48 protein-coding genes, 1 tRNA gene, 2 rRNA genes and 1 pseudogene (2 of these 52 running past the window's edge) are annotated in these 57671 nt (G+C 59.2%); 11 read left to right on the top strand and 41 right to left on the bottom strand.

The window, feature by feature from the left end; all coding sequences use genetic code 11:
• On the top strand, positions 1-1028 hold the 3' portion of the coding sequence (locus CFBP5499_RS22390) for an iron-containing alcohol dehydrogenase (protein ID WP_080828172.1). 127 nt of this gene lie to the left of the window's left edge; the window shows 1028 of its 1155 coding nt (coding positions 128-1155); its start codon lies beyond the left edge, outside the window; its stop codon occupies positions 1026-1028.
• A gap of 255 nt (positions 1029-1283) precedes the next feature.
• Here the strand turns inward: CFBP5499_RS22390 and CFBP5499_RS22385 are convergent, their stop codons facing one another.
• The 11 genes from CFBP5499_RS22385 to CFBP5499_RS22335 form a co-directional block, all read right to left on the bottom strand.
• Positions 1284-2276, bottom strand: coding sequence for an ABC transporter permease (locus tag CFBP5499_RS22385; protein ID WP_080828174.1), 993 nt, complete (start codon positions 2274-2276; stop codon positions 1284-1286).
• Position 2277: 1 nt separating this feature from the next.
• On the bottom strand, positions 2278-3285 hold the full coding sequence (locus CFBP5499_RS22380) for an ABC transporter permease (RefSeq protein ID WP_080830127.1): 1008 nt from the start codon (positions 3283-3285) through the stop codon (positions 2278-2280).
• Between the two features lie 25 nt (positions 3286-3310).
• Positions 3311-4903, bottom strand: coding sequence for a sugar ABC transporter ATP-binding protein (locus CFBP5499_RS22375; RefSeq protein WP_175416850.1), 1593 nt, complete (start codon positions 4901-4903; stop codon positions 3311-3313).
• 56 nt (positions 4904-4959) lie between these two features.
• Entirely contained in the window at positions 4960-5967 is a 1008-nt protein-coding gene (locus CFBP5499_RS22370) for a sugar ABC transporter substrate-binding protein (RefSeq protein WP_080830129.1), read from the bottom strand.
• A 197-nt stretch (positions 5968-6164) separates the two neighbouring features.
• Positions 6165-7487 carry an NtaA/DmoA family FMN-dependent monooxygenase gene (locus CFBP5499_RS22365; RefSeq protein WP_080828176.1) on the bottom strand — a complete coding sequence of 441 codons (1323 nt, stop codon included), beginning with the start codon at positions 7485-7487 and terminating at the stop codon, positions 6165-6167.
• A 57-nt stretch (positions 7488-7544) separates the two neighbouring features.
• Positions 7545-9191, bottom strand: coding sequence for a dipeptide ABC transporter ATP-binding protein (locus CFBP5499_RS22360; protein ID WP_080828178.1), 1647 nt, complete (start codon positions 9189-9191; stop codon positions 7545-7547).
• Positions 9188-10000 (bottom strand): ABC transporter permease, encoded by an 813-nt coding sequence (locus CFBP5499_RS22355; RefSeq protein WP_130932580.1) that lies wholly within the window; start codon positions 9998-10000, stop codon positions 9188-9190. The genes CFBP5499_RS22360 and CFBP5499_RS22355 overlap by 4 nt, the downstream gene beginning before the upstream one ends.
• Positions 10001-10056: 56 nt before the next feature.
• A complete protein-coding gene (locus tag CFBP5499_RS22350) occupies positions 10057-11073 on the bottom strand; it encodes an ABC transporter permease (protein ID WP_080828185.1) in 1017 nt (338 codons plus the stop codon).
• Between the two features lie 46 nt (positions 11074-11119).
• Positions 11120-12742: an ABC transporter substrate-binding protein gene (locus CFBP5499_RS22345; RefSeq protein ID WP_080828187.1), complete on the bottom strand. Its 1623-nt coding sequence runs from the start codon at positions 12740-12742 to the stop codon at positions 11120-11122.
• 34 nt (positions 12743-12776) lie between these two features.
• Positions 12777-14414: an ABC transporter substrate-binding protein gene (locus CFBP5499_RS22340; RefSeq protein ID WP_080828189.1), complete on the bottom strand. Its 1638-nt coding sequence runs from the start codon at positions 14412-14414 to the stop codon at positions 12777-12779.
• A 29-nt stretch (positions 14415-14443) separates the two neighbouring features.
• A complete protein-coding gene (locus tag CFBP5499_RS22335) occupies positions 14444-15445 on the bottom strand; it encodes an MsnO8 family LLM class oxidoreductase (protein WP_080828191.1) in 1002 nt (333 codons plus the stop codon).
• Positions 15446-15674: 229 nt separating this feature from the next.
• Here CFBP5499_RS22335 and CFBP5499_RS22330 point away from each other — a divergent pair, with 229 nt between their 5' ends.
• Genes CFBP5499_RS22330 through CFBP5499_RS22320 form a run of 3 tightly spaced genes read left to right on the top strand, consistent with a single transcriptional unit; the run spans position 15675 to position 18687 of the window.
• Positions 15675-16379: a GNAT family N-acetyltransferase gene (locus CFBP5499_RS22330; protein ID WP_080830130.1), complete on the top strand. Its 705-nt coding sequence runs from the start codon at positions 15675-15677 to the stop codon at positions 16377-16379.
• Positions 16376-17398 (top strand): LLM class flavin-dependent oxidoreductase, encoded by a 1023-nt coding sequence (locus tag CFBP5499_RS22325; RefSeq protein ID WP_080828193.1) that lies wholly within the window; start codon positions 16376-16378, stop codon positions 17396-17398. The genes CFBP5499_RS22330 and CFBP5499_RS22325 overlap by 4 nt, the downstream gene beginning before the upstream one ends.
• A gap of 20 nt (positions 17399-17418) precedes the next feature.
• Positions 17419-18687, top strand: coding sequence for an LLM class flavin-dependent oxidoreductase (locus tag CFBP5499_RS22320; protein WP_080828195.1), 1269 nt, complete (start codon positions 17419-17421; stop codon positions 18685-18687).
• A gap of 111 nt (positions 18688-18798) precedes the next feature.
• On the opposite strand, the gene CFBP5499_RS22315 is transcribed toward CFBP5499_RS22320, so the two are convergent.
• The 4 genes from CFBP5499_RS22315 to CFBP5499_RS22300 all read right to left on the bottom strand — a co-directional run bounded on the left by CFBP5499_RS22315 (position 18799) and on the right by CFBP5499_RS22300 (position 23871).
• Entirely contained in the window at positions 18799-19761 is a 963-nt protein-coding gene (locus CFBP5499_RS22315; RefSeq protein WP_233284226.1) for a PLP-dependent cysteine synthase family protein, read from the bottom strand.
• Between the two features lie 73 nt (positions 19762-19834).
• A complete protein-coding gene (locus CFBP5499_RS22310; RefSeq protein ID WP_080830132.1) occupies positions 19835-21088 on the bottom strand; it encodes an acyl-CoA dehydrogenase family protein in 1254 nt (417 codons plus the stop codon).
• 46 nt (positions 21089-21134) lie between these two features.
• Entirely contained in the window at positions 21135-22226 is a 1092-nt protein-coding gene (locus CFBP5499_RS22305) for a rhodanese-like domain-containing protein (RefSeq protein WP_080828197.1), read from the bottom strand.
• A gap of 37 nt (positions 22227-22263) precedes the next feature.
• Positions 22264-23871: an ABC transporter substrate-binding protein gene (locus CFBP5499_RS22300; protein ID WP_080830133.1), complete on the bottom strand. Its 1608-nt coding sequence runs from the start codon at positions 23869-23871 to the stop codon at positions 22264-22266.
• A 395-nt stretch (positions 23872-24266) separates the two neighbouring features.
• On the opposite strand from CFBP5499_RS22300, the gene CFBP5499_RS22295 reads away from it, so the two are divergent.
• A complete protein-coding gene (locus CFBP5499_RS22295; RefSeq protein WP_080830134.1) occupies positions 24267-25109 on the top strand; it encodes an NADPH-dependent oxidoreductase in 843 nt (280 codons plus the stop codon).
• 261 nt (positions 25110-25370) lie between these two features.
• Here CFBP5499_RS22295 and CFBP5499_RS22285 read toward each other — a convergent pair whose 3' ends face one another.
• The 23 genes from CFBP5499_RS22285 to CFBP5499_RS22175 form a co-directional block, all read right to left on the bottom strand.
• Positions 25371-26825, bottom strand: a complete 1455-nt coding sequence (locus tag CFBP5499_RS22285) for an NAD-dependent succinate-semialdehyde dehydrogenase (RefSeq protein WP_080828201.1) — start codon at positions 26823-26825, stop codon at positions 25371-25373.
• 12 nt (positions 26826-26837) lie between these two features.
• Entirely contained in the window at positions 26838-27920 is a 1083-nt protein-coding gene (locus CFBP5499_RS22280) for an ABC transporter ATP-binding protein (RefSeq protein WP_080828203.1), read from the bottom strand.
• Positions 27917-28717 carry an ABC transporter permease gene (locus CFBP5499_RS22275; protein ID WP_080828205.1) on the bottom strand — a complete coding sequence of 267 codons (801 nt, stop codon included), beginning with the start codon at positions 28715-28717 and terminating at the stop codon, positions 27917-27919. Before CFBP5499_RS22275 ends, CFBP5499_RS22280 begins: the two co-directional genes overlap by 4 nt.
• 1 nt (position 28718) lies before the next feature.
• Positions 28719-29594: an ABC transporter permease gene (locus CFBP5499_RS22270; RefSeq protein ID WP_080828207.1), complete on the bottom strand. Its 876-nt coding sequence runs from the start codon at positions 29592-29594 to the stop codon at positions 28719-28721.
• Positions 29595-29654: 60 nt separating this feature from the next.
• The gene (locus tag CFBP5499_RS22265) at positions 29655-30665 is read right to left on the bottom strand and encodes an ABC transporter substrate-binding protein (protein WP_080828210.1); all 1011 of its coding nucleotides are present in this window, start codon (positions 30663-30665) and stop codon (positions 29655-29657) included.
• A gap of 55 nt (positions 30666-30720) precedes the next feature.
• Positions 30721-31035, bottom strand: a complete 315-nt coding sequence (locus CFBP5499_RS22260; protein ID WP_080828212.1) for an NIPSNAP family protein — start codon at positions 31033-31035, stop codon at positions 30721-30723.
• Between the two features lie 4 nt (positions 31036-31039).
• Positions 31040-32506 (bottom strand): aldehyde dehydrogenase, encoded by a 1467-nt coding sequence (locus CFBP5499_RS22255; RefSeq protein WP_080830135.1) that lies wholly within the window; start codon positions 32504-32506, stop codon positions 31040-31042.
• A 4-nt stretch (positions 32507-32510) separates the two neighbouring features.
• Complete coding sequence (locus CFBP5499_RS22250; RefSeq protein ID WP_080828214.1) at positions 32511-33551, bottom strand: LLM class flavin-dependent oxidoreductase; 1041 nt, start codon at positions 33549-33551, stop codon at positions 32511-32513.
• Positions 33548-34486 carry a flavin reductase family protein gene (locus CFBP5499_RS22245; RefSeq protein ID WP_080828216.1) on the bottom strand — a complete coding sequence of 313 codons (939 nt, stop codon included), beginning with the start codon at positions 34484-34486 and terminating at the stop codon, positions 33548-33550. Before CFBP5499_RS22245 ends, CFBP5499_RS22250 begins: the two co-directional genes overlap by 4 nt.
• On the bottom strand, positions 34483-35328 hold the full coding sequence (locus tag CFBP5499_RS22240; protein ID WP_080828217.1) for an alpha/beta fold hydrolase: 846 nt from the start codon (positions 35326-35328) through the stop codon (positions 34483-34485). Before CFBP5499_RS22240 ends, CFBP5499_RS22245 begins: the two co-directional genes overlap by 4 nt.
• Before the next feature lie 11 nt (positions 35329-35339).
• Positions 35340-35942: an amino acid synthesis family protein gene (locus CFBP5499_RS22235; RefSeq protein ID WP_080828218.1), complete on the bottom strand. Its 603-nt coding sequence runs from the start codon at positions 35940-35942 to the stop codon at positions 35340-35342.
• A gap of 117 nt (positions 35943-36059) precedes the next feature.
• Positions 36060-37238, bottom strand: coding sequence for an iron-containing alcohol dehydrogenase (locus tag CFBP5499_RS22230; RefSeq protein ID WP_080828219.1), 1179 nt, complete (start codon positions 37236-37238; stop codon positions 36060-36062).
• Between the two features lie 95 nt (positions 37239-37333).
• Complete coding sequence (locus tag CFBP5499_RS22225; RefSeq protein WP_080830137.1) at positions 37334-38065, bottom strand: amino acid ABC transporter ATP-binding protein; 732 nt, start codon at positions 38063-38065, stop codon at positions 37334-37336.
• A gap of 29 nt (positions 38066-38094) precedes the next feature.
• Complete coding sequence (locus tag CFBP5499_RS22220; protein ID WP_080830136.1) at positions 38095-38784, bottom strand: amino acid ABC transporter permease; 690 nt, start codon at positions 38782-38784, stop codon at positions 38095-38097.
• 75 nt (positions 38785-38859) lie between these two features.
• On the bottom strand, positions 38860-39720 hold the full coding sequence (locus CFBP5499_RS22215) for an ABC transporter substrate-binding protein (protein WP_080828220.1): 861 nt from the start codon (positions 39718-39720) through the stop codon (positions 38860-38862).
• Between the two features lie 184 nt (positions 39721-39904).
• A complete protein-coding gene (locus CFBP5499_RS22210) occupies positions 39905-40600 on the bottom strand; it encodes a GntR family transcriptional regulator (RefSeq protein WP_080828221.1) in 696 nt (231 codons plus the stop codon).
• A gap of 156 nt (positions 40601-40756) precedes the next feature.
• Positions 40757-41641, bottom strand: coding sequence for a formyltetrahydrofolate deformylase (gene purU / locus CFBP5499_RS22205; RefSeq protein WP_080828222.1), 885 nt, complete (start codon positions 41639-41641; stop codon positions 40757-40759).
• A gap of 89 nt (positions 41642-41730) precedes the next feature.
• Positions 41731-43038 (bottom strand): type III glutamate--ammonia ligase, encoded by a 1308-nt coding sequence (gene glnT, locus CFBP5499_RS22200; protein WP_080828223.1) that lies wholly within the window; start codon positions 43036-43038, stop codon positions 41731-41733.
• Positions 43039-43123: 85 nt separating this feature from the next.
• Positions 43124-44452 (bottom strand): FMN-binding glutamate synthase family protein, encoded by a 1329-nt coding sequence (locus tag CFBP5499_RS22195; RefSeq protein ID WP_046799983.1) that lies wholly within the window; start codon positions 44450-44452, stop codon positions 43124-43126.
• A gap of 16 nt (positions 44453-44468) precedes the next feature.
• The gene (locus CFBP5499_RS22190; RefSeq protein ID WP_080828224.1) at positions 44469-45155 is read right to left on the bottom strand and encodes a GXGXG domain-containing protein; all 687 of its coding nucleotides are present in this window, start codon (positions 45153-45155) and stop codon (positions 44469-44471) included.
• A gap of 37 nt (positions 45156-45192) precedes the next feature.
• Complete coding sequence (locus CFBP5499_RS22185; RefSeq protein ID WP_080828225.1) at positions 45193-46098, bottom strand: class II glutamine amidotransferase; 906 nt, start codon at positions 46096-46098, stop codon at positions 45193-45195.
• Positions 46099-46194: 96 nt separating this feature from the next.
• Positions 46195-46872 carry a helix-turn-helix domain-containing protein gene (locus tag CFBP5499_RS22180; RefSeq protein ID WP_080828226.1) on the bottom strand — a complete coding sequence of 226 codons (678 nt, stop codon included), beginning with the start codon at positions 46870-46872 and terminating at the stop codon, positions 46195-46197.
• Positions 46873-46906: 34 nt separating this feature from the next.
• Entirely contained in the window at positions 46907-47881 is a 975-nt protein-coding gene (locus CFBP5499_RS22175; RefSeq protein WP_080828227.1) for a GlxA family transcriptional regulator, read from the bottom strand.
• 89 nt (positions 47882-47970) lie between these two features.
• On the opposite strand from CFBP5499_RS22175, the gene CFBP5499_RS22170 reads away from it, so the two are divergent.
• The 6 genes and pseudogenes from CFBP5499_RS22170 (at position 47971) to CFBP5499_RS30800 (ending at position 54477) form a co-directional block, all read left to right on the top strand.
• On the top strand, positions 47971-49221 hold the full coding sequence (locus tag CFBP5499_RS22170) for a sarcosine oxidase subunit beta family protein (RefSeq protein WP_080828229.1): 1251 nt from the start codon (positions 47971-47973) through the stop codon (positions 49219-49221).
• A 77-nt stretch (positions 49222-49298) separates the two neighbouring features.
• Positions 49299-49574: a sarcosine oxidase subunit delta gene (locus CFBP5499_RS22165; RefSeq protein WP_080828231.1), complete on the top strand. Its 276-nt coding sequence runs from the start codon at positions 49299-49301 to the stop codon at positions 49572-49574.
• Positions 49571-52534, top strand: coding sequence for a sarcosine oxidase subunit alpha (locus CFBP5499_RS22160; protein ID WP_137066451.1), 2964 nt, complete (start codon positions 49571-49573; stop codon positions 52532-52534). The genes CFBP5499_RS22165 and CFBP5499_RS22160 overlap by 4 nt, the downstream gene beginning before the upstream one ends.
• Positions 52527-53063, top strand: a complete 537-nt coding sequence (soxG, locus tag CFBP5499_RS22155; protein WP_080828233.1) for a sarcosine oxidase subunit gamma family protein — start codon at positions 52527-52529, stop codon at positions 53061-53063. Before CFBP5499_RS22160 ends, soxG begins: the two co-directional genes overlap by 8 nt.
• Positions 53064-53086: 23 nt before the next feature.
• Positions 53087-53975 (top strand): annotated as a pseudogene (gene folD / locus CFBP5499_RS30905) (bifunctional methylenetetrahydrofolate dehydrogenase/methenyltetrahydrofolate cyclohydrolase FolD); the annotation flags it as partial.
• 379 nt (positions 53976-54354) lie between these two features.
• Entirely contained in the window at positions 54355-54477 is a 123-nt protein-coding gene (locus CFBP5499_RS30800) for a hypothetical protein (protein WP_256387185.1), read from the top strand.
• 16 nt (positions 54478-54493) lie between these two features.
• Here CFBP5499_RS30800 and CFBP5499_RS22145 read toward each other — a convergent pair.
• The 3 genes from CFBP5499_RS22145 to CFBP5499_RS22135 all read right to left on the bottom strand — a co-directional run.
• A tRNA-Met gene (locus CFBP5499_RS22145) sits at positions 54494-54570 on the bottom strand.
• A 222-nt stretch (positions 54571-54792) separates the two neighbouring features.
• A 5S ribosomal RNA gene (gene rrf / locus CFBP5499_RS22140) occupies positions 54793-54907 on the bottom strand.
• Positions 54908-55301: 394 nt separating this feature from the next.
• Positions 55302-57671, bottom strand: a 23S ribosomal RNA gene (locus CFBP5499_RS22135) (it continues 439 nt past the right edge of the window).

Raw genomic sequence — 57671 nt, 5'->3', positions numbered from 1 at the left:
AGGCAGGGCTTGTTCAACCCGCCCTTGCTTGCCTCGCGGAAGCTGGCGCTGAAACATCGATCTTCGCCGGCGTTATCGCCGATCCACCGGAATCCATCATTCACGCGGCTGTGGCGCAAGCGATCGAGTTTGGCGCAACCGGTGTACTGGGAATCGGCGGCGGCTCGTCGCTCGATGTCGCAAAGCTCGTGGCGCTTCTTGCCAAAAGCGGCGAAGCGCTCACCGCTATCTACGGGGTTGGCAATGTCACGGGACAGCGTCTTCCGCTCGTGCTCATACCGACAACGGCAGGCACGGGATCGGAGGTCACGCCGATTTCGATCGTTACCACGGGAGATAATCAGAAAAAGGGCGTCATATCGCCGGTCCTGCTGCCGGATGCGGCTCTTCTGGATGCAAACCTGACAATAGGCCTTCCGCCGGCCGTGACCGCGGCGACGGGAATTGACGCAATGGTTCACGCCATCGAGGCCTTCACTTCCGCCAGTGCAAACAACAATCCGGTTTCCCGTGCCCTTGCCAAAGAAGCTCTGCGGCTTCTCGGAGCGAATATCGCGATTGCCGTCGAAAACGGAACCGACCTGGCCGCCAGACAGTCCATGCTGCTCGGCGCAATGCTGGCGGGCCAGGCCTTCGCCAATTCGCCGGTTGCAGCCGTTCATGCTCTCGCCTATCCGATCGGTGCGCGCTATCACGTTCCGCACGGCCTCTCCAACAGTCTGGTCCTGCCGCACATATTGCGCTTTAACGCGACCGTGTGTGGTGACGCTTATGCGGAACTGGCACCGTGCCTCTTTCCGCACCTTGAGCCTGCCGATCAGGCCGGGCGGCTTTCCGGATTCATCGAAGGGCTGACGATGCTGCCTCTTCGCCTTAACCTTCCAGTACGGCTCAGGGATGTCGGAATTCCCAAAGACGGGCTTCCTTTGCTGGCGAAAGATGCAATTGAACAGACGCGTCTGCTGGTCAACAACCCGCGTACGCTATCACTGTCGGACGCCGCCAGTATCTACGAAATTGCATGGTAGGCAGGTCCGAACGTGAAGTTGCGCCATACGTGAGAATATGAGCGGATTTTCTGGCCGCGATTGAAAAGAATCGAACCGGCGATGCGCTTACTCCCTCGGAGCGATATCCGGAGCGACAGAAGGTACAGTGGAGAACGGCCGTTCAACCATTTAGACCAATATTGAATTCAGCCAAGCAGACACGCATTTCCCGGTAGAGATGCGCTGGTTGTTGCTTAGCGATCATGTTTGCCAGCTTCTCGGGGCTGTTCATGCCTATGCGGTCGCCTTCCGATTGGCGAAGCCAATGGCGAGGACAAGGAAGATCAACAGTCCTGTACCGACCTGCTGCCAGTAGAAATTCAGGCCCGACAACAGAAGACCATTGGCGACAATGCTGAGCAGCAACACGCCGAGAACGGTGCCGGGCACGTTCGGCCGTCCTCTTGGATCAAGCGTGGTGCCGATGAAGGTTGCGCCGATCGCATTCAGCAGGAAGGCGTTGCCGGATGACGGGATGTAGACGGTAACCGTCGAGGTAATAATGAGCCCCGCAATGGCGGCGACGACGGCCGCCAGAATATAGACCACCGCCACATGACCGGAAAGCCGGATGCCCGAATAACGGACGACACTGGCCTGGATTCCGGAAGAAACGACGACGCGGCCGAAGCGCGTGCCGGACAGGATGACCCAGGCAGCGATGATCACGGCGAGGGCGACAATCAAGGAAACGGAAATGCCGAACAGGTTGCCATGACCGAGGAACCGAAACGCTTCGGACACGCCGACGGGAGGCAGATAGACGGGATTACCGCCATTGGTCAGCAATTGCTGGATACTGCGGCCGACGAACAGGGTGCCGAGCGTGGCAAGGAAAGGCGAAATGCCGATGCCCGCAATGAGAATGGCGTTAAAAATGCCGACCAGCGCACCGGCCGCAAGCCCCACCAGCGCAGCAATTGCCACTGGCTGCCCTGCAAGAACCAACGACACGAATGCGAAACTTGCAAAATCGATCGCCGCGCCGACGGAAAGATCGATGCCGCCGGAGGCCACGACAAAAGTCATCGCGATGGAGACGATTGCCAGCAGCACGAAATTATTGACCAGCACGCTGATGAGGTTCGTGGTCGTCAGAAATCCGGGCGCAAGGCTCGCGAACAGAGCAAAAACGATCAACAGGGCTGACGGTAGCGCAAAGCGCGCGACCGTCCGCACAATCGAGATGGTCGGGGTTTTAGCCGAAGCCATGGCTACAGATGACATATTAGCGGTTCTCCCGACGCAAAAGGGTCGTGGCGGAGACGACGAGCAGGATCAGGAGACCCTGGACGCCGCTTACCAGCGTACTGGAAATGTTGAGAAGCTGAAAACCATTGACAAGGAAACCGACGAAGAGAGCCGACAGCAGCGTCCCGGTCACCGTCGGCACCAGGCGACGTGAAAAGACGGAGCCGAGAAGCGCGGTGACCACCACAGGCAAAAGCATTTCGCCGGACCCGGTGGTGCTGCCGCTAAGGTAAGACACGGACAATATCCCTGCAAAACCACCGAACAGACCGCTCGTCACGAATGCGCCAGCCACGAAGGATCTTACCGGCAGCCCGGCAGCCCGCGCCGCCTCGGGAAATTCGCCCACGGCATAAAGCCGCAGTCCCAAGGGTGTGTATTGTACCACCGCCGCCACGAACCCCGCAAAAAGGATGAGGACATAGGCCAGCACCGGTATCCCGGCAGGGCCGGTGGCGGAAAGGGCCGACAGGAATTCGGTAGAGGCCGGGATGACGGTATTTTGCGTCAGAACCAGCTCGAGCCCGGCCACGATATTCATCACCGCCAGCGTCGCCAGAAGCGGTATGATACCGGTCACCGTGACGGCGAGCGCGTTCACAGCGCCGATTGCGGCCCCTGTTGCAAGTGCTCCTGCAGCCGCTGCGGCATCGCCATATCCGGCCTGAGTGAGGGTCGCATAAACCGCCGCGCTCAATCCCATATTCGCTGCCAGCGACAGATCGATGCCCCCCGTGACCACGTTGGAACCGCCGGCAATGATCACGATCGTCAACCCGATGGCGAGAACCCCGCCAATGGCCGATTGCGCCAGCACGTTGCCGATATTGCCCACCGACAGGAAAAACGGGGCGGCCAGCGAAAAGAACGCAAAAACCGCGACAAAAACCGCAAGCGCGCCGCCGCGCAGCGCAAAGGTCGCAAGCCTGCGACGGATATTGCCTTCGCGCGAAAACCGGAAGGGCGCTTGCTGAGGGAAATTCAGGTCGTGAGGCGCGGTGGGCGCGGCTTCAGCGACTGTGAGTATTGGCGTCCGAAGCACCTGTGACCTCCGATAGAATTTGTTCCTGCCGCGTGTCTTTCGAAATGAACTCGCGCGTGATCCGTCCGCGGAAAAAGACCAGAACCCGATCCGTTATGCCCAAAAGCTCTTCGATATCGGAGGAGAGGACGATGACACCTGCACCACGCTCGGCGAGTTCGCCTATAAGCGTGTAAATCTCCACCTTGGCGGCGATATCGACACCAACCGATGGTTCATCGAGAAGGTAGATTTCCGACTGGCGGCTCAGCCATTTAGCGATTGCGACCTTCTGCTGGTTGCCACCGGAGAGGGTTCTGACAAGCGCATCCGGACCTTCCGTTTTGATCTGCAACCGCTTGATCAGATCTTCGGTCTGGCGCCGTTCGTCCGTCTTCCTGAGGAAGCCCAGGCGGGAAAAGCGCCCGAGACTGGCAAGTGTCGTATTTTCAGTGACGGTGAGATCGAGCGCCACACCATCACGGCGACGATCTTCAGGAACGAGCGCGAGCCGCCGCGCCGCCGCATGTGCCGGGCTGACGGCCGATATCCTCTCGCCGCCCGCCTCCATGGTCCCGGACGACGGGGTCTCAAGCCCGAAAAGAGTGCGGATGACTTCTTTTGCACCTGAACCGACCAACCCGGCTAGGCCAAGTACCTCGCCCTTTCTCAGTGTGAAGTCGACATCCGCGTATCTGTCGGCAAGAGAAAGACCTTTCACCGACAGGAGATTCTCTCCCGGAACGATCCGGGGCTTGGGGTAAAATTCGGCGATATCGCGATTCACCATCAGCGCGCCGATTTCAGCGGCCGATGTATCGGCGACAGAAAGGGTAGCGACATCGCGGCCGTTACGCAGAACCGTCACCGTATCGCAGATATCGACGATCTCGCCCAGATAATGCGAGATATAGATGATCGTTATGCCGTCCTCCCGCAGCCGCCGGATCAGCGAGAACAGCAGCTCCGCCTCCCGCCGCACAAGGGCTGCTGTGGGTTCGTCGAACACCAGCACCTTGGGATTGTCGATAAGCGCACGCGTGATCTGGATGATCTGTTTTTCCGCTGCCGAAAGATCGGAAATCAGCGCAGAGTTCGGCAGGTGCAAACCGAAATAGCGCTCAAGCACCTCGGCAGCACGACGGCGCATCAAGGTGCGGTCAAGAAACGGCGTTCCTTTGATCCGCGGTTCACGCGCCAGAAAAAGCGCTTCGCCCACCGTGAATGTCGGCACCAGCAACCGATCCTGGTGGATGAAATGGATGCCGAGCTTTTCCACGAGATGCGGCGTCAACCGATCATGGGATTGTCCATCGATCTCGATTGAACCACCATCTGCCCCATGCAAGCCGGCCAGCAACTTAATGAGGGTCGATTTGCCGGCGCCATTCTGGCCGACGAGACCGTGAACGGTGCCGCGACGCACGGCAAGCGACGCACCGGACAGCGCCTGAGCACCGCCAAAGGATTTGGTAATATCGCGCAGACGAATGATGTCGTCCGTCTCGCGGGCCTCGACCGGATGGCCCGGATATGTTGCAACAGCCACGGCAAATTCTCCATGCACGGCGGTTCGGATCATCCCGAACCTGAGCCTGAGGCGCGAAGCGACTGCATCGCGCCTTGCGGGTTCACGCCTCAGCCGATGCCGAGCTTTTTGGAGACCTCGCCGACATTCCCCTTGTTGGCGATGAGCGCCGGTACGTAGGTTTCGCGTGGAAGGGTTTCGCCGGCCAGATAACGCGCGACATTGCGGATGGCCGTTCTGCCAAGTTCGGCTGGCTGCTGGGCAACATCGGCCGCAGCGGGAGAGTTGGGATCGGCGACAAGCTGAAGAACCTCGGGACTGCCATCAACACCATACGTCTTGATTTCCGTGCGGCCCGCCGCGACCAGCGCCTGCGTTGCTCCCAGCTGCGGAATATCCCAAGCAGACCAGATCGCCTTGATCGAACCCTTTTCCGGATATTTGCTCAGAATTGCGGTGATCTGTGTAAAGGCATCCTGCACCGTGTTCGGAATGACGTCGCGCAGTTCCGGCTGGATGATCTTCACCTTGGGGAAATATTTCGTGACGTTGACGAGCTGGTCATAACGGATGGCGCAGGGCGTCACGCCGTAAAAACCGTTGAACACGACGATATTGCCTTCGCCTCCGATATCGGAAACGAGCTGCAATGCGAGATCCTTGCCGATGCCCCAATTATCCGATGTGGCGTTGTTCAGCGAATTGGTCGAGCCGACATCGATAGTGAACACGGGAATGCCCGCATCGCGCGCCTTTTTCAGCCAGGGATCGATGACGCTCAAGGTGCCCAGAAGCTGCACGATCGCATCCGGCTTCTGGGCAATCAGCGTCTGGAGCTGCGACACCAGCTTGCCGTCATTACGGCTGGCATCAACCGCGATCGGCTCGCCGCCGAGACGTTTCACTTCCTCGATCTGGGCGTTATAGGCCTGCAGATCGAAAAAATGATCCGTACCCGTGGCGCTGATGCCGATGCGCTTGCCCTTCAGGGAAAGTTCCTGCTCGGCGAAAGCCTGCGAACCGGAAACCGCCTGCGTGCCAACGGCCGCAGCGGCAACGGCAGCGAGTTTCAGGAGGTTGCGGCGATTAAACCCGGAGGAGAAAAAATCTTCGGTCATGTGCGTCCCCAAAATGGATATAATCCATAAATAAAATATGGAATATGCCGCCGACAGACAGGATTTTCCAAATGCGGGCCGATGCGGAAAAATTTCAATCCGGCGGATGGGTTTGATTGGATTCCGCCAACAAGCGAAAACCACCGACCCATTCATCAGGCTTTCGCCCCGCCGGCTCAATGATTTGACGTCAGACCCTAAGCGGTCCGCGTCCCAATTAAATTACCCGAGATCGCAAGTCCGGGCAGTTGCAGATTGGCACGGAAGTCATCGCCCACATAATCCGTATCGATGATGGCGCGACGGCGCAGTTCCGGCAGAAGTCCGTTGACCAGCAGGTCCTCCTGCTCGGGATTGCCAAATCCGTGAAGGGAGAGCACATCGAGAATTCCCGCCCGATAACGTTCCTCAATGGCGTCGGCGAGTTTTTCGGGTGTGCCCGCCACCGACCAGTGCCCGGTCTCCTGTGCCTGGATGATAAGCTCTCGCAATGACAGCCCCTCTCTGGCGTATCGGCGGAAGACCTCAACCCGGCCGCGCCGGCGGTTGATGCTCGTCACATCAGGCAGCAGCGTATCCGGCAGCGGCTGATCGAGCGGCAGCTCGGACAGATCGAGGTCACCGCCCAGCATGTCGGCGAGTTTAAGGCGGCCTTGCTCATAGTCGATACGCTCGTGTTTTTCCTTCAGCCGGCGCGCGACATCCGCATCGGACTCGCCGATGACCGAATGGAAGGAATTCATGATGAAAGGCAGGCCGCCGGCACGGCCGAAAGCCGTTGCGCGGCGGCGCAATTCGGTCGCGAATGCGACGGCGTCTTCGAAACGCGGCTGCGACGTATAGACAACCTCGGCGTAACGGGCGCCAACGGTAACCCCCGCTTCCGACTGGCCGGCCTGAAACAGCACAGCCCGGCCCTGTGGCAGCGGCGGTATGTTAAGCGGTCCCTGCACGCTGAAATATCGCCCCTTATAGTCGATGGGGTGGAATTTGGCGGGATCCACCGCAACGGCGCCGGAGGCTTTGCGTTGGGCCGCATCCCGCTCATTGGCGTCGTAAAGGGCGTTGACGACTTCAATGAACTCCGCCGCTCTCTCGTAGCGCTCTTCCGGGCTCGGCAACTGCTCACCGAAATTCTCCTCGCCAACGGAAGAGGTAACCGCGTTCCAGCCCGCACGACCGCCGCTGAGATGGTCGAGCGTGCCGATCTGGCGCGCAAGATTATAGGGGTGGTGGAATGTGGTGGAAATCGTGGCAATTAAACCGATCCGTGACGTCGCCTGACTGAGCGCCGATAAGGTCACGATCGGTTCCTGAATACCGGCAGTGCCAGCCAGTCCCGCGGGATCAATATGGAGAAGGTCGGCTGTGAACAGCCCCGTGATCTTCTCCGCCTCCGCCTTTTTCGCCAGTTCCACGGCGCGTTTGATGCCGGTCGTTGCGACGGGGTCGTTCGATGCGGCAACCACGCTGCTGGCACCGGTCAGCGTTTTCAGGCGTCGGGGGCGGATAAGCGCCATGATCGTTTCCTCTTCAATGCTAGACTGTGTTTTTTTGCTAGTGAACAACCGGCGGATTTATGCAAGCGCGGGAACGGCATCGATCAGTTTTCGGGTGTAGCCGTGCTGCGGAGCGGAGAAAACATCGCCGACATCGCCGCTTTCGACAATTCGGCCGTCCTTCATCACCAGCACCCGATCCGTCAGGTGACGCACGACGCCGAGATCATGGGAGATGAACAACAGCGACGTGCCGGATGCCGCCTGGAGTTCGGCCAGAAGATCGAGAACCTGGGCCTGGACCGAAACGTCGAGCGCGCTCACCGGCTCGTCGGCGATAAGGAGGCGCGGGCGCGGGGCGAATGCTCTGGCAATGGCCACGCGCTGGCGCTGCCCACCTGAAAGTTCGCGGGGATAACGGGTGAGGAAATCGCCGCCCAACCGGACGGCTTCGAGAACCTCCAGCACACGGTCTCGGCGCTCGGCACCGCGAAGGCCGGTGACATCGAGGCTTTCGCCAACGATCTTTTCGACCGTATAACGCGGATCAAAGGAGCTGAAGGCATCCTGGGCAATCAGTTGCATGCTGCTGCGGCGGGATCTGCGCAGGCTCTCGGCAACATTGCTCCATGGCTGCCCCTCGATAAAAACCTCACCATGTTCGGGTTCGACAAGCCCCAGAACCATTTTGGCGACAGTGGTTTTTCCAGAACCGGACTCGCCGACGATACCGAGTGCTTCTCCCGTGGAAAGATCGAAGGATACGTCGTTGACGACAGGCGCATTTTCCGGCCCGCCGTAATGCTTGAAGAGATTGCGCACCGAAAGTACATGCTTGCCCGGAAGGATTGTCTTGGACGGCAGTGGCACACGGTGCGAAATGAGTGCTCCCCCACCGTCAACCGACGGCGGCACCGCTGCCGAAAGCCGATAGCCTTTCGATCCGGCCGAAGGAACCGCATCGAGCAGTTGGCGCGTATAGGGATGTTTCGGCCGACGCAGCAACTCTTCCGTTGCCCCCTCCTCGACGATACGACCTTCATTCATCACCAGAACGCGGTCCGCGAGACGCGAGACCACCGCCAGATCATGGCTGATCAACAGCAGGGTGTGGCCGGCTTTCCGGCGTTCCGCCAGGAGGTCAAGGATCTGCTTCTGCACCGTCGCATCAAGCGCCGTGGTCGGCTCATCGGCGATCAGCAGCGACGGGTTTTTAGCAATCGCTGTCGCGATCAAGGCGCGCTGCCGCAGTCCACCCGAGAGCTGGTGCGGATATTGCCGCAACCGTCGGACGGGATCGGGAATACCGACCGATTGCAGAAGCGCATGGCTGTCGAAATCCACCGGCACGCGGGCAAACAGTGTCCGGCGTCCTGCGGCATCCGAAAGCTGCTGCGAAATACGGCGCAGCGGATCAAGCGAGACCAGTGCATCCTGTAAAACAAAGCCAATTTTGCGCCCGCGAAGACGCCGCCAGTCGCCTTCGCCATAGTCCAGCGCATTTTCCCCTGCTATCTCCAACCTGTCCGCTGTCACCCCGGCCGTATTTCCGGCAAGCCCGATAAGGGAACGGGCCGTGACAGACTTTCCGGAACCGGATTCTCCGACGAGCGCAACCGTCTCGCCACGGTGAATGGTCAGATCAATGCCGTGCACGACGGTATTGTCGTCATCCCCACGCGGGAAACCGATCTTGAGATTACGCACGTCGATAAGCGGCGTCATGCCTGCCTCCTGCCTTCGAATGCCAGCTGCCAACGTTTTCCGAGAACACTGATGGCGATGACTGTGAGCGTGATGGCGACCCCCGGCCAGACGCCGATCCACCATGCCACGCGCAGATAATTGCGCGCTTCCGCCAGCATGGCGCCCCATTCCGGGGTCGGCGGCTGCGGTCCCATACCCAGAAAACTCAAACCCGCGGCCTGAATGATGGTGGAGCCGAGTCCGATCGTCGCCAGAATGGGCACCTGAGCAATCGCGTGCGGCAGTATGTGCCGGGCAATCAGCGTAACGCGCCCAAGGCCGAAAGTTTTCGCCTGCTCGACATAGCCGCTTCTGGCGATGACGAAGGTCTGCGCGCGCACCACACGGGCAAAGCGCGGTACGGAGGCGACACCGAGGGCGAAAATCAGATTGACCGTTCCCGGCCCGGTAAACGAGATCAGCACCAGCGCCAGAAGCAAATCCGGAAACGACGATACGACATCGAGGAATCGCGATATCAACTCATCCACCGCACCGCGTGCGAGACCTGCGACAAGCCCGAGAAAGGAGCCCGCCAGCGCGGCAATGGCGATGGCGCTGACACCGATCAGGATTGAATAACGTGCACCGTATATCACCCGCGAAAAGACATCGCGGCCCAGATGGTCGGTTCCGAACCAGTACTCGGCGGAGGGCGGCAGTTGCGCCTGCAAAGGGTCCGCCAGCAGGGGATTGGCGGCGGTGACAAATTGAGGCCAGAGGGTTGCTGTCGCCACGAAAAGCAGAAACAGCGACGACAGGGTCAGGCCGGGCCTGGAAAGCAGCATCGACGCAATCTGCCGCAGGCGGCCAGCCGTGGAAAGCGGGGCGTCGAAGGAAATGCTCATGGCTTTTTCCTCCCACCCTCATTGCGCAATCTCGGATCGAGCAGCAGGTAAAGAATATCCACGAGCGTGCTCAACACCACGTAGATGAGCGCGGAGAGGATAGCGACTGCCAGAACCACCGGCATGTCATGCGCAAGAACGGCATCGACCGTGATCCGCCCGAGGCCCGGACGCCCGAACACCGCTTCCGTAATCACCGCACCGGACAAAAGATTGCCCACCAGCCAGCCGGCCAGGGTCACGGTTGGCAAGGCGGCATGGCGGAGGCCGTGGCGCAGCCTCAGGACCAGATCGCTTGTTCCCCAGCTGCGAACCGTCAACGCAAAGGGCTCCTCAAGCGCCCGTTCCAGCCCTTCGCGCAGCACCTGCCCGAGCACGGCCCCAAGCGACAGGCCCAGCGACAGCGCCGGCAGGACGAGTGCTGACAGGTTTCTGTCTCCCGAAACGGGGAAAATCTTGAATGTGAATGAAAAAACATAGAGCAGAAGAATACCCAGCCAGAATGTGGGCGTCGAAATCAGCGTCAGCTCAAGTCCGCCAGCAATGCTGCGCGATATGGGTCTGCCGGCAGTGAGGATCGCAGTTGCGACTGCAAAGATGATTGCGACCGCAAACGCGGCGGCAGTGAGCTTCAACGTCGGCAGCATCTGCGAGGTGACAAGGCTCGATATATCGGTCTGCAGGATATAGGAACGCCCGAAATCGCCGTGCAGCAATCGCGTCAGATAGGCGAGGTACTGTTCCGGGATCGACTGATCCAGCCCCCATTCCGCACGGATCGCAGCCTCGACTTCGGGCGTCCGGATCTGTTCGCCGATCAGCAGGCTGACAATGTCACCGGGCGCTAGCTGAATGCTGATGAAGCTCAATGTAACCGCCGCCCACAGGACGAGTACACCCGAGCCGATGCGGCCGAGAACCTGAAACGGCAGGCCGCTCCACCGCCGGAAGCGTCCGTGGCGGAAAAAGGTTGTCGGTACGCGGCTGAGGGAGGTCACATTATCAGCGCTCATGTCCGTCCAATCTTGCGTTGTTTCTATTGTCACGCGGTGCGAAGTCCTATTCGCTGCGCCACAGGTCATAGGCGTTTTCCGGCAATTGCTTGAACGGCCGGAAGGTGATCCCCTTCACGTAACTTGCGGCGGCAACCTGGTCTTCGGGCTCGTAGAGTGGAATGGCGTAAGCCTGATCGACGATCGCGAAACGCTGCAGCTTCGCGTAAACCTCAAAACGTTTTTTCTGATCGAGGGTCGATGCCGCCGCGTTCAGCCACTGCGCCAGCTCTGGTGCTTCGGCGCGGCTGTAGTTGATGGTCCCGCCCTTCTGGAGCGGCAGGTAGTGATATTCGATGTCGATCGCATCCGTCGGCGTGTTGGAATTGGCGATGGAGCCGAACTGGCCGGTCTTGCGGCGATCGGTATAGGTTCCGGCATCGACATAGTTGATGGCAAGGTCGATACCTGCCACCTGTCGCGCCTGCGCCTGCAACGCTTGCAGCAGGACATCGCGCTGATCGCGCACCGTAGCCTGCGCCTGCACGACATCGATGGTCAGGCGCTTGCCATCCCTGGTGCGGAAGCCTTCCGCATCCTTCTGGCCCCAGCCCGCCTCATCCAGCAGCCTGTTGGCCACGCCTGCATCCGCGCCATAGGTCTTCTCTATGCTCTTGTCATAGAATTGCGGATCGATTGGCGAGGTGATGCCCCAGGCGCGCGTGCGTTCGCCGCGATAAACGGCCTGCAGGATCTTGTCGATATCGAGCGAGGCGAGGAGCGCCTTGCGCACCTTGACATCCTGCGTCGGACCCCAGGTGACATTGAGGAAGAGGGAGTACGGCGTGCCCGTATTGAGCGCCGTCTGATAGGTGAAGTCGGGGTTGTCCTTGAAGAGGGCCGCATCGTTGCCTGAAATGCCCTCGATCACGTCAAGCTGCCCGGAGGTCAGGGCACCCGTCCTTACCGAGGATTCCGGAAGAAACCGATAGGTTATCTGGTCGAGATAGGCCGGACCCTGATGTTTGGCGGTCTTTGGCGCCCAATTATAGGCCGGGTTCTTTTCGAACTGAATTTCCTGGCCCTTGACGTAACGCTTGAGAATGAACGGGCCGGTTCCGGCAACTTCCGGCCCGCCGGACTTGATTTGCGGCGATGAAAATGCAGCCGGCGACAGGATTTCGAGGCTCGCGACGTAGTCGAGGAAAGGCGCGTAAATATCCTTCAGTGTGAAGGACACCGTATGGGCATCAACGGCCTTCAGCTCCGCGATCCGCGATACCGGACCGGCACTGACGCTGGTGGAATAGGCGGGATCTTTAAGTTTTTCGAAATTGGTGATCACCGCCTGCGCATCAAATTTCTGACCATCGGTAAAGATGACATCGTCGCGCAGCTTGAACGTATAGGTCTTGCCATCCTCGGAAATGCTGTGACCGGTTGCAAGCCAGGGCACATACCCACCATCGGCAGTGCGTGCCAGCAGCGATTCATAGGCGTTACGCAGCAACAGCTTGGTCTTGTCCTGGCCGTTCAGTTGCGGATTGAGCGTTGCGGGTTCGGTCTCCACACCCCAGGTCAATGTGCCGCCGTTAACGGGCTTGGCGTCTTCCGCCATGGAGGGGACCGGGAAGGCCGAGATTGCCAGCAATGCGGTGCCAGCAATGACGAACTGTCTGCGATTGAGCATGCTTGAACTCCATAAAAAATGAATAGCCGACAGATCAGGCGTTCTGTTGAAGCCATATGTCGTAGGCGTTGTCGGGAAGGCGTTTGAAAGGTCTGAAGCCGACGCCCTTGACTGCGGCGGCGGCCGCGATCTGGTCATCGGGCACGTAAAGCGGCAGCCCTAGCGCCTGCTCCAGAATCGCATAACGCTGCAATTTTGCGTAGATTTCGAAGCGTTTTTGCTGATCGAGCGTCGATGCGGCCTCGTCCAGCCAGGCGGATATTTCCGGTGCCTCGGTGCGGCTGTAATTGATCGATCCGCCCTTGTCGCGCGGCAGGTAGTGGAAATAGATCGTGACGCCGTTCTCCTGCGTCGTCGTCGAGTTTGGAATGATGCCGTACTGGCCGTCCTTCTGGCGGCTGGAGTAGGTTCCAGCATCGACATACTGCAAGGCGAGATCGATACCAGCATTCTGACGCAGCTGCGCCTGCACCGCCTGCAGAAGAATGTCGCGCTGGTCACGCACGGTCGATTGCGACTGTACAACCTCGATCGTCAGTCGATTGCCGTCCTTGATGCGGAAACCATCGCCATCGCGGGCGGACCAGCCGGCTTCATCCAGCAGGCTGTTGGCAAGCTTCGGATTAAAACCGTAAGCCTGTTCGATGCTCTTGTCGTAAAAATCGGTATCCGCCGGGGTGAGAATGCCCCAGGCGCGCCTGCGCTCGCCGCGATAGACGGCTTGCAGGATCTGATCCACGTCCACCGCCGCCTGAAACGCCTTGCGTATTTTAAGATCTGCTGTCGGCTGTTGGTTGACGTTAAGATAGAGCGTATAGGGCGTGCCCGTATTGATCGCCGTCTGATAGGAAAATTCCGGGTCGTCCCGGAAGAGACCGGCATCGTTACCCGGAATTCCTTCGATCACCTGCACCTGTCCGGAAGACAGAGCCCCACTGCGCACCGCCGATTCCGGCAGGAACCGATAGATGACCTCGTCCAGATAGGCCGGCCCCTGATGACCGGCGGTCTCCGGCGCCCAGTTATAACCGGGATTTTTGACGAAGCGGATTTCCTGACCCTTGACGTAGCGATCGAGAACGAACGGGCCGGTGCCGGCAATCTCAGGCCCACCGGATTTCAATTGCGGCGAAGAAAACGCCCGTGGCGACAGGATTTCAATGCCGGAAGCGCCGTCAAGGAAAGGCGCGTAAACCCGCCCGAGCTTTACGATGACGTTGTGCTCGTCCACGGCAAGCGCTTCGGTGACATGCGACAGATGACCGGCGCTGATGCTGCCGGAATAGGTCGGCTCTTTCAGCTTGGTGAAGTTGAGCGCCACCGCGGCGGCATTGAACTTCTCACCATCGCTGAAGGTCACGTCGTCGCGCAGTACGAACGTATACTGCTTGCCATCATCGGAGATAGAATAGCTTTTTGCCAGCCATGGCGCATAACCACCATCAGGCGTGCGGGCCAGAAGCGACTCATAGGCATTGCGCAGAATGAGCTTTGCCTTTGCCTGCCCGTTCAGATGCGGATTGAGCGTGCTCGGCTCGGTCTCCACAGCCCAGGTCAGCGAACCGCCGCTTGTCGGCGTCTGCGTGGCCTCACCCGCACTGAAAGCAACCCGGCTGCTGGCGAAAATCGCTGCGGCGCTCGTTGCCAGAATGAAATGACGTCTGGTTACCATATCCAATCCCCTGTGCCCGACGCCTGCCGTTACGCGGCGAGTGCGCGGTTGGCCGCAGCCAGATATTCAATCGTCTTCAGGCGGTGCGTGCCCTCGGAAACGGGGCACTCCACGATGAACTCGTCGATGCCGTAGTGTTGATGAAGCCGAAGCAATTCGGCACGAACCGTGGATGGCGAGCCGCGAAGGATCAGAGGGCTGCGCTCTTCAATGCGATAATGCGTGGCGCCCGCCTGTCGCACATATTCCAGCGCCTGCTCCTCACTCCCGACATTCACGCCCTGTCCGCCCTCGATCTCGACACGAAAACGGCGGCCTTCGACCGCAAGCGCCTCTGCGGCCTGATCGGTTTCCGCAACCACCACAGCAACCGCCAGAACCGCATATTTTCCGCCCGATGCCCTGAACGCATTCAGCGCCTCGGAAATTGCGGCCTCATTGCCATGGATATGGCCGGCATAAACGAAGTCCCATCCCAGCCTGCCGGCAAGCCGCGCACTTTCCGGGCTCGCCCCAAGCAGGAAGCGGTTGGGAGGAGAAGGCGGCAGGGGGTAGGCTGCGAGCTTGCCTTCGTCCGCGTTGTCAGCCGTTTCGTCACCGACAAACCGGTCGAGATCCTCAAGCTGCTGTTCGAAGGAGGGCTTGCGCGCCGGATCATAGGCTCCCTGAAGGGCGCGCGTTGACAACGGAAGGCCACCCGGCGCCTTGCCGATGCCGAGATCGACACGGCCGGGTGCAAGCGCTGAAAGCAGCTTGAAGTTTTCGGCAACTTTATAGGCGCTGTAATGCTGCAGCATGACGCCTCCGGACCCGATATTGATCCGCTGAGTCTGCGCCAACAGGAAACCGATCAGCACTTCGGGAGACGAGCTTGCCAGTTTCGGCGAGTTATGATGCTCGGCAACCCAGAAGCGAAGAAAGCCGTGCGCTTCGGCTTTTTGTGCAAGCGTCACGGTTCGTCGCAGCGCCACTACCGCGCCTTCATCGTGATGGATCGGACTCTTGTCGAGAAAGCTCAAACCAAAGGTCATCGATACTCCATGAGGAACTGGTTATTAATTTGATAAAATCTATATTTTTAGTGATATAAATAATCGAGCAATGATATTTCCTTATTCAATTGCACAATAAAAGATCATGCCGCGCCAAAGCCGCATGCATTGCGCCATGCTTCTGACCGCGGCTGAGGCCGGTGCAAGCTTTCAACACTTGATGAACACCGCCCGGACAGCCGGCTTTCGTGCCCAAGCGAGACAAGCCATGCCCGATGTCATCATCCACTCCTCACTTCTCCACCCCTCAACCCAACCCCTCATCGAAGGCCTGATCAGCGAATATGACGGGCGATATGGCACAAGGGATCGTCCCGGCGGCGCTCGTGGGGAAATATTCCGATATCCGGAGGGGCTTTATTCTCCGCCGCTGGGCAACCTCCTGCTGGTGCAGCGAGACGGCAAGACCATTGCCGGTGGGGCCTTCATGAGCCACGACGACGAAACGGCCGAAATAAAGCGGATATGGACGGATCCTTCACTAAGGCGACAAGGGCTTGCCCGCACCATCATGTCGGCACTTGAAGAAAGTGCAGCAGCGCTTGGCTATACCCGTACCTATCTCTCGACCGGGTTTCGCCAACCGGAAGCCGTCGCACTTTACCTCGGCCTCGGATATCGCCCGCTTTTCGACACCGCTGCCGATCCGCATCTCTATCGCTCGCTTCCTTTCGAAAAGCACATCGGCGTCAAGGCAGGGCAAACAGGAAGCACGCCGGTCTACCCTCCGGCCGCCTCCTTCGAAGAGGCAACCTTGCGGGTGAAGGCATTGAAGGAAGGACAGGAGGCGAAGATCCTCGCGCGCTTTGCCGGACATGGGGCAGCTAAGACTGACGCGGACCTCGACGGACTACCATATCAGGGTGTGCTTTCCGCCCGTACGGCTCAAACTTCAGTACGGAGTGCGACATGACTTTCGCGACGAATTTCCATTTAGGCATAGACCTTAGCCTTCGTTCCCATGATGTGCTCAGGCAGGACAGCAAGACGGATGGCCTTCTTCAGCGGCTTGATGAAGGTTTCGATCTCATCACCCTCGAAGACGGCTTTGCGCGCTCCACAGGCGATGGCCTCGACGCCATATTGTTCGCAAACTGGCTTGGAGCCCGGACCAGCCACGCCGGTATCCTTGCGGGCGCGCCGATCAACTTCCTTGAACCCTTCCATGTATCGACCGCCATCGCCACACTTGACTACGTGACGGAAGGCCGCGCTGGCCTCCTTGCGCAGCCGCTCGAAGGCAACCGGGCAGCAGCGGCGAGGCGCGCCACCGGGGAGCTTAACGGCTATCCGGAAAACAGCCGCCAGGCGCTCGAACGGGATTTTGACGAAGCGATAGACGTCATCCGCCGGCTCTGGGATAGTTGGGAAGATGACGCCGTCATCCGCGACCCGGAAAGCCAACGCTTCATCGACGGCGCAAAATTGCGCTATGTCGATTTCAAGGGCGCGAATTTCAACGTCCTCGGCCCATCGATCACACCGCGGCCTCCACAGGGCCAACCCGTCATAGCCGCCATCGTAGAACCGGAAAACAGTACCTCTCTGGCCTCCGCCATCGACCTCGCCTTTCTGCGTGCAGGCGACAGCGAGCTTTCATCGCTCGTAAAGGACATCAAATCCCGACATCCGGAACTGCGGCTTTTTGCCGATGTCGGATTTGGAGCCGATGGGCCCGGAAAAGACACGATCCCGCAATGGGCCGCTGACGCGGAGGCCGCGATCGCCACGGCGCGTACATTGGCAAGCGCCGGTCTGAACGGTATCCGCCTCCTGCCCCGCGAACCGGAACGGGACCTCGCACCCCTGGTGGAGCGGGTTCTACCGGCCCTTCGCAATACAGGCCTTGGGCAAGCACGGCATGGATCGACCCTGCGCGAACGCCTTTCCCTGCCTGTCGCCACGAACCGCTACGTCGTCGCGGCCGCCTGAACCCCATCGGAAATAACATCATGTCGAAGAAACAAGTCATCATCGGAGCCCAGTTTCCGGGCGTCAATAATTTTACGGTCTGGAGCGATCCGACAGCCGGCAGCCAGATCGCGTTTTCGTCTTTCAGGCATTTTGCCGAAACGGTCGAAAGGGGAAAACTGGATTTCATCTTCCTTGCAGAGGGCCTGCGGGTGCGCGAGCAAAAGGGCCGCTTTCACGAACTGGATGTCGTAGGGCGACCAAACACCCTGGCGATACTGACGGCAATCGCCGCCGTCACCCGCAATGTCGGCCTGATCGGAACGCTCACGACCACCTTCAACGAGCCCTATCCGCTTGCCCGCCAGCTCGCCACGCTTGATGTGCTTTCAAACGGCCGCGCCGGATGGAACGTCGTCACCTCGCCGGGCGCCTTTACCGGCGCAAATTTCCGCAGGGGCGACCATTTGCCGTTTGCCGAACGTTATGAGCGCGCAAGGGAATTCATCGAGGCAGCGCGGGCGATCTGGAAAGGACAGGACTTCGCCTTCAAGGCCGAGCACTTCGATATTGCCGGACGATCGGACCTGCCCCCTTCGCCGCAGGGAGCACCCGTAATCGCACAGGCCGGCGATTCCGAGACTGGACGCGAGCTGGCGGCGAGCCATGCAGACCTCATCTATTCGCGCCACGGCACGCTGGAGGATGGCCAGGCCTTCTATAAGGACGTCAAGGCGCGACTTTCCAGATATGGCCGCTCCCCGGGCGATCTCAAGATATTGCCCGGCGCCGCTTTCGTGCTGGGTGACAGTCAGGAAGACGCCGAAGAACGACAACGCGCCATTCGTCTGCAGCAGGTAAGCCCCAAAAACGCGATCGTTTTCCTGGAGCAGGTATGGAATCGCGACCTGTCCTCCTACGATCCAGACGGACCGCTGCCCGAGATCGATCCTGAAGTCTCCTCTCCCGCCCTTGCTCAGGGCCGCGCCAGTCGTGTCGATGACCGGCTCGAAACCGCCCGCGTCTGGCGGGAAATCGCCGAACGGGAAAAATTGAGCATTCGGCAGCTCGTCATCAAGGTAACCGCCCGCCAGCATTTCATCGGCACGCCGGAAACCGTGGCGAGGCAGATCAACAACTATGTTCAGGAGAATGCCGCAGACGGCTTCGTGTTTGCGCCGCATCTCACGCCGACGGGTTTCGATGAATTCGTCGACAAAGTCATTCCCTATCTTCAGGAATGGGGCGTCTATCGCAAAGATTATCAGACACAAACATTGCGAGGCAATCTCGGCCTGACGGTGCATTGATCTTCTTTGTCATTCGAAAATGCATTCAGAAAACAGATGGGGGCAGCCCCAAATATTCCCGCAGTGTGAGCGCTACTCAATTCGCAATTCCCGATGAGTTGAATGACCTTTTCAGTCAAGGCTATCAAAAAGCGAGAGATAACGCTCACCACTGTCCGGAAATACGACCGCAATCGTCTTGCCTCTGTTTTCCGCACGGCGTGAAAGCTCGATCGCGACGGCGATGGCCGCGCCGGAAGAGGTTCCGACAAGGAAACCCTCCTCTCTTGCAACGGTCAGCGCCGCACGCCGCGCCTGTTCGGTGGAAACGGCAACGATCTCATCCACGACCTCCTTGTTGTAGGTCTCCGGCAACGTGCCCGCCTCCACATCCGTGACCTTGTGGACACCTTCAATGGTGGGGGCATCGGGTTTGTCAGGGGAAGGCACGGACTCGGGAGTGGGTTCGGCAACAACGATCCTTATCTCCGGTTTTTGCGCCTTCAGGAAACGCCCCGCGCCGGAAAGAGTGCCGCCCGTACCCACCGTGCCGACCAGAATATCGATATCTCCGTCGGTGTCGCGCCATATTTCCGGTCCGGTCGTCTCAAAATGCACCTGCGGATTGGCGTCATTGGATCGCTGCCCGGTATAAAACGCGCCAGGATTTTCAGCCTTGATCCGGTCGATGATGCGATGGATCGCATCAGGCTGGAAAAGCTCCTCATTTCCGATCAATTCGATTTCAGATCCGAATTGCCGTAGAATATTGATCTTGTCCTCACTGATCGTATTGCGAAGGTAAAATTTCGTACGGTATCCCCGCGCGGACGCGACCGCCGCAATTCCAATGCCCGTATTGCCACTGGTAAGATCGAAAAGAAGATCACCCGGCTTCAGTCTGCCGGTCTTCTCCGCCTCGCGGATGATGCCCCATGCCGTCCGATCCTTTACGCTGCCGGCGGGATTGAGATACTCGATCTTGGCGAGAATTCTCGATGGAAGATCATATTTCTGACGGATTCTGGCGAGTTCCACCAGCGGCGTATTGCCGACAAGCTCCGTAAAATCACGATAAATCCTGCCCAATTTCACTATCCTGTTTTGCACTGAGTGGATGCGGAAATACCGGCCCTACTGCACATCGCTATCGTGCCACCCGCTTTGATCACGCTTCAGTTTTTTCCTTCTCCCCCCGCGCTGCTATCCCCACACCTCCATGTGGCGTTGGTGAAATGCCGTTAACGGCGAAATCTCCCACGATACGGTCGTGATAGATGCGCGGATTGTGCGAGGTTATGGTGCGGGCGTTTCGCCAATGACGATCAAGGCCATGGCTACGTTTTGCCGCGGAAGCGCCGAGCGTGTCGAAAAGGACCGTGGACGCATCGAGGATAAGATTGCTGACCACCGTAACGGATTGGCTGACTTCAAGGTCTGCATTGCGGTTTGCCAGGACGATGCGCTCCTCATCTCCGGAAAGATTGGCCTCATAGGCAGCCTGCAAGGCTTCTGCCGCCTTCAACACGATGACACCGGCGCTGTAGGCCGCACCTCTTATCCGCCCTACGACCTGAAGCACCTGTGGGTCGTCGGCAAAGCGCGAGGCGTTGCTCCGCTGATAGACCCGCCTGCGCTCCGCTACATGGCGGGCAATCTCCGAGGCGGCCGCACGGCCAATACCGGCAAGCGAAGCCAGATGGACGAGCTGGAAAAAACCGCCCGAATAGCTAAAGCGAAGAGCGCTTGGCTTGATGAGATCATCGGAAATCGCCACATCCGTGAAACGCGCTGTGCCGCTGGCCGTCAACGCCTGCCCAAAACCGTCCCAGTCGTTGAGAATCTCGACACCTTCGGCCTTCGTGGGAACAAGCGCGCCAATCGGCGCGCCGTCACCATCCACGGCGCCCAGCGTGATCCAGTCCGCATAAAGCGAGCCGGTCGTATAATATTTCTCGCCATTCAGCCGCCAGCCGCTGCCATCGCGCGTGAGTTGAGTGGAATAGGTTCCAAGCCGAGCATCACCGACTTCGGAAAACCCGCTGCCGATGGTTTCGTCGTGTCCGATCCGCGTGAGCCATGCATCCCGCCATGGCGAGGGTGCTGCATTAAGCAGATCTTCCGTGAACCCCAGATGGCTGCGGTAAGCATTGGTGAGATTGGGGTCTGCTTCCGCCAATTCGATGATCAGGCCGAAAAGTTCAGGCAATGTCAGGCCTAGACCACCAAACTCTTCCGGCAGGCGCAGCCTGGAAAAGCCGGCCTTTTTCAAAGTTTCATAATCGTCAAAACGCAGCTCGCGATCCAGATCGTGTCGGATGGCATCTCTGCCAATTTCAGAAAAAATCCCCCGAAATCTTTCGGCTATCGTGTCGAAGCGTGCGCTGGGCGCGGAACCCCAGGCCTGGCTGGCATTGGTCATTACAAATCCCTGTCTGTAGAGCGGTCTGGCGAAATTCGAGAGGCGCTTATGCCGCGGCGGCTTCGACACCCTTTTCGAAATCATGCAGATTAACAGCGATTTCAAAACCTCGCCGTTTCAGCCAATGCGCCACGACGCGGGCGCGGGCGCCCAGCAGGTCATCCACGAGAATGATCCGGGCGCCGCGCACGGCAACGGTGCGATAGGCAACACCGAGAAGCTGCCCGCCCTCAGAAGAAATAGAACCTTCAAGATGCGAAGCCGCGAATTCTTCCGGCGTTCTCACATCAAGAAAATAGGTGGTTCGCGCCTTGTCCCGCAGCCATGTTTCGGCCGTCTGGCGGTCAATGAACAGCAGGTCGTCGTCACGGGAGAATGTTTGGAGCCGCGCCTTTGCAATGTCTTTGGCATCGTCACTCGCGGGCGGATATATCTGTGAATGCCCCGTTTCCAGTTCAAACCCGTCATCCGTCCAGCCGCGTGTTCCTTCGTGCAGATAGCTGACTGCGTTTTCGACACCGGCATCGATCAAAGTCTGCGCGCCCAGAATTGCGCGGGGCAAACCCGCGCAGGAAACGACGACCCTCGTTTTCGGTGATGGCACGACATCGGCGAAACGCAGCAAAAGTTCCGCACCCGGCACGCCGATGGCGCCCGGCACATGCGCCTTTTCGTATTCCGCTATTGTACGGGTATCGATGACGACGACATCCTCACCGGCGTCCCTCCACGCCTTCAGTTCACGGGCAAAGACCACGGGCGTATCCTTTTCCTGCCGTACCTTCTGGACGAAAGGAACGCCGGGAATATCGAATGTCGGCAGGTTATCGATGCCGCCCTCGATCCATGCCGGTATTCCACCGCGCAGAAAGTGAATGTCGCTCCAGCCGAGCGCGGCAAGTCGTCCTACCGCCTGTTCCGCGCTTCCTTTTCCATCGTCCACCAGAACAGTTCGCACCGCGGGGCGCGGGATGAAGCGGTTTATTTCCGCCTCCAGCCGATCCGCCGGAAGATTGGTCGCAAATAGCGGCGACGCATATCCCACCTCTTCAGCGGGGCGGATATCGAGAACGGCAAGTTCCTCGCCATCTCCCAGCCATTCGATGAGACGATCCTTGGTTAGCGCCTGTACAGACATCGCATATCCTCCTGACAGATTGGTTTTTACGTGAGGGTTAGGCCGTTGGGTCGAGCCACAGATCGCCGAAACTCCAGTTGAGCCCCTGCGCGCCGGTGACGTAATTTCTGACCCGCTTGTGCGCCACGATCTGGCTTCCCGCCGCCACTAGATCGACCGAGGCGACTTCGTCATGGATGAGATGCTGGAACCTGCTCCAGGTTACCCAGCGCTTCTTCGGATCGGGCTCGATGGCCGCGGCCTCGAGAAGCGCATCCGCCTCAGGATTGGCGTAGTTGGCCGCGTTGGAAAAAGGCAACCCGATCTTGAAATTCCTGCTCCAATAGGCGCGCTGGATGCCGAGCGACGGATCGAAGGTATTGGAAAGGGATTCCACCACCAGATCGAAGGCGCGGTCCGTATAAACCGTCTTGAGATAGGTCGGCAGATCGTATTTCCGGATTTCGACCGCGATCCCGATCCTTTCAAGCTGGCTGCGAAGGACATCGGCATAGCCGGGTGTCAGATAGGAATTATAGGTCAACCGCACTGGAAAACGCTTGCCGCCATCCTTGCGCGGATATCCCGCCGCGTCGAGCAGCCTTTCCGCTTCCTTCGGGTCATAGGCATGGGCCTTGACCGACGCGTCGTACCAGTTCGGCAGGGCCGTGCTGACAGGGCTTGGCGATATCTGCGCATAACCGAAGAGCGCCACATTGACGATTTCATCGAGGTTGATCGCCTTGGCAATGGCCAGCCGAACATCTTTCTTGCGGAAAATCTCGTTATCGTAATTGAAGAACAACTGCTGCTGTGGCCCAGCATAGGCATAGGTATTGGTGTCCAGAACAAGATCGGGGTTCTGCTTCAGCCGCTCGAGATCCGCCAGCGGAACCGGATTGTCGCCGATATCCACCTCCCCCGTTTCCAGAGCCACCGCCCGTGCAGCGGGGTCGGTGATGATGCGCAGGACGATGCGGTCGAGATAGGGTTTGCCCGCATCCCAGTAATCGGGATTTCTTTCGAAGATCAGATGGCTGCCCGGCGTCCATTCCGTCAGTTTGAAGGGACCGGTGCCAATCGCGGTCTGCAGCGTCTGTCCATCGGCGGGCTTCAGCTTTTCGAAAATGTGCTTCGGTACGATCGGCGATTCCGAACTCGATTGTGCGGCGATCAGGAACGGCGCGGGTTTGGACAGAACGATGATGGCGGTTAGCGGATCCGGCGTTTCCACCGCCGCGACGTTCTGATAGGTGATGCGGCCGCGTGGATGGGCTTCCTTCAGGCGGAAAATCGAAAAAGCAACATCTTCCGACGTGAAATCCCGGCCGTCGTGCCATTTCACATTCGGGCGGAGCTTGAACGTGTAGCGCAGATGGTCATCCGAAACGGACCAATCGGTGGCCAGCAGAGGCTGGGGATTGAGGTCGAAATCGAACGTCAGAAGACCTTCTACAATTTTGGGACCGATCGCCTGTCCCGTGCCGGACGATGTATTGATGGCAAAAAGGGCGTTACCGGGATCGACGCGATAAAGGAGCTTGAGCGTCCCCCCGGATACGGGACGACCGGTCGCGCCGTTCGCAGCAAAGACCGAACCGGGCAGCGCCGTTCCTGCCGTTGCCAGAAGAAGCATCTTGTTGAACTGGCGGCGTCCTATCGTCATGAAAATCCCGTTTGAAAACAGCGTTTCGATGACAAAAGCATCAGGGCAAAGCGGCATCTTCCTAAGAAGAAAATTCTTCTCAACCCACAAAGGAAACATTTCTTGCGGAATTATATTTCATGACGTGGTCAGCAACGCACCAGAATTTGTGCCGAATTGTCGGCTTGCTCCAAATCCTCGTTGCGTCTCCGCGACCGATGCGAATGAGAGGGAAATCTCACTGGAGTTTCCTTTCTAACTCCCGCGGAAACATTGTTTCACTGAAAAATCGAGATTGAGTAGGACGTTGCTCGGCAGATGGGCTGGAGAAGCATATGAAATGATACGTCTTGGACGGCCTTCCAATCCTGCCGGAGACCCTGCATTCCCTCACCCATATTACGGAGCGTCACACGATGAACCTGTCCAGTCCGATCACCAAACTGGAAATTCCCCAGCAGCGGGTCGAGGCCCGTTACGGCGCGATAGCCGGTTTTTCTCCGCCTTTCTGGAACGACACGATTGACGCCCTGCTGAACCATCGCACCACCCGCGCCTATCTGCCCAAAGCTCTGCCGGAGGGTAGCCTGGAACTTCTGGTCGCGGCAGCCCAATCTGCGCCCACATCGTCCAATCTTCAGGCGTGGAGCGTGGTGGCAGTTAAGGATAAGGATCGCAAGGCGCGACTGGCAGACTTCACGGGTGGTAACGGCCACATAAAGGATGCACCCGTTTTTCTCATCTGGCTGGTCGACCTGAAAAGACTGCGCACGGTCGCTTCAAACCAGGGGAACAGGGGCGAAGGGCTGGATTATCTGGAAAGCTTCCTTATCGGCGCCATCGATGCGGCGCTGGCCGCGCAGAATGCGGTTGCCGCAATTGATTCACTCGGTCTCGGCTCCTGCTACGTCGGCGGCATTCGTAACAGGCCGGAAGAAGTGTCCCGTGAGCTGAACCTTCCTCCCGAGACCATCGCCGTCTTCGGTCTCACGGTCGGCTATCCCGACCCGGCGGTAAAAACCGACGTCAAACCGCGCCTGTCGCAATCCTCCATTCTGTTTCATGAAACCTATTCGGAACCCGCAAGCGATGATCTCAATTCATACGACGAGGTCTTGAAGGTGTTTCAGGAAAAACAGGGCCTGCCGCAAAACGGCTGGACAGCGCCCATTGCCCAGCGTGTGGAGAATGCCGCCGCGCTGAAAGGCCGCGCGGAACTGAGCCAAACATTGCGCCGCCTCGGTTTCGGCATCAAATAAAGATTGTCGCGGCTGCCGAGATCAAAATGGCATCTGGCAGTGAAGGTTATCACCACGCCGTCGATCTGCTCCATCCGCAGCGAGGCCGGCCCGTATCGCTGTAATCAGCGTGATCAGGGCCGTTCGGCTTCTGGCCACGTAGCATGCGGTAATAATCCGTTGCCTCAGGCGGATCGCGGTCAGCAACACCGGCAGCACTTGCTCCCCCGATCTAATCATGCGCAGGCTGCTGACTTAGGCATCATTCTTCAAGGTCCGGCCTCAGCCGATGCCACCGATGCAGACATATTTAAGTTCGGTATATTCCTCGATGCCGTGGCGTGACCCCTCCCGGCCGAGACCTGACATTTTGACGCCGCCAAAAGGCGCCTCAGCGGTGGAAATCGCGCCCGTATTGACGCCGACCATGCCATATTCGAGCGCCTCGGCAACCCGGAAGACTCGGGACAGGTCACGCGCATAAAAATAGGAGGCAAGACCGAAATCGGTATTGTTGGCCTGCGCGATCACATCCTCTTCGTCTTCGAAACGGAAAAGCGGGGCGAGTGGCCCGAATGTTTCCTCGCGCGCGACCTGCATGCCGGCAGTCACGTTGCGCAGGATCGTCGGCTCGAAAAAATTGCCGCCGAGCGCATGCCTGCTGCCACCTGCGGCAATTTGAGCGCCTTTTGAGAGCGCATCGGCGATATGCGCTTCCACCTTGGCAACGGCGTTACCATCGATGAGTGGGCCCAGAATGCTTCCCTCTTCCAATCCGTTGCCAACCTTCAGCGCGGATACCGCCCGTGCGAATTTTTCAGCGAAGGCATCATAAACACCGCTCTGCACATAAAGCCGGTTGGCACAGACGCAGGTCTGGCCGTTGTTGCGAAACTTGGCAATCAGCGCCCCTTCCACCGCGGCATCGAGATCAGCGTCATCAAACACGATGAAGGGCGCATTGCCACCGAGCTCCAGCCCGAGTTTCTTGATCGTCGGCGCGCATTGCCGGTAAAGATGTTCTCCCGTGCGCGTCGAGCCGGTGAAGGTCAGGAGACGGATATCCGGGCTTGCGGTCAGCACGCCGCCGATTTCCGCTGCAGGTCCCGTCAATATGCTGAAAAGTTCGAGCGGCAGGCCCGCGCGCTCGGCGAGGATGGCGAGAGCGATGGCCGAAAACGGCGTCTGCGGCGCGGGTTTCAGCACAACCGCGCAACCCGCAGCCAGCGCCGGGCCGACTTTACGGGTAATCATGGCATTGGGGAAATTCCACGGCGTGATGGCCGCGACGACGCCGACCGGTTGACGGAGAACCAGAATGCGCTTGTCCGGCTGATGGCCGGGCACCGTCTCACCATTGATGCGGCGTGCCTCTTCGGCAAACCACTCGATGAAGCTTCCGCCATAGACGATTTCGCCTTTGGCTTCCGCCAGGGGCTTGCCCTGTTCCAGCGTCAGGATCATGCCGAGATCATCCCGGTTTTCCATGACGAGCCGGTGCCACGCCTTCAGGATCGTCGCGCGCTCACCGGCCGTGCGGCGCGCCCATGCCTTCTGGGCAAACACGGCAGCAGTGATTGCATCCTGCGTTTCCGTTGCGCCCAGTTCGGGAACCCGCCCGACGATTTCCCCCGTCGCGGGATTGCGGATCATCGCCGTCTCGCGGCCATCGCAGCCGATCCAGCGTCCGGCCACGGGCACTTTTTCACCGAAGAGCGTGGGGTCATTCAGATGCATGGAGCCGATCCCTCAACAGAAAACCTGGGCTGACGCCGGGTCGAAGGCCAAGTGCACGAGATCGCCCCGGTTGAGACCGGAAATCGCCTCATGGCCGAAGGGCAATCGCACGGCAAGCGGCTCGCCCGAACCGGTATGGGCAACCACATGGACGTTGTTGCCAAGGAAGGTGATATCGCTGACCGTGGCCTGAAAACCGGCGGAAGCAACCGGCCGGTTGCGGCTGAGCTGCAGGCGTTCCGGACGCAGCATCAGCGCCGCTTTCTTGCCCGGCGCAGCCTCGCCATGCATCGGAATATGATCGAAGACGATACCCCGGCCGAGCGATACCGTCGCCTTGCCGCCGGATGCAGCAAGCAGGTCGCAGGCGATGAAATCGCTGTCCCCGATGAATTCGGCCACAAAACGGGTGGTAGGATGAGCATAGAGTTCAGGCCCCGTGCCGATCTGGTCGATCACCCCTTTTGAAAACACCGCAATCCGGTCGGAAAGACGCAAGGCTTCTTCCTGATCGTGGGTGACGTAGAGGATCGTCACTTCCGTCTGCTGGTGAATGCGACGGATTTCGAACTGGATTTCCTCGCGCAGCTTCTTGTCGAGCGCCGATAGCGGCTCATCCATCAGAAGCACCGGCGGGTCATAGGCGAGCGCCCGCGCCAGCGCCACGCGCTGCTGCTGGCCACCGGACATCTGCGCGGGTTTCCTGTCCTCGAAACCTTCGAGGCGAACGAGCCGCAGCATTTCCTTCACCCTGGCATCGATTTCCGCCTTGCTCTTGCGGCGAACCTTCAACGGGAAGGCGATGTTCTCGCCGACCGACAGATGCGGAAACAGGGTGTAACGCTGGAAGACCATGCCGATATTGCGCTTGTGCGATGGCGTCGACAGCAGGCTCTCGCCATTCAGCAGGATATCGCCCGACGTCGGCTGCTCGAAGCCGGCAAGGATGTATAGCGTCGTGCTCTTGCCGGAACCGGATGGACCGAGAAAGGTCATGAACTCACCCGGCTGCACGTCGAGAGTGACGTCCTGAACGGCGACGACCGGCCCGTATTGCTTGGCGATGCCACGAATTTGCAGGAGCGGTTTGTTCATGTTTTCAGTCCTTTTCGCACAGCCGCGACAAGCAGCATGAGAATGATGGTCACCGCGATGAGAAGCGTGGAGGCGGCGGCGATGACGGGCGTCAGATCCTGACGCAGGGTCGCCCAGATTTTCACCGGCAGGGTCTGCAATGTCGGGCTTGCCATGAAGATCGCCAGCACCACCTCATCCCAGGAGGTGAGGAAGGAAAAGAGCGCCGCCGAAAACAGCCCGTGGCTGATGGCGGGAAGCGTGATGCGGATTTTCGCTTGCAACGGGCTGGCGCCACACAGCACCGCCGCATCCTCGATCGACTTGTCGAAACCCTCGAGCGCGCCGGTCAGCGCCAGAATGGAGAAAGGCAGCGCAACGACGAGATGGGCGATGACGAAACCGGTGGTGGTGCCCGCAAGGCCGAGTTTCAGGAAAAAAGCGTAAAGCGCCACCGCAAGGACCACGACGGGCAGGATCATCGGCGTCATGAACAGCGCGCGCAGCGTGCCGCGCCCGATGAACCGGCCACGCACCAACCCGAAAGAAGCCACGAGACCGATCAGGACGGAGAGTACCGTGACCATCAGCGCAATGCGCAGGCTCGTCCAGGCGGCCTCCAGCCATCTGGGATCAGCGAAGAAATCCGCATACCATTTCAGCGTCCAGCCGGGCGGCGGAAAGATCAGCCATTGTGACGAGCCGAAGGACAAAGCGGCGATGAAAACGATCGGGAGGATCAGAAATGCCGAGGTCAGCACGGTGATGAGGAGGAGCAGCCATTTCCAGAGGCCGAGGCTGTTATAGTTCAAAAGCATGTCAGCGCCCTCCTGCCCCGGCCGCGCCGAAGAATTTCAGCTGCACCGCATAAAGAGCGAGCGTGACCACCAGAAGCACGAAGGCTGCCGCCCCGCCCATGCCCCAGTTAACCAGCGACTGCACGAACTGGGCGATGAGCTCGGCCAACATCATGTTCGCCGTGCCGCCGAGCAGCGCCGGCGTGACGAAATAACCGAGCGACATGACGAAAACCATCAGCGCGCCGGCCATCATGCCGGGTGCGGCAAGCGGGATGAGAACGCGCGTCAGTGCCTGCCAGCGGGTGGCGCCGCACAGAGACGCCGCCTGCAGAATAGCCGGATCGATCTTGCGAATGACGCCATAGAGCGGAATGATGATGAAAGGCAGCATGATATAGGTCATGCCAATCGTCACGCCGGTGAGATTGTTGACCAGCGCCAGCGGCTTGTCGATGATGCCCAGTCCCATCAGCGTCTTGTTGACGACACCCGTTCGCTGCAACAGCACCATCCAGGCATAGGTGCGGGCCAGAAGATTGGTCCACATCGACAGAAGCAGGATGGCAAAAACGATGGAGGCAAGCCGCGAGGGCATGATGGCAAGCGCCCAGGCGACCGGAAAACCGATTGCCAGCGACACGACCGTCACCAGCGCCGACACCGCAAAGGTATTGAAGAAAATCTTCAAATAGGTGGAGCTACCCAGGAGTTCGGCATAGTTGCCAAGGCCGAAGACGGGTTCGGTCACGCTGCGCGACAGCAGGATGAGGACAGGAACGACAAAGAACAGGATGAGGAGACCGAGCGCCGGCAGGGTGGCGGCAAAATTGCCGGCCCGGAAGGGCATCCGCACCCGCGCCTTCGGTCTGACTGTTTCATCGGTAAGCGAGACCATGTCCAAACCTCCCGGACGTGGAAAATTGCGCGGGCGCCAATGGCAGCCCGCGCCGTTATCTTATTTCGCCTGCCAGGCGTACCAGCGCTCGCCGATTTCATCGCGATGCTGCGCCCAGTAGTTCATATCGGCATTGACCTGGCTCGCCGTCTGCTGGTCCGGCAGGGACTTGGCGATTTTCGGATCCATCAGCTTGGCGGATTCGATATTGACCGGGGCATAGCCAGTCGCCGTCGCCATATCCGCCTGCGCCTGTGCAGAGGTGGCGAGAGCAATGAACTTCATCGCCGCATCCTTGCTCTTCGTTCCCTTCGGGACAACGAGCGAATCCGCCGCAGTGATATTCTGCGCCCAGGATGTCTCCACCTTGACACCGCTCTGCTCGAGAGCGGTCATACGGCCATTCCAGACGCTGCCGAAGGGTGCTTCGGCGGACGCTATCAATTGCTGCGACTGCGCGCCGCCGGACCACCAGATGATATCAGATTTGATCGTGTCGAGCTTCTTGAAAGCACGGTCGAGATCAAGCGGATAAAGCTTGTCGGCCGTAACGCCGTCGGCCAGAAGTGCCGCTTCGATCACACCTGGTGCCGACCACTTGTAGAAAGTGCGTTTGCCCGGAAATTTTGCCGTATCGAAAAGATCGGCCCAGCTCTTGGGGCAGGCAGCGACTGAATCGACATTGCAGCCAATGACGAAGGAATAATAGAAGCTGCCGACGGAATAATCCGTCACGAAGCGGGGGTCGAGCTTCGTTTTATCGATGACGCTGAAATCCAGCTTTTCAAGCAGACCCTTGGGGCCGGCCTGCGCGGCATAGTCGCCTTCGACATCGACGACATCCCATGTCACGCCGTTTGCCTCGACCATGGCCTTCAACTTACCGTAATCAGTGGGGCCATCCTGCAGCACGTTAATGCCGGTTTCCACCATGAATTTCTCAGCCCAGGCCGCCTTCTGGGCGTCCTGCGTGGTTCCTCCCCAGCTGGAAAAGACCAGGTCACTCGCCTGAGCGGCTGCGCCGAGGGCGAAAAGTGCTGCGCATGTCGACAATACCAGTTTCGATCTCATGTTCCCTTACTCCGTTTAGAGTTTGTTGTTGGCATGCACGTCTTTGCCGGTGCTTTCACCCCAGCGGTGAAAACCGCGCCGGCTTCATGATCTTGTTTTCGGCGACTTCAATGAGGTCGCGGATTTTCGGCAGGAAGGATAACCAGCGCGGATCGGCCATCAGCCGCGCGCGCCGTTCCTCGCGATCGTCAAGGCTGGAAAAGGCCCAGATATGGACGATCTCGTTGATCGGCCCGATCTCGGAAAAGAAGTAACCCACCAGTTCGCCGAGATGGCTCTTCTGGATTTCGATACCCTCTTCCTCCACGACCTTTAGATAGGCCGGGATCGCGCCGTTCTTCAGCTGATAGGTGCGGATCTCGTAAAACATCGGCTCACCGCATCACGAAAGGATCGGGGATCGGATCGTCGGAGGTGCGCAGCCATATGGTCTTGGTGCGCGTATAATCAAGCGCTGCCGCCAGCCCGCCCTCACGGCCATCGCCTGAAAGGCCGAAGCCGCCAAAGGGCGCAATCGGCGAAACCGCGCGATAGGTGTTTACCCAGACGATACCGGCGCGGATTGCCTTCATCAGGCGATGGGCCCGTGTCAGGTTCTGCGTGAAGACGCCGGATGCAAGGCCATAGACGGTGTCATTGGCAAGCGAAATGGCTTCCGCTTCAGTTTCAAAGGAAACGACGGAAAGGACCGGGCCAAAAAATTCCTTCTCCAGGGAAGGCGAACGAATGCCATCGCAATCAAGAATGGTCGGACGGTAGAAATAACCATCGCCGTCAACGGGCGCACCGCCCGTCACCACTTTCGCACCCGCTTCTACGGAGGCAGACACAAGCCCAACGATGTGTTTTCTCTGACGCTCCGTCGCGAGCGGCCCCACTTCGGTGGTCATCTCCAGCGGTGAGCCGATGCGGATCGCCTCAGCCTTGGCTTTCAGGATGTCGAGGAAACGATCTTTGACGCTTCTTTCGACGATCAGCCGCGAACCGGCAACGCAGCTCTGGCCGGTCGCGGCGAAGATGCCTGCCACCTGTGCATTGGCCGCGCTTTCGAGATCGGCATCGGCAAAAACGAGGATCGGCGATTTGCCGCCGAGTTCCAGCGATGTCGAGGCAAGGTTTTCGGCAGAGTTGCGGACGATGTGACGCGCCGTTTCCGGGCCGCCGGTGAAGGCGATATGGGCCACCTTCGGATGGGTGGCGAGCGCATTGCCGCACGAGGCGCCGAAACCGGTAACAACGTTGACAACACCAGCGGGAAAACCGGCCTCATGCACCAGCCGCGCAAATTCCAGCAGCGGCGCGGGCCCATCTTCCGAAGCCTTGACGACAATGGTGCAGCCTGCGGCCAGCGCCGGACCAATCTTCACGGCAGCAAGAAACAGCTGGCTGTTCCACGGCACGATCGCCGCGACGACACCAACCGGCTCGCGCCGCAGCCAGACATCCATATCCGGCTTGTCGATCGGCAGATAGGCGCCCTCAATCTTGTCCGCGAGGCCCGCATAATAGCGATAATAATCAGCAACATAGGCGATCTGCGCCGACGTTTCGCGGATGATCTTGCCGGTATCACGGGTTTCGAGTTCGGCGAGCGTCTTCGCATTTTCCGCAACCAGATCAGCCAGCCGGTAAAGCAGCTTGCCGCGCTGCGTCGCCGTCAGTTTCGACCAGGACGCATCCTCGTAAAGCGCCCGGTGCGCGGCCTCGACCGCACGGCCGATATCCGCCTCGCGGCTTTCCGGCATGTCGGCCCAGGGCTGACCGGTTGCGGGATCGAGGCTGGAAAAGTGCCCCTCACCATCCTCGAAACATCCGTCGATATAGCACTGAAAACGGCGCATCATCTTACTCCGTAAAAGCCGGCATGACATCGGACAGGAAACGCTCCAGCGACGCTTTCTTGCGCTCGAAACTCATGCCCGTATCGATCCAGAAGGAATATTCGTCGTAACCCATGGCCTCGTAGCTTTTGAGCCGGGCAATGACCTCATCGGCATCACCGACGACGTTGTTTTTGCGCATGACATCGCCGGAAAGCATGGCGTTTCCAGTAATATCCTCTGGCGCAATGCGCTCGATGAGGCCCTGATGAACCGGCTTCTCGTTTTTGAACCAGGCGAAGAAATAATTGTAATAGACGCTCATCTCATGGGCGGCCTGCGCGATATCGGCTTCATCGGAACCGACATAGGTATGGCGCAGCAGCATGATTTTCGGGCGCTGTTTTTCCGGGTTTTTGGCGCAGGCATCGTTGAAGCGGCCCATGAGGGTTTCCACCTCATCGTCGCCCTGCCACAGCGGTGTTACCTGCACGTTGCAATCATTGGCGACGGCGAATTCGTGCGAATTCGGATCGCGCGCCGCCACCCAGATCGGCGGAAAAGGCTGTTGCAGCGGCTTGGGAGCGGAGGTCGTGGCCGGGAATTTGAAGAACTCGCCATCATGGGCGTAATCGCCCGCCCAGACACCTTTGACGGCGGGGATCAGCTCACGCATGCGCTGGCCGGCGCCCCAGGCATCGAGGCCGGGAAGCAGCCGCTCATATTCGAAGGAGTAGGCGCCGCGGGCTATGCCGATATCGAGCCGGCCATCGCAGATGAGGTCGGTCATCGCCGCTTCGCCGGCAAGCTTGATCGGATGCCAGAAGGGCGCGATGACAGTGCCGGTGCCAAGACGCGCCGTCTTCGTGCGGCGGGCCAGATCGGCGATCGTTACGAAGGGGTTGGGCGCAATGGTGAAATCCATGCCGTGATGTTCGCCAGTCCAGATGGCATGCATGCCGCCGCGATCGGCGATTTCGCAAAGGGTAACGAACTCCTCATAGAGGGTCTTGTGATCCTGCGAGGCGTCCAGCCGCTCCATGTGGACGAAGAGCGAAAATTTCATGGGTTTGCCCCCTTCATGGAAATGGGATGAACCTTGCCGGCGGTCTCGTTTCCGACATAAACGCCGAAATTGCCGATGGAGCTTTCCAGCGCGAAACGATTGACGATATCCGCCGTCGCACCGGAGTCGAATTTTGCGGAGCCGAGCGCGCCGGGCGACAGGAAGCGGCCCTGACGCGGTGCATCATCGCCCTCGGCAAGTGCGTGGTAGACGATATGCTGGCGGCCATCCGCCTTGTTTTCGTAAACGGAATAAAGAAAGCCAGTGCGGACTGACAGTCCAGTAAGTTCCTCAAGCCGCGACGTCAGCGCCGCCACCGGATCGCCGCCCGCCACAACACAGCCGGGAAGCGACAACACATCCTCGCCGACAAGGTAAATCTCGCCACGCCGTTCCAGCACCGCGCCGACGACAATTTCACCCTCAGCCGCCGCTGACACCGCCTTGGCGGCCAGCATCGGCGTGAAATAACCGCCGCGCGCATAACCGAGACCATTCAGGCCGCTATTGTCGAAAGCGCCGATGCGGCCAAGCAGGATGACATGATCACCCGCCTCGATAACCTCCTGCATGGTGCATTCGAACCAGGCCGCGACATCGACAAAGACGGGCGAACCCTGCGGCGCATCCGACCATTCGGCGGCAGCAAAACGATCCTCCACCGGGCGCGCGAAAGTATTGGACAGATCCTTCTGGCTTTCCGACAAAACGTTGACGGCGAAGTTTTTCGCGCCGGTCATCGTCGAAAAATTGCGCGAGGTACGTGCGAGGCAGATCAAGAGCAGCGGCGGATCGAGCGATACCGAGGTGAAGGAATTGGCGGTGAAGCCAACGGGCTTTCCCGCATCATCCCGCGTGGTTACGATGGTCACTCCCGTCACGAAAGCGCCGAATGCGTCGCGCAAGGCGCGCGGGTCAAGCGTTGCAACAGTCATTGCGGCTCCTCCTCAATAGCCAGCCATTCGGCCATCAATGCATTGACAGTTTCAGGTGCGGTCAGATTGACCATATGCCGGTGCGCCTCAACGATGCGAGCGTAGCCGCGCGGCGTGATCGCCGCCATCTGTTCGGCCATCAAAGGCGTCGAGTTCGGATCGTCGGAACCGGTCAGAAAAAGCGCCGGGCAGGTGACCGACGGCCAGCGATCAGCATAGGTCTCGTCGCCACCGGCAAAGGCCGTATAGGCAACCGCGTAACCTTCCGCATCGACCATTTCCAGCCAGCAGCGTGTCAGCTCCCGCGCATGCTGGCTCTTGGCGTCATCGCCGAACCAGCGCAGCAGCGGGCCTTGCTTGTCCACGCCCTCGGTGCGGATGGCCTCAGCCCGCGCGAGCACCGCCGCCTTCGCTGCCGGATCACGGCGATAAACACCGTTCAGGTAACCGACGCGCGCGACACGATCACCGAAGCTCGCAGCGGCACCGCCGGAAATCAGCGCCCCCATGGAATGCCCGGCGACATTGGCGCGGGTGATCCGCATATCGTCCAGAAAACGGCCGAACCAGCCGACAAAATCCGTAAGCGTGCTGCCCGCAGGCAAGCGTGCGCTGCCGCCATGGCCCGGCATGTCGACCGCGATGACACGGTGCGTGCGGGAAAAGACGTCGATCTGCGGCTCCCAGGCTTCGAGCCGCATGCCGACGCCGTGGATGAGGATCAGCTCTTCTCCGGCACCGGCTTCAAAATAGGCCGCCCCGCCCTCGGTCATCTTGCGAGGGAGCGCGGCAGCACCTGCCGTTGCAACATTGACCCGTGAAGTGGTGGCGGCCTCCTGCATTGGCGTCACCCTCAAACGCCGGCCGGGTTGGTAACATCCTGACCAAGATCCTGCAGATCCTGGTAACGGTCGCCAATGCGGTGGTGGGGCCGGCCGCCAACCGAAGCGCCGAGTGCGACGACGATCTCGTCCGCAGCCGGGGCATCGGGAATGGCGGTCTGGATGGTCAGATAATGCGAACGGCGGCCTTCATCATTCTTGTCCATCAGCGGGATCATGATCGGTGCATTGCCCGGACCACGGGTGTTACAAAAGGCAAGATAGGACTTGGCACCCACTGCCTGACGATAGTGATTGCCGAAGCGCAGCGTGTGAATGAGCGCGGAGGCATGTTCGATTTCTCCGTCCAGCCCGACAACCGCCGCCTTGCCATAGGCCTCCACCGCTTCGCCGGAACCAACGGCATCGAGGATCATCTTCGTCAGCAATTCGCCCAGCACCGGCGCACCCGCATGGATTTCCGGTTTCAGGTTTTCGACAAAGCCTTTTCCCGCCCAGGGATTTTTCACCACCGCGATGGCGCTGAACAGCTTCAGAGGCGTTGCGGCAGCCTTGCCTCCCTCAATCAACGTCGTTTCGACCTGCAGCAGGGTCTTGCGGATCTGGATGGACATGGGCGTTCTCTCCGTAAATATGATATCTTATGGTATGCCATAATATATGACTGTCAAGTACCGCATGATTTTTCGTCAGAAAGTCGAAAATCATCAATCTTAACAGTGGATTATGGTCTAAAATTCCGCGATGCTTCCGTCATAGGCGAGCTCGTACAGTCGCGTCATTTCGGCAACTGTGGGCACCCGGGGATTATTTGCCGGCGTGCCGGAAGCGAGGCCTTGGCGCACCATTTCCGGCACCAGATCGAGATAGCGTCTTCTGTCGATACCGAACTCTTGCGGAGTCGGCACCTTCAGTCGCCTGTTCAGGCCGAGGAAGGCCTCCACCAGCTTCGCACCGGAGACCTGATCGCTATCTGTCGCGGCGGCACAGCCGAGAGCCCGCGCGGCGGCAGCATAATGCTGGAGAGCGGACTTCAGCGAAAACTGCGTGACGAGCGGCAGCACCATCGCATTCGACATGCCATGCGGCACATGGAAAAAGGCGCCGACCGGCCGGCTCAGGCCATGGATCAGTGCGGTGGACGTATTGGAGACGGCAAGCCCGGCATGGGTCGCGCCCAGCATCATGGCTTCACGCGCATCCCTGTCATCCGGGTTAACAGCCACTCTTTCAAGATTGGCGCCGATCAGCTTCAGGGCGGAAAGCGCCAGCGCCTCGGAATAGGCATTGCCGTTGCGGTTGACCAGCGCCTCCAGCGCATGGGTTAGCGCATCGATGCCGGTATCGACCGTGACACGGTAAGGACATGTCAGCGTCAGCTCATAATCGATGATGGCCGCGACCGGCAAAGCGGCAGTGCCGAGGATCAGCATTTTTTCGCTGGCAGCCGTGTCCGTCACGACGGCGGCGCGCGTGACTTCCGAACCGGTTCCGGCGGTCGTGGGAATGGCAATCACCGGCATGACGGCAAAATCCACGATCCGCGGCACTTTCAGGGCGCGCAAATCCTCCCCGCTCGTTGCAACGATGGCGCCCGCCTTGGCCGTATCCATGGCGCTGCCGCCGCCGAGTGCGACGAGACCGTCATGGCCGCCATCGGAAATACGTTTCACCAGTGCGGCGATGGATATATCCGTTGGGTCTTCGACAACGTCGGCGAACACGGCAGCCTTGATGCCTTCCTCAGCGAGTGCCTGCAAAAGCGCATCGGCATGGCCGAGCTTCTGCATCACGGGATCGCAGACCAGCAGCGGGCGAGTGACGCCGAGCGATTTCAGCACGGCGGGTAGTCGAAAACGGCTGCCGCCGCCGATAAGCATTTCGCGGGGCATCAGGACACGGTTTATCATTGCGGTTCTCCGCCACTATCATTCTGCGTTGTTCGGAATGGCCGGAGGCTCCAACCTGAAGCGGGTTTCGCTGACCCGCTCCGGTTGTCATGAGCCTAATGCGCCAGGATTTTCGACAGGAAAGAACGCGCACGATCCGTTTTCGGATCGGTGAAGAAACTGTCGCCCTCACCGATCTCGACGATTTCGCCGCCATCCATGAAGACGATGCGGTCCGCCACCTTGCGGGCAAAACCCATCTCATGCGTCACCACCATCATCGTCATACCTTCCTGGGCGAGCGAGACCATGACGTCGAGGACCTCGTTGATCATTTCCGGATCGAGCGCCGATGTCGGCTCGTCGAACAGCATCGCAACTGGATCCATCGCCAGCGCGCGGGCAATGGCGACGCGCTGCTGCTGCCCGCCCGACAATTGGCCGGGATATTTTCTGGCATGCGCCGTCAGCCCCACCCTCTCCAGCAGCGCATTGGCCTTGGCCAGCGCTTCCGCCGGCGAGCGGCCCAGAACCTTCTCCTGCCCGATGCAGAGGTTTTCGAGGATCGTCATGTGCGGGAAAAGCTCGAAATGCTGGAACACCATGCCCACCTTGGAGCGCAGTTTCGGCATATCGGTCTTCGGGTTGGTCACCTCCACCCCGTTGACGGTGATGACGCCGTTGCCGATCGTTTCCAGGGCATTGACGCATTTGATCAGGGTCGATTTTCCGGAGCCGGAGGGGCCGCAGATGACGACGACTTCACCCTTGGCGACATTCAGGCTGCAATTGGTCAAAACCTGAAAACTTGGCCCGTACCACTTATTGACGGATTGCAGTTCGATCATGCTGGTTGCTTGCGACATCGGACCGCTCCTTAATGTATGTCAGTCGACATGGGGCCATAGGCCTTGCCGAAGCGCTTCTCGATGCGACGCTGAATGAGTTCCCAGGCGGTCGTCATGGCGAGGTAATAAAGCGCCGCGACCGTGAACAGCTCCAGAACGAGGAACTTTTCCTGAATGAGCACCTGCGTGCGGCGCAAAAGCTCCTCCATGGAGATGATCGAGGCGATCGACGTCGTCTTCAAAACGCCATTCACGGAGTTGCCAAGCGGCGGAATGATAATCCGGAAGGCCTGCGGGGCGACGATGTAGCGCATCACCTGCGCCTCGGTCATGCCGATGGCGCGGGCCGCATTGATCTGGCCTTTCGGAACGGCGGCAATACCCGCCCGGACGATTTCCGAGAGATAGGCCGCCTCACAGAGCGACAGGCCGATCAGCGTGGATTGCAGGACGGTGAGCTTGATGCCGATCTGCGGCAGGCCGGTATAGATGATGATGAGCTGCACCAGAAGCGGCGTACCGCGAAAGATCCAGGTGTAGAAATAGGCCGGCCCGGACAGGATGCGGTATTTCGACATGCGCATGACAGCAATGACGAAACCCAGCGCAAGACCCGCCGTCATAGCGAAGACCGTGAGGCCGAGCGTTACCAGCGCGCCCTCGAACAGATAATAATTCGTCAGATATTCGAAGAAACCTTCCCAGTTCCAACCCTTCACGTCTTTCTCCAATTCATGCGGGAACGGTCGCGGCGAAAGTTTTTCCGCCGCGATGACAGTTCAGATGGATGGAATTCAGCCTTCCGGGCCGAGAACGGCGAGGTCGCCGGGCGCCATGCTGACACCGTAGCCGCCCATCAGCTTTTCGAGAGAACCATCGGCCCTCATCTCCTTCAGGGCGGCGGAGACGGCATCGGCCACGTCCTTGCTGCCGAAGGAAAGCGAACCGGGCGTCGGATACATGCCGGAAAGCGCATGGGTGAACTCACCGCGATCCTGATATTGCTTGGCGACAGGATCGATGGAGACGGCCGCCTGCACTTGGCCGGCGCGCAGTGCCTGATAAACCGTCGCGTAATTATCGAACAGGTTGATGGTCATCGGCGCGAGACCGCGCTTCTTGAAGTCCTCGTTCAGTTCCTTGATCTTGCGCTCGGCATAGCCGCCAATATCGGTGCTGACGGCTTTGCCGGCGAGATCATCGACCTTGGTGATGGGATCGGACGCGCCGACGGCCGTGGAAATGCTGATGGCAAGGTTTTCATAGGGGATCATGAACAGGATCTTGCGCCGCTCCGCCGTGACGAACAGGCCCGCATTGATCATGTCCCAGCGCCCGCCTTGCAGACCCGGCACCATGGTCGCGTATTCGGTGCTGATATATTCGGGCTTCAGGCAAAGACGCTTGGCTATCTCATAGCCGAGTTCAATACGAAGACCCTTCAGGACACCCTGCTGATCGGCATAGGCCATGGGCGGCAGGGTCGGGCTGGTGGCCATGACAAGATGACCGGGCTTGATGAGGTGGTCGTCGGATATTTTCGGCGTGCAATCCTGTGCCATGGCGGCGCCGGTAAAAAGAGTGAGTGCGGCACCGGCCAAGAGGGTTCTGGCGCGCACGGCTGTGCATTTCCGGGAAATCGGATTCCAGTTCATATTAAGCTCCGCTCTTTATATTATTGATTATGGCATACCATCACATCAAATGGTTTAGCCTGTCAAGAAGCGGAAAATTGATTTTCTAAATTATTGCAAAATAACAATAAAATAAGAAAAACCACATCCGTGCGGCTCCCGGCGGGAAGCCACAAGGATGGGTAGATCTCAGCCGAAAAATCCGTCAGTCGGCGCTTTTTTGCGCCGTCAGAACGGCTTCGGCAATGGCACAGGCGCTGGTGACGTGATCGAGCGCGGCTTTGTAAGCGGCGTCCCCGTCACCCTTCCGGATGGCCTCGACGATCTTCTCCATCTGTGCCGGGCCTTCGGTATCGCGGCTTTTGGTCTTGATCGTCATGGAGCGGAGATGGTTGATCCGCACCGTCAGCAGATTGACGACGCCCCAGGCGACATGCCGGTCGATCTTGCTGAACAATGTCTGGTAAAAGGACGAGGTATGCGCCAGCACACCCGGCATGTCCTTTGCGACATAACTTTCGCGGATGTGCTTGAGTGAAACCTCCAGTGCCTCGACAATGGCCGGGTCCCGGCGTTCGGCGCAAAGACGCGCCGCCATTCCCTCCAGCGCACCGCGGATTTCGTAGATCTGCTTGGCCTCGTCGAGATCGAGCAGCGCGACCATCGGGCCTTTGTTCGGCAGGTTCGCCACCAGCCCTTCGGATTCCAGATGCCGCAGGACTTCGCGCACGATGGTGCGGGAAACACCGAGCTGAGCGCAGAGGTCGCGCTCCACGAGACGGTCGCCAGGGCGGAAATAACCATTCACGATCGCATCTCGCACCTTGTCGAGCGCGAGTTCCCTCAGCGTCTTTGTCGGACGCTCGACACGAATGGCAGTTCCCTGCAAAGCACCGGTCATGGTATCACCTCATCTGGCTCATCCCGCCTGCGCTCGCCGCACGCCGAAGCAGGTTCTGGCTCTTTATATTATGGCGTACCAACTTATTTAGCCGCGCGTCACCTTTATGGCAACAGCGGACGTGCGGCGGGGCAGTCTGCCCTCCCCCGAAACACCTCATCCCATCCTTTCCGATGCATAGGAGCCGGGACTTGGCGGAAACACCACCGTTCGGCTGCCGTTCAAAAAGACGCGCCGATGGATATGCGCGTGGATGGCACGCGCCAGTACCTGCGCCTCCACGTCACGGCCAAGTGAGACATAATCCTCGGCTGACTGCGCATGGGTGATGCGCACGATATCCTGTTCGATGATCGGCCCTTCATCCAGATCGGCCGTCACATAATGGGCCGTCGCGCCGATCAGCTTCACACCGCGCTGATAGGCCTGCTTGTAAGGGTTTGCGCCCTTGAAGGAAGGCAGGAAGGAATGATGGATATTGATGATCTTGCCCGACATAGCCTCGCACATCCTGTCGGAAAGCACCTGCATGTAGCGCGCCAGAACGACAAGTTCCGTGCCCGTGCTTTCAGCGATCTCCATGATCCGCGCTTCGGCCTGCGGCTTGTTTTCCTTCGTCACCGGAATGTGGTGAAAGGGAATGTCGTGATTGACGACGACCTTCTGGTAGTCGAAATGGTTGGAGACGACGCCGACAATATCGATCGGCAAGGCTCCGATACGCCAGCGATAGAGCAGGTCATTGAGGCAATGGCCGAAGCGCGAGACCATCAGCAGAACCTTCATCCGCTCAGCCTGATCGTGCAGCGCCACCTCCATGCCGAATGTCTTCGAAATCGGCCCGAGCCCCGCCATCAGCGCATCCCGCGCCGCGCCTTCCTCGGATATGAAACCCACGCGCATGAAAAAGCGACCAGTGCCGAGATCATCGAATTGCGAACTGTCGACGATGTTGCAGCCTTTCTCCGCCAGAAGGCCTGAAAGGGCCGCGACGATGCCACGGGTGGATTTGCATGTTACGGTGAGGACGAAGTTCGTCATCTGGCGCCTCTTTGTCATCGATATGGGAAAAACCCGCGCGGCTTGACGCGCGCGGGAAAAGCCGCAAGGGCGGCGGGGAAAACCCGGGCTCAGACGTCGAGCGTGGTCTGGTGCTCCCAGGCGGTGAACTGCGCGCAATAGCTGTTCCACTCGCCCTGTTTGAGCTTCAGATAGGCCTTCGAGAACTCCGTGCCGAGCGCCTGCTGCAGTTCCGCATCCTTCTCATATTCGCGCAGCGCATCGAGAAGATTGAGCGGCAGCTTCGGCGCATCCGTGACGGTGTGGCCTTCGCGATACATGTCGATATCGTAGTGCCGGCCGGGATCGGCCTTGGAGCGAACGCCGGAGAGACCGGCAGCAATGATGATGGCCTGCAGCAGATAGGGGTTCACCGCTCCATCCGGCAGGCGCAGTTCGAAACGCCCCGGACCCGGCACGCGCACCATGTGGGTGCGGTTATTGCCGGTCCAGGTCACCGTATTCGGCGCCCAGGTGGCACCTGAAATAGTGCGCGGCGCGTTGATGCGCTTGTAGGAATTGACTGTTGGATTGGTGATCGCCGCAAGCGCAGACGCATGTTTCATGATGCCGCCGAGAAAGGTCCTGCCCTTGGCCGAGAGCCCGAACGGCATTTCCTTGTCGGCGAAGGCGTTGACCTTGCCGCCGAGGTCCCAGACCGAAATATGGGCATGGCAGCCGTTACCGGTCAGCCCCTTGAACGGCTTCGGCATGAAGGTGGCGCGCAACCCGTGCTTTTCGGCGACCGACTTGACCATAAACTTGAAGAAGGAATGTTTGTCGGCAGTCTGGAGCGCGTCGTCATATTCCCAGTTCATCTCGAACTGGCCATTCGCATCCTCATGGTCGTTCTGATAGGGCTTCCAGCCAAGCTCCAGCATGTAGTCGCAAATCTCGGCGATCACATCGTAACGGCGCATGACGGCCTGCTGATCGTAGCAGGGCTTTTCCGCCGTGTCGTATTCGTCGGAGATTTTTGCACCGTCAGGCGAAATCAGAAAGAATTCCGGCTCGACACCTGTTTTGACCCTGAGCCCCTCGCCCGCCGCTTCCGCAATGAGCTTCTTGAGAACCACACGCGGCGCCTGCTCCACCGGCTGGTCTTCCATGACGCAATCGGCAGCGACCCAGGCGACATCCTTTTTCCATGGAAGCTGGATGACGGAGGAGGCATCCGGCACGGCGAAAAGATCGGGATGGGCAGGCGTCAGATCGAACCATGTGGCGAAACCGGCAAACCCCGCGCCGCCCTTCTGCATATCGGCGATCGCTTCCGCCGGCACCAGCTTGGCGCGCTGGCCGCCGAAGAGATCAGTATAACTGATCATGAAATATTTGATGCCCTTTTCGGCAGCAAAGGTGGAGAGGTCCAGTGTCACGTCATTCCCCTTTTTTTGGTATCAGACACTTCTTTGAAAAAAGACGGGCACATCCTCCCAAATGCGCCCGTCCGTTCTTTATGGCTTAAAAGCTGCCTTTTCCCGGGAACCAGTTCGTTCCCGCCAGCGGAACCTGCGCCATGGCAGCCGCCTCCATGGTCAGCGCCACAAGATCTTCCGGCTCCAGATTATGGAGATGGTTCTTGCCGCAGGCGCGCGCGATGGTCTGGGCTTCGAGCGTCATGACCTTCAGATAGTTGGCAAGGCGGCGACCGGCGGCGACAGGATCGAGACGCGCGGCAAGCTCCGGATCCTGCGTGGTGATGCCGGCGGGGTCTTTGCCCTCGTGCCAGTCATCATAAGCGCCGGCCGTTGTGCCGAGTTTCTGGTATTCCGCTTCCCAATGCGGATCATTGTCGCCCAGTGCAACCAGCGCCGCAGTACCGATGGCGACAGCATCGGCGCCGAGTGCGAGTGCCTTGGCAACATCGGCACCCGAACGGATGCCGCCGGAGACGATGAGCTGCACCTTGCGGTGCATGCCGAGGTCCTGCAGCGCCTGAACGGCGGGCCGAATGCAGGCCAGCGTTGGCATGCCGACATTTTCGATGAAGACATCCTGCGTGGCCGCCGTGCCGCCCTGCATGCCATCCAGCACCACCACATCGGCACCGGCCTTTACCGCAAGCGCCGTGTCGTAATAAGGCCGCGCGCCGCCGACCTTGATATAGATCGGCTTTTCCCAGTCGGTGATTTCGCGCAATTCGAGAATCTTGATTTCGAGATCGTCCGGGCCGGTCCAATCGGGATGACGGCAGGCGGAGCGCTGGTCGATGCCCTTCGGCAGGTTGCGCATATTGGCAACGCGATCGGAAATCTTCTGGCCGAGCAACATGCCGCCGCCGCCCGGCTTCGCGCCCTGGCCGACCACGACCTCGATGGCGTCCGCACGGCGCAGGTCCTTCGGGTTCATGCCGTAACGCGAGGGCAGATACTGGTAAACCAGCGTCTGGCTATGGCCGCGCTCCTCATCCGTCATGCCGCCATCGCCCGTCGTCGTGGAGGTGCCGGCAATGGTCGCACCACGGCCAAGCGCCTCTTTGGCATTGCCGGAAAGAGCACCAAAGCTCATGCCGGCAATGGTGATCGGCGTTTTCAGCGTGATCGGCTTTTTGGCGAAACGGGTGCCGAGTGTCACGGTCGTATCGCATTTCTCGCGGTAACCTTCGAGCGGATAACGCGAGATGGAGGCGCCGAGAAACAGCAGGTCGTCGAAATGCGGCACCTTGCGCTTCGTGCCGGCTCCACGAATGTCATAAATGCCGGTCGCAGCCGCGCGGCGGATTTCCGCCAGCGTGTGATCGTCGAAGGTTGCGGATTTGCGCGGCGGGGTGAAGGGGTTGTGATAGCTCATCTGAATATCCCTCGCCTCAATACGCGTCGGCGTTGTCGATGTTGAAATTGTAGAGCGTGCGGGCCGAGCCGTAGCGCTTGAACTCACTTGGGCTGACATCCGTGACGCCGGCCTTTTCGAGGAGTTCTGCAAGCTTTTCGAGATGCTCGGGTCGCATTTCCTTCTCGATGCAATCGGCCCCCAGGCTCTTGACCGAGCCGCGCACGAAAAGCTTCGCCTCATAAAGGCTGTCACCCAGCGCATCGCCCGCATCGCCGCAGACGACGAGGTGACCGGACTGGCCCATGAAAGCGGACATGTGGCCGATATTGCCTTTCACGACGATATCAATGCCCTTCATGGAAATGCCGCAGCGAGAGGCGGCATTGCCCTTGATGACCAGAAGCCCACCGCGACCGGTGGCACCCGCATATTGCGAGGCGTCGCCCTCGATGACGACGGTGCCGGACATCATGTTTTCAGCGACACCCGGCCCGGCCGAGCCGTGAACGGTGACGGTGCCGCCATCATTCATGCCGGCGCAATAATAACCGACCGAACCGTGCACATCGACGGTCACGGGGCTGTCGATACCGACAGCGACAGCATGGTGGCCGCGCGGATTAACGACTTCGAATTCGGTATCGTTGACACCAGAGGAGAGGCCATGAAGTGCGCTATTCAGTTCACGCAAGGGCGTGTGGGAGAGATCGAAAACTGGCATGGATTATGACTTTCAAAACAGGCGCCGATGACGGGTCTCAGGCGGCCTTTTCATGGTCCCAGAAATAGACGGTCGCCGGTTCCGGCTCCCACACGCGGGCATTTTCGATGCCGGGCAGATTGACGAGCGCGCGGTACTCCGAACCGAAAGCGACATATTGGTCGGTCTCGGCCATGACAGCAGGCTTGCAGGCGATGGGATCACGCACTACGCCAAAACCAGATTTGGTGCCGACGACGAAGGTGAAGAAACCGTCGAGATCATCGAGCGCGCCGGTCAGCGCTTCGCCCAGATCCTTGCCCTTGGCCATTTCCGCCGTGAGGTAGGCGGCGGCGACTTCCGAGTCGTTCTGGGTCTCGAACGTCATGCCTTCACGCACCAGTTCGCGGCGCAGATTATTGTGGTTGGAAAGCGAACCGTTATGCACCAGGCATTGATCAGCGCCGGTGGAGAAGGGATGCGCGCCAAGCGTCGTCACCGCCGATTCCGTCGCCATGCGGGTGTGGCCGATGCCGTGGCTGCCGGCCATGGAGCGCACGTCAAAACGGGCGACGACATCCTTCGGCAGGCCGGTTTCCTTGTAGATTTCCACGCTGTCGCCGGAGCCCATTACCCGCACATTAGGGCGGACGGCTGCGAGAACCGCACGAATACCATCCAGCCTCCCGGCGGGAATATCGAGAACCGCATGGGTGCTTTTCACCGTGACCACGGCGTCAACGCCGTTTTCCTTCAGCGCCTCGATAAGGCCGGAAAAATCAGCGGCGGGATCGGCAGACTGGATCGTCACTTTCGCTCGGCCATCGGCCGCACTTCCATAGATCGCGATACCGGCCGAATCCGGGCCGCGATCGGTCATGGTGACGAGCATGTCCGAGAGCAGCTGACCCAGCTGCGGTTCAAGGCTTTTGTCTTTCAGGAATAGTCCAACAATGCCGCACATCGACAGGCACCTCCATTCGTTTCTGAATGAAGGGCTAACATATGGAATTCCATCTCGTCAACTATCAGGAATATTTTTTTCTTCTAAGGCAAAATATCAATCATTGGTCATCCGCCTTTGCGGATAAGAAATGATCGACAGATAACGCGCGGGAAGTTTTACCAGCTCTTCCGGCCCGTGCGGCGCATCGGCATCGAAAAACAGGCTGTCGCCGGCCTGCATGGTGAAAAGCTGCTCGCCGTGGCGATAAACCACCTCGCCCTCCAGCATGTAGAGAAACTCCATGCCTTCATGCTGGAAGGTCGGAAACACATCGGAATCGGTCGTCAATGTGATGAGATAGGGCTCGACGGTGACGCCGCTGGTGTTGTTGTCTATGTGGCCAAGCAGGCTGTATTGATGGCCTGCGCGGGTACCTCTGCGCTCGATATTCACCCCCTGCCCCGCCTTGACGAAAGTGGCGCTGCGCGGCTCCTCGAAACCGCGGAAGAAGGCCGTGATCGGCACGCCGAGCGCCTTGGAGAGCGTCTGCAGCGTGGTGAGCGACGGGGAGATGTTGCCGTTCTCGATCTTGGAAAGCATGCCGACGGAAACGCCGGTGGCCGAAGCAAGATCGGTGACGGTGATGCCGAGCTTCTTGCGATAGGCGCGCACCTCGTGGCCGATCGCCATTTCCAGATTGTTGACCCTTGGCTCGCGAACGGCATGCGGGTCCTGCGACGGGAACGCAGCTTCGGTCTTGGTGGCTTCCTTCGCCATGGTGTCCTCCGGCATTATCGTGTTTTCCCTTCCTTACAGGAAAACTATTTTAATTCGGAGGAAATCTTTGCCGCAGCATATTCGGCGTTTGACCGAAGCGGGCCTTGAAACTTCCCGAAAAATGTCCGGCACTGGAAAAGCCGGTGGCGAAGGCCACTTCCGCGATGGAGAGCGGGCTTTGCTCCAGCAATCGCCGGGCGTGATCAAGGCGGATTGCGCGGTATGTCTCCAGAAAACTCGACTTCAGGTGGGTCGCGAAAAGCCGGTCGAGGTGGCGCGCGCTTGTGCCCGCCAGCTTTGCCATGGTCCGCCGGTCGAGCGGGCTTTCAATGGTCGTTTCCATTTTTTCCAGCACGGTCAGCAAGGCCGGATGGTTGGTGCCATAACGTTCCGCCGAAGAGCCGCGTTGTGGCGCGCCAGATTCGGCCACGGCCGTATGCAGATACCAGTCGCTGACACGCCTTGCGAAATGCGCGCCCATTCTCTGCGAAATCATCGCATGCATCATGTCGAGGGGCGCAACGCCGCCGGCGCAGGTGATGCGGTCTCCATCGATGACGAAGCGGGCTTGTCTGGGCGTGAGATGGGCGAACGCTTCCCGGAGCACCGGCGCGTGTTCCCAGTGGATCGTGAAATCGCGATTATCCAGCAGGCCTGCCGCCGCCAGCAGATAAGCCCCGCTGGAAATACCGCCAATCCTGACGCCCTGGCGCGCCAGTCGCCGCAATATGCCGAACGAACCTTCCGCCACCACCCAGTCCTGCGGTCCACCGCCAGCGCAGACGAAGATCGTATGGCATCGTTCGCCCACCACGGCGAATGACTGGCAGTCAACGAGGATTCCCGACGAACTTCTGATGGCTTCACCACCGAAGGACAAAGGCACGGCCTCATAAAGATCAGTCCCGGCGATGAGATTGGCGGCCCGAAGCGGCTCCGCCGCCGAGGCGTAGGACATCAGCGCAAAATTCGGGACAAGGATGAAACCGATACGCTGGGTGTTTTTTTGCTCGATCGCCGTCATGTCTCTTTTCTAGATCATAACGTCCCTTATCTGCAATCGTCTTTCGAATGGCCTCAGTAAGCTTGTGCGATATCGTTCGAGGTACGCAGATGCGCTATTCCGCCTTTTCCATTTTCAAGAACGGCCTTTTCGGCAACAAATCCTGGAAACCCGCATGGCGGGATGTGTCACCGAAACCGCATTATGACGTCATCATCGTTGGCGGCGGCGGGCACGGGCTGGCGACGGCCTATTATCTCGCCAAGGAATTCGGCATCACCAATGTCGCCGTGCTGGAGAAAAACTATATCGGCTCCGGCAATGTCGGCCGCAATACCACGATCATCCGCTCCAATTACCTGCTGCCGGGCAACAACCCGTTCTACGAGCTTTCGATGAAACTGTGGGAAGGGTTGGAGCAGGATTTCAACTTCAACGCCATGGTTTCCCAGCGCGGCGTGCTCAATCTCTTCCACTCGGATGCGCAGCGTGATGCCTATACAAGGCGCGGCAATGCCATGCGGCTGCACGGCGTCGATGCCGAGTTGCTGGACCGCGCATCGGTCAAGGCGATGTTGCCATTTCTCGATTTCGATAATGCACGCTTCCCCGTTCAGGGCGGATTGCTGCAGAGGCGCGGCGGCACTGTCCGTCACGATGCCGTTGCCTGGGGTTATGCGCGCGGCGCAGACAGCCGGGGCGTCGATATCATCCAGGGCTGTGAGGTGACAGGCATTCGCCGCAAAAACGGCGCGGTCGTGGGCGTTGAAACAAGCCGCGGCTTCATCGGTTGCGGCAAGCTGGCTCTGGCGGCGGCGGGCAACTCCTCGCAGGTCGCCGCCATGGCCGGGCTGAAGTTGCCAATTGAAAGCCATGTATTGCAGGCTTTTGTGTCGGAAGGGCTGAAGCCCTTCATCGATGGCGTCGTCACCTTCGGAGCGGGCCATTTTTACGTCTCGCAATCGGACAAGGGCGGCCTCGTCTTCGGCGGCGATATAGACGGCTATAATTCCTACGCCCAGCGCGGCAATCTGGCGACGGTCGAACATGTGGCGGAAGCCGGCAAGGCGATGATACCGGCGCTCTCCCGCGTCCGGGTGCTGCGCTCCTGGGGCGGCATCATGGATATGTCGATGGATGGTTCACCGATCATCGACCAGACCCCGATCGACAATCTCTATCTCAATGCCGGCTGGTGTTACGGCGGCTTCAAGGCCACGCCCGCCTCCGGTTTCTGCTTCGCCCATCTTCTCGCACGCGGCACACCGCAGGAAACAGCAATGGCCTTCCGGCTCGATCGTTTCCGGCGCGGTTATCTCATCGATGAAAAAGGCCAGGGCGCACAGCCTAACCTTCACTAAATCTGTAGCGGGATTTCAGGCGAAAACCGCTCACACTTTTCGCCATCCCGCTATCTGGCGGATCAAGGACATCTGAAATGGCAAGTCTCGTGCCCTGCCCGCATTGCGGGCCAAGACCCAAGGAAGAATTCACCATCAAGGGTGCTGCCCTTCAAAGGCCTGCGGCGGATGCCGGCACTGAGGAATGGTACGATTACGTCTATCTGCGCGACAACCCTCGCGGAGCTTATGAGGAATATTGGCACCACACCTCCGGTTGCCGCCGTTGGCTGGTCGTCGCCCGCGATACCGTCACCCATGAGATATCCGCCTGCCGCGACGCTGCCGACAACACGAAAGTGACAAACGCATGAGTTTCAACCGCCTGAAGACCGGCGGTCTGATCGACCGCTCGAAACCGCTTTCCTTCACCTTCGACGGCAAGCCGATGTCAGGCTTTGAGGGCGACAGCCTCGCCTCCGCCCTGCTCGCCAATGGCCAGAAAATCGTCGGCCGCAGTTTCAAATACCACCGACCACGCGGTATATTGACGGCGGGTGCAGCCGAGCCGAACGCGCTGATGACCATCGGCCGCGACGGCCGCACGGAGCCGAACACCCGCGCCACCATGCAGGAACTTTATGCCGGGCTGGAAGCCAGAAGCCAGAACCGCTGGCCCTCTCTCGATTTCGATATCGGTGCGCTGACCGGCCTTCTGTCGCCCTTCCTCGGCGCGGGGTTCTATTACAAGACCTTCATGTGGCCTGCCGCCTTCTGGGAAAAGGTCTACGAGCCCTTCATCCGCAAAGCCGCCGGTCTCGGCAAAGCAAGCTACGAAGCCGATCCGGATACCTATGATAAATGCTGGGCGCATTGCGACCTGCTGGTGATCGGTTCCGGCGCGGCGGGGCTCGCCGCAGCCCTTGCCGCAGGACGCGCCGGCGCGCGCGTCATCATTGTGGATGAACATTCCCTCGCAGGCGGCGGGCTTCTTTCCGAGACAGCGGCCATCGGCGGCAAGAGCGCTCCGGATTTCGCGGCGCAATGCGTCGCCGAACTCGACGCTTTGCCGAATGTGACGGTGCTGACGCGAACCACGGCCTTCGGCTGGTATGACGGCAATGTCTTCGGCGCGGTGGAACGGGTGCAAAAGCACCTGCCCGATCCGAAAGCACATGTGCCCGTGGAGCGCCTGTGGCGCATCGTCGCCAAACGCGCGCTGCTTGCAACCGGTGCGGAAGAACGGCCGCTGGTGTTCGGCGGCAACGATGTTCCTGGCGTGATGATGGCGGGCGCCATGCGCAGCTATCTCAACCGTTATGCCGTAAGCCCCGGTGCGACGACGGCAATTTTTACCACCAACGACAGCGGGTATGCGCTTGCCCGCGATCTGGAGGCGCAGGGCGTCGCTCCCGCCGCCATCATCGACAGCCGTGAGCAGGGTAATCCGCGCTACGAAGGCAAGGCGCGTGTCATCAAAGGTGGCGTCGTCTCGAATGCGCAGGGTGGCAAGGCGCTTTCCGCCATTGAGGTATATGCAAATGGCCGCACGGAAAGCATGAATATCGATGCGCTCGCCATGTCGGGCGGTTTCAGCCCCGTTATCCATCTTGCCTGCCATCGCGGCGGAAAACCGGTCTGGTCGGAAGACAATGTTGCCTTCCTCGCACCCGGCAATCTCAAGGGGCTCGAACTCGCCGGCGCAGTCTCCGCGACAAATGGCATAGCCGCCTGCCTTGAGGATGGCGCGCGAAAGGGTGCGGCGCTTGCGCAGAATCTCGGTTTTACAGCGACAACACCGACATTCGGCAGCGTGGAAAACGATGTCGTCGCCCCGCCCGCCAAGGCACTCTGGTCCATCCCCGGCGTCAAGGCCAAAGCCTTTGTCGATTACCAGAATGATGTTCATCGCAAAGATCTCGGTCTCGCCGTCAGCGAAGGTTACGGTCATGTCGAATTGGCCAAGCGTTACACCACGAACGGCATGGCAACTGATCAGGGCAAGCTCTCCAACGTCAACGCCATCGGGCTGCTGGCTGAAGCGCGCGGCGTTTCCCCGGCGGATGTCGGCACCACCACGTTCCGGCCGTTCTACACGCCCGTCTCCTTTGGCGCGCTCACCGGCGCTTATCACGGCCGTCATTTCCAGCCGGTACGCAAATCGCCGTTACATGGCTGGGCGGAGAAGAATGGCGCGGTCTTCGTCGAAACCGGCCTCTGGTATCGTTCCTCCTGGTTTCCCCGCAAAGGCGAAAGCGGCTGGCGGGAAAGCGTTGACCGCGAAGTTCTGAATGTGCGCAAAAATGCCGGCCTCTGCGATGTCTCAATGCTCGGCAAGATCGAGATTTGCGGCAGCGACGCCGCCGAATTCCTTAACCGGGTTTATTGCAACGCTTTCCTAAAGCTGCCCATCGGCAAGGCACGATATGGCCTGATGCTGCGTGAAGACGGCATGATCTATGATGACGGTACCACCAGCCGGCTGGAGGAAAACCGCTTCTTCATGACGACTACCACGGCCTATGCGGCAGGTGTCATGAACCACCTTGAATTCTGCGCCCAGGCACTCTGGCCGGGTCTCGACGTGCGGCTTGCCTCCGTCACCGATCAATGGGCGCAGATGGCGATTGCCGGACCGAAGGCACGCGCCATTCTCGAGAGGATCGTCGATGAGGATATTTCCGACGAGGCTTTCCCCTTTCTTGCGGCCAAAGAAGTCTCGCTGTTTCGCGGACAATTGCACGGACGCCTGTTCCGGATTTCCTTCTCCGGCGAACTGGCCTACGAGCTTGCCGTCCCGGCCGGTTACGGTGAAAGCGTTGCCGATGCACTGATGGAAGCAGGAAAGCCGGAAACCATCATGCCCTATGGTGTCGAGGCGCTTGGCGTGCTGCGCATCGAAAAGGGCCATGTCACCCACAACGAGATCAATGGCACGGTGGTGCCCACCGATCTCGGCTTCGGCAAAATGGTCTCCGCCACCAAGGCCGATTTCATTGGTCGGCGGATGCTGGAGCGCGAGGGGCTTTCCGCCGCCGACCGTCCGAGCCTCGTCGGCGTCGTGCCGCTTGATCCAAAACAGTCCTTCCGCACCGGCTCGCATATTCTCGCCAGGGATGCCGCGGCAACTCTGGAGAACGATCAGGGTTATGTCACCTCCAGCGCATTCTCACCCCATCTAGGCTCGACCATCGGTCTCGCCCTCGTCAAGAACGGGCCGGAAAGACATGGTGAGGAGGTCATGGTCTGGAACGGCCTTCGCAACGAATTTACCCAAGCCCGCCTTTGCAACCCGGTTTTTGTCGATCCTCAAAACGAGAAACTCCATGTCTGATTTCAAGTCTGACTTCCGGCCGACGCTCCGCCCGGTGCTGGGCGCAAAGGGAGCGATTGCCTCCACCGCCATCAAACTCTCCCCTTTGCCGGAAGGCGCGATCATCCACGTTCTGGCCGCACCCGGCGCAGCAGATTTGGAAGCCCGCCTTCGCGGCCTCACCATAGGTGATGTACGCGCGGTCTCACCGGGCCAATGGTTCATCGTCGGTGAACAGCCTCTGCCTCACGCTGATATGAAGGCGCTTCTTACAGCGCTCGAACCTCAGGCAACGGGTGTCGACCAGAGCCAGGGGCGCGTGCGCATCCGCATCGAAGGCAGGCTGGGCGAGCGGGTACTGGCCAAAGGCACGGCGGTCGACCTGTCTCTCGCAGCCTTCCCGGTGGGACGCTCCGCCACGACGCTGATCGGCCACATCGCCACCCACCTCACCCGCATCGACGGACAGGTCTTCGAAGTCATTGTGCTGCGCGGTTTTGCCGAAAGCCTGTGGGACGATCTTGCCCGGATGAGCCTCGAATTCGATTGAGACGCGCAGTTAGAGATACGAACGTGACAATAATCATTGATGGGAAAGCAACCGCCAGTTCGGTGATCAATGCCGTTAGGCAAGCAAGCGCTACGCTCGAAGAACGCAGCGGTGTCAGGCCAGGACTGGCCGTCATCATAGTCGGCGACGTTCCGGCGAGCCATGCTTATGTTAACTCCAAAAGCCGAATTGCCAAGCAATGCGGCTTCAAATCCGTACAGTGCACATTGGCTGCGGAAACCAGCCAGAAGGACTTGGCTCGCTTGTCGCCTCGTTGAATGTCGATCCGTCGATCCACGGCATCCTCGTGCAACTGCCGAAGCCGAAGCCGTTGAATAGCGGGCCGATCATTCGGTCAATCCTGCCGAAAAAGGATGTCGACGGCCTTCATGTCGTCAATGCCGGCAAACTCGCGACAGGCGATCTCGAAACGGGTCTGGTGTCCTGCACGCCGGCCGGCGCCATGGTCTTCGTTCTCCGCACGATGGGGAGGATCTTTCAGGCCTCAACGCCGTCGTCGTTGGTCGCTCGAACCTGTTCGGCAAACCGATGGCGCAGCTACTGCTAAACCCCAACGCCACAGTTACCACCGCTCACTCGCGTACCAAAAATCTGCCAGCCATCTGCCGCAACGCCGATATTCTTGTCGCAGCCGTCGGCCGTCCTGAGATGGTCAAGAGTGATTGAGTGAAGTCTGGCGCGACAGTCATGGATGTCGGTATCAACCGGATACCAGCACCCGAAATGGGAGAAGGCAAGACACGCCTTGTTGGCGACGTTGCCTTTGATGAAGCCAGGACCCTCGCGGCCGTCATAACCCCGGTTCCGGGTGGCGTCGGCCCGATGACGATCGCCATGCTGATGGCAAATGCTGCGATTACTGCATATCGAGGCGCTGGCGAGAAACCACCGCTACTCCGATTTTGGCAAAGGGTATGCTACTGTTTTCGTTTCGCATCCTTCTTGAAATTCCGGCCGCCTATCGCGCCGGTCGCCGGCTGGAAGCCGCTGCCGTCGAGAAGCTGCAAGGCCACCACAACGAATTGACCGACGCCTACGGCTCGAGCGCAGCAATGCCCAAGCCCATCTTGGGCCAGACGCCCGTTTTCACAAGCAGATCGCGGCGATGCCGGCCGTCGCCGGCTGGCCGCCATTCCCGACAATCTATTACGATGGTCACGCTCCCAAGCCCGACGGCCTTTAAGAAGGTCGTATACCATTCGATTGGACTACGTATCATTCGCAAGCGACCGGATCGTCGCAAGAAGAGAACCCAGAAAAGGTATCACCGATGATCATGGATAAGCAGTCCGGGGTGCTGAAGCGCGACGACTATGTGGATAAGCTTCGTACCGGCGAGTTTGAGCTGGAGCATCAACGCAAAAAGGCTCCGAGTTTCCTCGGAGCCCTTTGATAATCTTTGTAAATTTTGGTTGCGGGGGCAGGATTTGAACCTGCGGCCTTCAGGTTATGAGCCTGACGAGCTACCGGGCTGCTCCACCCCGCGTTACCAGCGTAAATCCCTATGGGATTTATCGCGACTGCATCACAGGGAAGCTGTGATGCATATTGCCGGAGTAAATTGCGGAGCAATTTATCTCCTGTAAGGGACGCACTGTGCGTTTGCCTTTGTTTTATGCCGTAGAACGACGAAAGGCCGCTTGTAGCGGCCCTTTGTATCGGCTGGGCCGAAGAGAGTGATGAGAAGATTGCTTGTTGCGTTTTGCAGACCTGGCAGCGACCTACTCTCCCGCGTCTTGAGACGAAGTACCATTGGCGCTGGGGCGTTTCACGGCCGTGTTCGGAAAGGGAACGGGTGCAGCCGCCCCGCGATAACCACCAGGTCGGCAAAACGCAACATATGATCCATGAAGGCATGGATCATATGATTGCTTGTTTATTGGTGTGCCTTATCCTGTTCGCTTGACGCTCACAGGGGACACCAATGGGCCATACGGGCACCTCGCATATGAGGCGCCGTCTGATCCAAGCGATCACAGACCATGTTTTCACATGGAAACTGTTTTCGAGAAGCTGGAGAGCCGAGGCTCTATTTAATTTAACACGTCTGGCGCGCCTTGTCCGTATTACGCCCTTGCTCAACAGTGAGCGGGGCAGCAATACAGGCCAGAGGCCGTCGCCGGTCGTCCGGCGCCCTCGCGGAGCGCAGCCCGAAGGGCGTACGCGCGTGAGCGCTGAACAGATGATGCTCATCTTCGATGAGCATGAACAATGGGAACGAAGAAGTCGATCGAGCTATTAGTAACGGTAAGCTTCACACATTGCTGTGCTTCCACACCCGTCCTATCAACGTGGTCGTCTTCCACGGCTCTGATAGGGAACACTCGTTTTCAGGTTGGTTTCCCGCTTAGATGCCTTCAGCGGTTATCCATTCCGTATATAGCTACTCTGCTATGCCCTTGGCAGGACAACAGATCCACCAGAGATACGTCCATCCCGGTCCTCTCGTACTAGGGACAGATCCTGTCAATATTCCTACACCCACGGCAGATAGGGACCGAACTGTCTCACGACGTTCTGAACCCAACTCACGTACCGCTTTAAATGGCGAACAGCCATACCCTTGGGACCTGCTCCAGCCCCAGGATGCGATGAGTCGACATCGAGGTGCCAAACAACCCCGTCGATATGGACTCTTGGGGGTCATCAGCCTGTTATCCCCGGCGTACCTTTTATCCGTTGAGCGATGGCCCTTCCACACGGGACCACCGGATCACTATGACCGACTTTCGTCTCTGCTCGACTTGTCAGTCTCGCAGTCAGGCGGGCTTATGCCATTGCACTCGACGACCGATTTCCGACCGGTCTGAGCCCACCATCGCGCGCCTCCGTTACTCTTTCGGAGGCGACCGCCCCAGTCAAACTACCCACCATACACTGTCCCGGATCCGGATAACGGACCGCGGTTAGACATCCACGAAGATAAGGGTGGTATTTCAAGGATGGCTCCACAAGAACTGGCGTCCCTGCTTCAAAGCCTACCACCTATCCTACACATGCCTTGGCGAATGCCAGTGTAAAGCTATAGTAAAGGTGCACGGGGTCTTTCCGTCTGACCGCAGGAACCCCGCATCTTCACGGGGAATTCAATTTCACTGAGTCTATGTTGGAGACAGCGGGGAAGTCGTTACGCCATTCGTGCAGGTCGGAACTTACCCGACAAGGAATTTCGCTACCTTAGGACCGTTATAGTTACGGCCGCCGTTTACTGGGGCTTCAGTTCAGAGCTTGCACCCCTCCCTTTAACCTTCCAGCACCGGGCAGGCGTCAGACCCTATACGTCGTATTGCTACTTCGCAGAGCCCTGTGTTTTTGATAAACAGTCGCTACCCCCTGGTCTGTGCCACCCCATCATACTTGCGTACAAAAGGGTCACGCTTCTTCCGAAGTTACGCGTGCAATTTGCCGAGTTCCTTCAACATAGTTCTCTCAAGCGCCTTGGTATACTCTACCTGACCACCTGTGTCGGTTTCGGGTACGGTCTATACGGTGGAGCTATTTCCTGGAACCTCTTCGCCGCACATTCAATCCAATAAGAATGTACAACACACGAGATCCGTCACTACCACCAGGCCCACGAATATTAACGTGGTTCCCATCGACTACGCGTGTCCGCCTCGTCTTAGGGGCCGGCTAACCCTGCTCAGATTAACTTTAAGCAGGAACCCTTGGTCTTTCGGCGAGGGAGTCTCTCACTCCCTTTATCGTTACTCATGTCAACATTCGCACTTCCGATATCTCCAGCAGCCCTCACGGGTCCGCCTTCACAGACTTACGGAACGCTCCGCTACCACTGAAGCAACCCGAAGGTTGCCACAATCCTCAGCTTCGGTGCATGGCTTTAGCCCCGTTACATTTTCGGCGCAAAGACCCTTATTTAGACCAGTGAGCTGTTACGCTTTCTTTAAATGATGGCTGCTTCTAAGCCAACATCCTGGTTGTTTTGGGATCCTCACATCCTTTCCCACTTAGCCATGACTTGGGGACCTTAGCTGGAGGTCAGGGTTGTTGCCCTCTTCACGACGGACGTTAGCACCCGCCGTGTGTCTGCCGACTAGTACTCCTCGGTATTCGGAGTTTGGTTAGGATCAGTAAGACGGTGAGTCCCCATAGCCCATCCAGTGCTCTACCCCCGAGGGTATTCGGTCGACGCTCTACCTAAATAGATTTCGCGGAGAACCAGCTATTTCCGAGTTTGATTGGCCTTTCACCCCTAGCCACAAGTCATCCCAATCTATTGCAACAGATACGGGTTCGGCCCTCCAGTTGGTGTTACCCAACCTTCAGCCTGCTCATGGCTAGATCACTCGGTTTCGGGTCTAATGCAACTAACTCAATCGCCCTGTTCAGACTCGCTTTCGCTGCGCCTACACCTACCGGCTTAAGCTTGCTAGTTACACTAAGTCGTTGACCCATTATACAAAAGGTACGCCGTCACCCTTGCGGGCTCCGACTGTTTGTAGGCATCCGGTTTCAGGTTCTATTTCACTCCCCTCGTCGGGGTGCTTTTCACCTTTCCCTCACGGTACTTGTTCGCTATCGGTCATGCACGAGTACTTAGGCTTGGAGAGTGGTCTCCCCATGTTC

Origin of the sequence: Agrobacterium tumefaciens (genome assembly GCF_005221325.1) — a bacterium.
GTDB lineage: Bacteria > Pseudomonadota > Alphaproteobacteria > Rhizobiales > Rhizobiaceae > Agrobacterium.
Note: the sequence above shows the minus strand (reverse complement) of the source record. Positions and strands in the feature narration are given on the sequence as shown.

Bases quoted from the DNA above. Each gene is read 5' to 3' on its own strand.
- CFBP5499_RS22320 (WP_080828195.1), top strand. From the start codon at position 17,419: ATGTCGAAGAAACAAGTCATCATCGGAGCCCAGTTTCCGGGCGTCAAT.
- CFBP5499_RS22255 (WP_080830135.1), bottom strand. From the start codon at position 32,506: ATGCGCCGTTTTCAGTGCTATATCGACGGATGTTTCGAGGATGGTGAG.
- CFBP5499_RS22265 (WP_080828210.1), bottom strand. From the start codon at position 30,665: ATGAGATCGAAACTGGTATTGTCGACATGCGCAGCACTTTTCGCCCTC.
- CFBP5499_RS22185 (WP_080828225.1), bottom strand. From the start codon at position 46,098: ATGTGCGGCATTGTTGGACTATTCCTGAAAGACAAAAGCCTTGAACCG.
- CFBP5499_RS22385 (WP_080828174.1), bottom strand. From the start codon at position 2,276: ATGTCATCTGTAGCCATGGCTTCGGCTAAAACCCCGACCATCTCGATT.
- CFBP5499_RS22210 (WP_080828221.1), bottom strand. From the start codon at position 40,600: ATGACCGGTGCTTTGCAGGGAACTGCCATTCGTGTCGAGCGTCCGACA.
- CFBP5499_RS22245 (WP_080828216.1), bottom strand. From the start codon at position 34,486: ATGACTGTTGCAACGCTTGACCCGCGCGCCTTGCGCGACGCATTCGGC.
- CFBP5499_RS22340 (WP_080828189.1), bottom strand. From the start codon at position 14,414: ATGGTAACCAGACGTCATTTCATTCTGGCAACGAGCGCCGCAGCGATT.
- soxG (WP_080828233.1), top strand. From the start codon at position 52,527: ATGTCTGATTTCAAGTCTGACTTCCGGCCGACGCTCCGCCCGGTGCTG.
- CFBP5499_RS22180 (WP_080828226.1), bottom strand. From the start codon at position 46,872: ATGCCGGAGGACACCATGGCGAAGGAAGCCACCAAGACCGAAGCTGCG.
- CFBP5499_RS22230 (WP_080828219.1), bottom strand. From the start codon at position 37,238: ATGATAAACCGTGTCCTGATGCCCCGCGAAATGCTTATCGGCGGCGGC.
- CFBP5499_RS22165 (WP_080828231.1), top strand. From the start codon at position 49,299: ATGGCAAGTCTCGTGCCCTGCCCGCATTGCGGGCCAAGACCCAAGGAA.
- CFBP5499_RS22175 (WP_080828227.1), bottom strand. From the start codon at position 47,881: ATGACGGCGATCGAGCAAAAAAACACCCAGCGTATCGGTTTCATCCTT.
- CFBP5499_RS22190 (WP_080828224.1), bottom strand. From the start codon at position 45,155: ATGCCAGTTTTCGATCTCTCCCACACGCCCTTGCGTGAACTGAATAGC.
- purU (WP_080828222.1), bottom strand. From the start codon at position 41,641: ATGACGAACTTCGTCCTCACCGTAACATGCAAATCCACCCGTGGCATC.
- CFBP5499_RS22240 (WP_080828217.1), bottom strand. From the start codon at position 35,328: ATGCAGGAGGCCGCCACCACTTCACGGGTCAATGTTGCAACGGCAGGT.
- CFBP5499_RS22325 (WP_080828193.1), top strand. From the start codon at position 16,376: ATGACTTTCGCGACGAATTTCCATTTAGGCATAGACCTTAGCCTTCGT.
- CFBP5499_RS22295 (WP_080830134.1), top strand. From the start codon at position 24,267: ATGAACCTGTCCAGTCCGATCACCAAACTGGAAATTCCCCAGCAGCGG.
- CFBP5499_RS22375 (WP_175416850.1), bottom strand. From the start codon at position 4,903: ATGATCCGAACCGCCGTGCATGGAGAATTTGCCGTGGCTGTTGCAACA.
- CFBP5499_RS22280 (WP_080828203.1), bottom strand. From the start codon at position 27,920: ATGAACAAACCGCTCCTGCAAATTCGTGGCATCGCCAAGCAATACGGG.
- CFBP5499_RS22330 (WP_080830130.1), top strand. From the start codon at position 15,675: ATGCCCGATGTCATCATCCACTCCTCACTTCTCCACCCCTCAACCCAA.
- CFBP5499_RS22195 (WP_046799983.1), bottom strand. From the start codon at position 44,452: ATGAGCTATCACAACCCCTTCACCCCGCCGCGCAAATCCGCAACCTTC.
- CFBP5499_RS22170 (WP_080828229.1), top strand. From the start codon at position 47,971: ATGCGCTATTCCGCCTTTTCCATTTTCAAGAACGGCCTTTTCGGCAAC.
- CFBP5499_RS22305 (WP_080828197.1), bottom strand. From the start codon at position 22,226: ATGTCTGTACAGGCGCTAACCAAGGATCGTCTCATCGAATGGCTGGGA.
- CFBP5499_RS22345 (WP_080828187.1), bottom strand. From the start codon at position 12,742: ATGCTCAATCGCAGACAGTTCGTCATTGCTGGCACCGCATTGCTGGCA.
- CFBP5499_RS22235 (WP_080828218.1), bottom strand. From the start codon at position 35,942: ATGTCCATCCAGATCCGCAAGACCCTGCTGCAGGTCGAAACGACGTTG.
- CFBP5499_RS22370 (WP_080830129.1), bottom strand. From the start codon at position 5,967: ATGACCGAAGATTTTTTCTCCTCCGGGTTTAATCGCCGCAACCTCCTG.
- CFBP5499_RS22310 (WP_080830132.1), bottom strand. From the start codon at position 21,088: ATGACCAATGCCAGCCAGGCCTGGGGTTCCGCGCCCAGCGCACGCTTC.
- CFBP5499_RS30800 (WP_256387185.1), top strand. From the start codon at position 54,355: ATGATCATGGATAAGCAGTCCGGGGTGCTGAAGCGCGACGACTATGTG.
- CFBP5499_RS22160 (WP_137066451.1), top strand. From the start codon at position 49,571: ATGAGTTTCAACCGCCTGAAGACCGGCGGTCTGATCGACCGCTCGAAA.
- CFBP5499_RS22335 (WP_080828191.1), bottom strand. From the start codon at position 15,445: ATGACCTTTGGTTTGAGCTTTCTCGACAAGAGTCCGATCCATCACGAT.
- CFBP5499_RS22365 (WP_080828176.1), bottom strand. From the start codon at position 7,487: ATGGCGCTTATCCGCCCCCGACGCCTGAAAACGCTGACCGGTGCCAGC.
- CFBP5499_RS22250 (WP_080828214.1), bottom strand. From the start codon at position 33,551: ATGAAATTTTCGCTCTTCGTCCACATGGAGCGGCTGGACGCCTCGCAG.
- CFBP5499_RS22215 (WP_080828220.1), bottom strand. From the start codon at position 39,720: ATGAACTGGAATCCGATTTCCCGGAAATGCACAGCCGTGCGCGCCAGA.
- CFBP5499_RS22350 (WP_080828185.1), bottom strand. From the start codon at position 11,073: ATGAGCGCTGATAATGTGACCTCCCTCAGCCGCGTACCGACAACCTTT.
- CFBP5499_RS22355 (WP_130932580.1), bottom strand. From the start codon at position 10,000: ATGCTGCTTTCCAGGCCCGGCCTGACCCTGTCGTCGCTGTTTCTGCTT.
- CFBP5499_RS22270 (WP_080828207.1), bottom strand. From the start codon at position 29,594: ATGGTCTCGCTTACCGATGAAACAGTCAGACCGAAGGCGCGGGTGCGG.
- CFBP5499_RS22300 (WP_080830133.1), bottom strand. From the start codon at position 23,871: ATGACGATAGGACGCCGCCAGTTCAACAAGATGCTTCTTCTGGCAACG.
- CFBP5499_RS22360 (WP_080828178.1), bottom strand. From the start codon at position 9,191: ATGACGCCGCTTATCGACGTGCGTAATCTCAAGATCGGTTTCCCGCGT.
- CFBP5499_RS22285 (WP_080828201.1), bottom strand. From the start codon at position 26,825: ATGCATCTGAATGACCCCACGCTCTTCGGTGAAAAAGTGCCCGTGGCC.
- CFBP5499_RS22225 (WP_080830137.1), bottom strand. From the start codon at position 38,065: ATGATCGAACTGCAATCCGTCAATAAGTGGTACGGGCCAAGTTTTCAG.
- CFBP5499_RS22260 (WP_080828212.1), bottom strand. From the start codon at position 31,035: ATGTTTTACGAGATCCGCACCTATCAGCTGAAGAACGGCGCGATCCCG.
- CFBP5499_RS22275 (WP_080828205.1), bottom strand. From the start codon at position 28,717: ATGCTTTTGAACTATAACAGCCTCGGCCTCTGGAAATGGCTGCTCCTC.